The sequence below is a fragment of the Myroides sp. 1354 genome, assembly GCF_030324495.1.
Lineage (GTDB): Bacteria > Bacteroidota > Bacteroidia > Flavobacteriales > Flavobacteriaceae > Flavobacterium.
Genome location: NZ_JACAGN010000015.1, coordinates 1 through 55,791, shown reverse-complemented (window position 1 = coordinate 55,791; position 55,791 = coordinate 1). Strand labels below are relative to the sequence as shown.

The 55,791-nt window shown below is 33.6% G+C and carries 76 protein-coding genes and 1 tRNA gene (1 of these 77 only partly in view); 53 read left to right on the top strand and 24 right to left on the bottom strand.

Going from position 1 to position 55,791, the window contains the following annotated elements; all coding sequences use genetic code 11:
- Together HX004_RS14280 and HX004_RS14275 are read right to left on the bottom strand one after the other, a co-directional pair.
- Window positions 1–374: the 5' portion of a phosphatidylserine decarboxylase family protein gene (locus HX004_RS14280; protein ID WP_286443280.1), read on the bottom strand. The gene continues 286 nt to the left of window position 1, outside the view; the window shows 374 of its 660 coding nt (coding positions 1–374); the start codon lies at window positions 372–374; the stop codon falls past the left edge of the window.
- Window positions 375–711: 337 nt separating this feature from the next.
- Window positions 712–781 (bottom strand) — tRNA-Ala (locus tag HX004_RS14275).
- A gap of 584 nt (window positions 782–1,365) precedes the next feature.
- Here HX004_RS14275 and HX004_RS14270 point away from each other — a divergent pair.
- Entirely contained in the window at window positions 1,366–1,596 is a 231-nt protein-coding gene (locus tag HX004_RS14270) for a thioredoxin family protein (protein ID WP_286443279.1), read from the top strand.
- A gap of 122 nt (window positions 1,597–1,718) precedes the next feature.
- Here the strand turns inward: HX004_RS14270 and HX004_RS14265 are convergent, their stop codons facing one another.
- The 7 genes from HX004_RS14265 to HX004_RS14235 form a co-directional block, all read right to left on the bottom strand.
- On the bottom strand, window positions 1,719–2,240 hold the full coding sequence (locus tag HX004_RS14265) for an STM3941 family protein (protein ID WP_286443278.1): 522 nt from the start codon (window positions 2,238–2,240) through the stop codon (window positions 1,719–1,721).
- Window positions 2,241–2,324: 84 nt separating this feature from the next.
- Window positions 2,325–2,804 carry a hypothetical protein gene (locus HX004_RS14260; protein WP_286443277.1) on the bottom strand — a complete coding sequence of 160 codons (480 nt, stop codon included), beginning with the start codon at window positions 2,802–2,804 and terminating at the stop codon, window positions 2,325–2,327.
- 194 nt (window positions 2,805–2,998) lie between these two features.
- Window positions 2,999–3,367, bottom strand: coding sequence for a hypothetical protein (locus tag HX004_RS14255; protein WP_286443276.1), 369 nt, complete (start codon window positions 3,365–3,367; stop codon window positions 2,999–3,001).
- Between the two features lie 485 nt (window positions 3,368–3,852).
- On the bottom strand, window positions 3,853–4,392 hold the full coding sequence (locus HX004_RS14250; protein ID WP_286443275.1) for a hypothetical protein: 540 nt from the start codon (window positions 4,390–4,392) through the stop codon (window positions 3,853–3,855).
- A gap of 184 nt (window positions 4,393–4,576) precedes the next feature.
- On the bottom strand, window positions 4,577–5,092 hold the full coding sequence (locus HX004_RS14245) for a contact-dependent growth inhibition system immunity protein (protein ID WP_286443274.1): 516 nt from the start codon (window positions 5,090–5,092) through the stop codon (window positions 4,577–4,579).
- A gap of 451 nt (window positions 5,093–5,543) precedes the next feature.
- Window positions 5,544–5,843, bottom strand: coding sequence for a hypothetical protein (locus tag HX004_RS14240; RefSeq protein ID WP_286443273.1), 300 nt, complete (start codon window positions 5,841–5,843; stop codon window positions 5,544–5,546).
- Window positions 5,844–6,387: 544 nt separating this feature from the next.
- Entirely contained in the window at window positions 6,388–7,065 is a 678-nt protein-coding gene (locus tag HX004_RS14235; RefSeq protein WP_286443272.1) for an XRE family transcriptional regulator, read from the bottom strand.
- 155 nt (window positions 7,066–7,220) lie between these two features.
- Here HX004_RS14235 and HX004_RS14230 point away from each other — a divergent pair, with 155 nt between their 5' ends.
- The 23 genes from HX004_RS14230 (at window position 7,221) to HX004_RS14120 (ending at window position 19,639) form a co-directional block, all read left to right on the top strand.
- On the top strand, window positions 7,221–7,403 hold the full coding sequence (locus HX004_RS14230; protein WP_286443271.1) for a hypothetical protein: 183 nt from the start codon (window positions 7,221–7,223) through the stop codon (window positions 7,401–7,403).
- A gap of 629 nt (window positions 7,404–8,032) precedes the next feature.
- The gene (locus HX004_RS14225) at window positions 8,033–10,177 is read left to right on the top strand and encodes a hypothetical protein (RefSeq protein ID WP_286443270.1); all 2,145 of its coding nucleotides are present in this window, start codon (window positions 8,033–8,035) and stop codon (window positions 10,175–10,177) included.
- Window positions 10,174–11,109, top strand: a complete 936-nt coding sequence (locus tag HX004_RS14220; RefSeq protein ID WP_286443269.1) for an AAA family ATPase — start codon at window positions 10,174–10,176, stop codon at window positions 11,107–11,109. Before HX004_RS14225 ends, HX004_RS14220 begins: the two co-directional genes overlap by 4 nt.
- A 1-nt stretch (window position 11,110) precedes the next feature.
- Window positions 11,111–11,791, top strand: coding sequence for a GTPase domain-containing protein (locus HX004_RS14215; RefSeq protein WP_286443268.1), 681 nt, complete (start codon window positions 11,111–11,113; stop codon window positions 11,789–11,791).
- Window positions 11,778–12,107, top strand: coding sequence for a hypothetical protein (locus tag HX004_RS14210; RefSeq protein WP_286443267.1), 330 nt, complete (start codon window positions 11,778–11,780; stop codon window positions 12,105–12,107). Before HX004_RS14215 ends, HX004_RS14210 begins: the two co-directional genes overlap by 14 nt.
- Window positions 12,108–12,109: 2 nt before the next feature.
- The gene (locus tag HX004_RS14205; RefSeq protein ID WP_286443266.1) at window positions 12,110–12,259 is read left to right on the top strand and encodes a hypothetical protein; all 150 of its coding nucleotides are present in this window, start codon (window positions 12,110–12,112) and stop codon (window positions 12,257–12,259) included.
- On the top strand, window positions 12,234–12,431 hold the full coding sequence (locus HX004_RS14200) for a hypothetical protein (protein ID WP_286443265.1): 198 nt from the start codon (window positions 12,234–12,236) through the stop codon (window positions 12,429–12,431). The genes HX004_RS14205 and HX004_RS14200 overlap by 26 nt, the downstream gene beginning before the upstream one ends.
- Window positions 12,432–12,433: 2 nt before the next feature.
- The gene (locus HX004_RS14195; protein WP_286443264.1) at window positions 12,434–13,072 is read left to right on the top strand and encodes a DUF3164 family protein; all 639 of its coding nucleotides are present in this window, start codon (window positions 12,434–12,436) and stop codon (window positions 13,070–13,072) included.
- Window positions 13,073–13,074: 2 nt separating this feature from the next.
- Window positions 13,075–13,308 carry a hypothetical protein gene (locus HX004_RS14190; RefSeq protein ID WP_286443263.1) on the top strand — a complete coding sequence of 78 codons (234 nt, stop codon included), beginning with the start codon at window positions 13,075–13,077 and terminating at the stop codon, window positions 13,306–13,308.
- 7 nt (window positions 13,309–13,315) lie between these two features.
- Window positions 13,316–13,777, top strand: a complete 462-nt coding sequence (locus HX004_RS14185) for a hypothetical protein (RefSeq protein WP_286443262.1) — start codon at window positions 13,316–13,318, stop codon at window positions 13,775–13,777.
- A gap of 11 nt (window positions 13,778–13,788) precedes the next feature.
- The gene (locus HX004_RS14180) at window positions 13,789–14,166 is read left to right on the top strand and encodes a hypothetical protein (RefSeq protein WP_286443261.1); all 378 of its coding nucleotides are present in this window, start codon (window positions 13,789–13,791) and stop codon (window positions 14,164–14,166) included.
- 220 nt (window positions 14,167–14,386) lie between these two features.
- Entirely contained in the window at window positions 14,387–15,349 is a 963-nt protein-coding gene (locus HX004_RS14175; protein WP_286443260.1) for an RNA-directed DNA polymerase, read from the top strand.
- Window positions 15,336–15,641, top strand: a complete 306-nt coding sequence (locus HX004_RS14170) for a DUF8468 domain-containing protein (protein ID WP_286443259.1) — start codon at window positions 15,336–15,338, stop codon at window positions 15,639–15,641. The genes HX004_RS14175 and HX004_RS14170 overlap by 14 nt, the downstream gene beginning before the upstream one ends.
- Before the next feature lie 5 nt (window positions 15,642–15,646).
- Window positions 15,647–16,069: a hypothetical protein gene (locus HX004_RS14165; RefSeq protein WP_286443258.1), complete on the top strand. Its 423-nt coding sequence runs from the start codon at window positions 15,647–15,649 to the stop codon at window positions 16,067–16,069.
- A gap of 227 nt (window positions 16,070–16,296) precedes the next feature.
- Entirely contained in the window at window positions 16,297–16,689 is a 393-nt protein-coding gene (locus HX004_RS14160; protein WP_286443257.1) for a hypothetical protein, read from the top strand.
- A 33-nt stretch (window positions 16,690–16,722) separates the two neighbouring features.
- Window positions 16,723–16,923: a hypothetical protein gene (locus tag HX004_RS14155; protein ID WP_286443256.1), complete on the top strand. Its 201-nt coding sequence runs from the start codon at window positions 16,723–16,725 to the stop codon at window positions 16,921–16,923.
- A gap of 32 nt (window positions 16,924–16,955) precedes the next feature.
- Window positions 16,956–17,213 (top strand): hypothetical protein, encoded by a 258-nt coding sequence (locus HX004_RS14150; protein WP_286443255.1) that lies wholly within the window; start codon window positions 16,956–16,958, stop codon window positions 17,211–17,213.
- 41 nt (window positions 17,214–17,254) lie between these two features.
- Complete coding sequence (locus HX004_RS14145; protein WP_286443254.1) at window positions 17,255–17,518, top strand: hypothetical protein; 264 nt, start codon at window positions 17,255–17,257, stop codon at window positions 17,516–17,518.
- The gene (locus tag HX004_RS14140; protein WP_286443253.1) at window positions 17,496–17,834 is read left to right on the top strand and encodes a hypothetical protein; all 339 of its coding nucleotides are present in this window, start codon (window positions 17,496–17,498) and stop codon (window positions 17,832–17,834) included. Before HX004_RS14145 ends, HX004_RS14140 begins: the two co-directional genes overlap by 23 nt.
- A 5-nt stretch (window positions 17,835–17,839) precedes the next feature.
- Window positions 17,840–18,280, top strand: coding sequence for an LvrA C-terminal domain-related protein (locus tag HX004_RS14135; protein ID WP_286443252.1), 441 nt, complete (start codon window positions 17,840–17,842; stop codon window positions 18,278–18,280).
- Entirely contained in the window at window positions 18,270–18,638 is a 369-nt protein-coding gene (locus HX004_RS14130) for a hypothetical protein (protein ID WP_286443251.1), read from the top strand. Before HX004_RS14135 ends, HX004_RS14130 begins: the two co-directional genes overlap by 11 nt.
- A gap of 207 nt (window positions 18,639–18,845) precedes the next feature.
- Entirely contained in the window at window positions 18,846–19,313 is a 468-nt protein-coding gene (locus HX004_RS14125; RefSeq protein ID WP_286443250.1) for a hypothetical protein, read from the top strand.
- Window positions 19,314–19,402: 89 nt separating this feature from the next.
- Window positions 19,403–19,639, top strand: coding sequence for a hypothetical protein (locus HX004_RS14120; RefSeq protein ID WP_286443249.1), 237 nt, complete (start codon window positions 19,403–19,405; stop codon window positions 19,637–19,639).
- On the opposite strand, the gene HX004_RS14115 is transcribed toward HX004_RS14120, so the two are convergent.
- Genes HX004_RS14115 through HX004_RS14075 form a run of 9 tightly spaced genes read right to left on the bottom strand, consistent with a single transcriptional unit; the run spans window position 19,636 to window position 26,203 of the window.
- Window positions 19,636–20,064 carry a hypothetical protein gene (locus HX004_RS14115; RefSeq protein ID WP_286443248.1) on the bottom strand — a complete coding sequence of 143 codons (429 nt, stop codon included), beginning with the start codon at window positions 20,062–20,064 and terminating at the stop codon, window positions 19,636–19,638. The two genes, HX004_RS14120 and HX004_RS14115, sit on opposite strands and share 4 nt — an antisense overlap.
- 1 nt (window position 20,065) lies before the next feature.
- Window positions 20,066–20,605 (bottom strand): phage virion morphogenesis protein, encoded by a 540-nt coding sequence (locus HX004_RS14110; protein ID WP_286443247.1) that lies wholly within the window; start codon window positions 20,603–20,605, stop codon window positions 20,066–20,068.
- Window positions 20,605–20,814, bottom strand: coding sequence for a hypothetical protein (locus HX004_RS14105; RefSeq protein ID WP_286443246.1), 210 nt, complete (start codon window positions 20,812–20,814; stop codon window positions 20,605–20,607). Before HX004_RS14105 ends, HX004_RS14110 begins: the two co-directional genes overlap by 1 nt.
- A gap of 1 nt (window position 20,815) precedes the next feature.
- Entirely contained in the window at window positions 20,816–22,240 is a 1,425-nt protein-coding gene (locus tag HX004_RS14100; protein ID WP_286443245.1) for a phage head morphogenesis protein, read from the bottom strand.
- 44 nt (window positions 22,241–22,284) lie between these two features.
- Window positions 22,285–23,496 (bottom strand): phage portal protein family protein, encoded by a 1,212-nt coding sequence (locus HX004_RS14095; protein ID WP_286443244.1) that lies wholly within the window; start codon window positions 23,494–23,496, stop codon window positions 22,285–22,287.
- Window positions 23,497–23,498: 2 nt separating this feature from the next.
- On the bottom strand, window positions 23,499–23,960 hold the full coding sequence (locus HX004_RS14090; RefSeq protein WP_286443243.1) for a hypothetical protein: 462 nt from the start codon (window positions 23,958–23,960) through the stop codon (window positions 23,499–23,501).
- Window position 23,961: 1 nt separating this feature from the next.
- A complete protein-coding gene (locus HX004_RS14085) occupies window positions 23,962–24,120 on the bottom strand; it encodes a hypothetical protein (protein WP_286443242.1) in 159 nt (52 codons plus the stop codon).
- Between the two features lie 2 nt (window positions 24,121–24,122).
- Window positions 24,123–25,643: a hypothetical protein gene (locus HX004_RS14080; protein ID WP_286443241.1), complete on the bottom strand. Its 1,521-nt coding sequence runs from the start codon at window positions 25,641–25,643 to the stop codon at window positions 24,123–24,125.
- Window positions 25,644–25,645: 2 nt separating this feature from the next.
- Window positions 25,646–26,203 carry a terminase gpP N-terminus-related DNA-binding protein gene (locus HX004_RS14075; protein ID WP_286443240.1) on the bottom strand — a complete coding sequence of 186 codons (558 nt, stop codon included), beginning with the start codon at window positions 26,201–26,203 and terminating at the stop codon, window positions 25,646–25,648.
- A gap of 149 nt (window positions 26,204–26,352) precedes the next feature.
- Between HX004_RS14075 and HX004_RS14070 the strand changes: the two genes are divergently transcribed.
- The 21 genes from HX004_RS14070 (at window position 26,353) to HX004_RS13970 (ending at window position 41,576) form a co-directional block, all read left to right on the top strand.
- A complete protein-coding gene (locus HX004_RS14070) occupies window positions 26,353–27,297 on the top strand; it encodes an HK97 family phage prohead protease (RefSeq protein ID WP_286443239.1) in 945 nt (314 codons plus the stop codon).
- Between the two features lie 9 nt (window positions 27,298–27,306).
- Window positions 27,307–28,203, top strand: a complete 897-nt coding sequence (locus HX004_RS14065) for a phage major capsid protein (protein WP_286443238.1) — start codon at window positions 27,307–27,309, stop codon at window positions 28,201–28,203.
- 2 nt (window positions 28,204–28,205) lie between these two features.
- A complete protein-coding gene (locus HX004_RS14060) occupies window positions 28,206–28,517 on the top strand; it encodes a hypothetical protein (RefSeq protein WP_286443237.1) in 312 nt (103 codons plus the stop codon).
- A gap of 112 nt (window positions 28,518–28,629) precedes the next feature.
- On the top strand, window positions 28,630–28,989 hold the full coding sequence (locus tag HX004_RS14055) for a hypothetical protein (protein ID WP_286443236.1): 360 nt from the start codon (window positions 28,630–28,632) through the stop codon (window positions 28,987–28,989).
- Window position 28,990: 1 nt separating this feature from the next.
- Window positions 28,991–30,226 carry a DUF2586 family protein gene (locus HX004_RS14050; RefSeq protein ID WP_286443235.1) on the top strand — a complete coding sequence of 412 codons (1,236 nt, stop codon included), beginning with the start codon at window positions 28,991–28,993 and terminating at the stop codon, window positions 30,224–30,226.
- 2 nt (window positions 30,227–30,228) lie between these two features.
- Window positions 30,229–30,642 carry a hypothetical protein gene (locus tag HX004_RS14045; RefSeq protein ID WP_286443234.1) on the top strand — a complete coding sequence of 138 codons (414 nt, stop codon included), beginning with the start codon at window positions 30,229–30,231 and terminating at the stop codon, window positions 30,640–30,642.
- Between the two features lie 50 nt (window positions 30,643–30,692).
- Window positions 30,693–30,998 carry a hypothetical protein gene (locus HX004_RS14040; RefSeq protein ID WP_286443233.1) on the top strand — a complete coding sequence of 102 codons (306 nt, stop codon included), beginning with the start codon at window positions 30,693–30,695 and terminating at the stop codon, window positions 30,996–30,998.
- 11 nt (window positions 30,999–31,009) lie between these two features.
- Window positions 31,010–31,249, top strand: a complete 240-nt coding sequence (locus HX004_RS14035; protein ID WP_286443232.1) for a hypothetical protein — start codon at window positions 31,010–31,012, stop codon at window positions 31,247–31,249.
- Window positions 31,242–33,167: a tape measure protein gene (locus HX004_RS14030; protein ID WP_286443231.1), complete on the top strand. Its 1,926-nt coding sequence runs from the start codon at window positions 31,242–31,244 to the stop codon at window positions 33,165–33,167. The genes HX004_RS14035 and HX004_RS14030 overlap by 8 nt, the downstream gene beginning before the upstream one ends.
- Before the next feature lie 2 nt (window positions 33,168–33,169).
- The gene (locus tag HX004_RS14025) at window positions 33,170–33,841 is read left to right on the top strand and encodes a DUF6046 domain-containing protein (RefSeq protein ID WP_286443230.1); all 672 of its coding nucleotides are present in this window, start codon (window positions 33,170–33,172) and stop codon (window positions 33,839–33,841) included.
- 10 nt (window positions 33,842–33,851) lie between these two features.
- Window positions 33,852–34,811, top strand: coding sequence for a hypothetical protein (locus HX004_RS14020; RefSeq protein ID WP_286443229.1), 960 nt, complete (start codon window positions 33,852–33,854; stop codon window positions 34,809–34,811).
- Window positions 34,812–35,309, top strand: coding sequence for a hypothetical protein (locus HX004_RS14015; protein ID WP_286443228.1), 498 nt, complete (start codon window positions 34,812–34,814; stop codon window positions 35,307–35,309).
- A gap of 61 nt (window positions 35,310–35,370) precedes the next feature.
- Window positions 35,371–35,526 carry a hypothetical protein gene (locus tag HX004_RS14010; RefSeq protein ID WP_286443227.1) on the top strand — a complete coding sequence of 52 codons (156 nt, stop codon included), beginning with the start codon at window positions 35,371–35,373 and terminating at the stop codon, window positions 35,524–35,526.
- 1 nt (window position 35,527) lies between these two features.
- The gene (locus HX004_RS14005; protein ID WP_286443226.1) at window positions 35,528–35,866 is read left to right on the top strand and encodes a GPW/gp25 family protein; all 339 of its coding nucleotides are present in this window, start codon (window positions 35,528–35,530) and stop codon (window positions 35,864–35,866) included.
- Window positions 35,853–36,122 carry a hypothetical protein gene (locus HX004_RS14000; protein ID WP_286443225.1) on the top strand — a complete coding sequence of 90 codons (270 nt, stop codon included), beginning with the start codon at window positions 35,853–35,855 and terminating at the stop codon, window positions 36,120–36,122. Before HX004_RS14005 ends, HX004_RS14000 begins: the two co-directional genes overlap by 14 nt.
- 1 nt (window position 36,123) lies before the next feature.
- Window positions 36,124–37,011, top strand: a complete 888-nt coding sequence (locus HX004_RS13995) for a hypothetical protein (protein WP_286443224.1) — start codon at window positions 36,124–36,126, stop codon at window positions 37,009–37,011.
- Window positions 37,004–37,486: a hypothetical protein gene (locus HX004_RS13990; RefSeq protein ID WP_286443223.1), complete on the top strand. Its 483-nt coding sequence runs from the start codon at window positions 37,004–37,006 to the stop codon at window positions 37,484–37,486. Before HX004_RS13995 ends, HX004_RS13990 begins: the two co-directional genes overlap by 8 nt.
- 2 nt (window positions 37,487–37,488) lie before the next feature.
- Window positions 37,489–37,992 (top strand): glycoside hydrolase family 108 protein, encoded by a 504-nt coding sequence (locus HX004_RS13985; protein ID WP_286443222.1) that lies wholly within the window; start codon window positions 37,489–37,491, stop codon window positions 37,990–37,992.
- Window positions 37,992–38,480, top strand: a complete 489-nt coding sequence (locus tag HX004_RS13980) for a hypothetical protein (protein ID WP_286443221.1) — start codon at window positions 37,992–37,994, stop codon at window positions 38,478–38,480. The genes HX004_RS13985 and HX004_RS13980 overlap by 1 nt, the downstream gene beginning before the upstream one ends.
- The gene (locus HX004_RS13975; RefSeq protein WP_286443220.1) at window positions 38,477–39,157 is read left to right on the top strand and encodes a hypothetical protein; all 681 of its coding nucleotides are present in this window, start codon (window positions 38,477–38,479) and stop codon (window positions 39,155–39,157) included. Before HX004_RS13980 ends, HX004_RS13975 begins: the two co-directional genes overlap by 4 nt.
- Window position 39,158: 1 nt before the next feature.
- A complete protein-coding gene (locus HX004_RS13970) occupies window positions 39,159–41,576 on the top strand; it encodes a M14 family metallopeptidase (protein ID WP_286443219.1) in 2,418 nt (805 codons plus the stop codon).
- Window positions 41,577–41,917: 341 nt separating this feature from the next.
- On the opposite strand, the gene HX004_RS13965 is transcribed toward HX004_RS13970, so the two are convergent.
- A complete protein-coding gene (locus tag HX004_RS13965) occupies window positions 41,918–42,127 on the bottom strand; it encodes a hypothetical protein (RefSeq protein WP_286443218.1) in 210 nt (69 codons plus the stop codon).
- A gap of 886 nt (window positions 42,128–43,013) precedes the next feature.
- Between HX004_RS13965 and HX004_RS13960 the strand changes: the two genes are divergently transcribed.
- A complete protein-coding gene (locus HX004_RS13960; protein ID WP_286443217.1) occupies window positions 43,014–43,760 on the top strand; it encodes a hypothetical protein in 747 nt (248 codons plus the stop codon).
- Window positions 43,761–44,919: 1,159 nt separating this feature from the next.
- On the opposite strand, the gene HX004_RS13955 is transcribed toward HX004_RS13960, so the two are convergent.
- The 4 genes from HX004_RS13955 to HX004_RS13940 are packed head-to-tail and all read right to left on the bottom strand — an operon-like array spanning window position 44,920 to window position 48,739.
- Entirely contained in the window at window positions 44,920–45,312 is a 393-nt protein-coding gene (locus HX004_RS13955) for a cytochrome C (protein WP_286443216.1), read from the bottom strand.
- Window positions 45,296–45,586, bottom strand: coding sequence for a hypothetical protein (locus HX004_RS13950; RefSeq protein WP_286443215.1), 291 nt, complete (start codon window positions 45,584–45,586; stop codon window positions 45,296–45,298). Before HX004_RS13950 ends, HX004_RS13955 begins: the two co-directional genes overlap by 17 nt.
- Window positions 45,583–46,596 carry a cytochrome c gene (locus HX004_RS13945; RefSeq protein ID WP_353620015.1) on the bottom strand — a complete coding sequence of 338 codons (1,014 nt, stop codon included), beginning with the start codon at window positions 46,594–46,596 and terminating at the stop codon, window positions 45,583–45,585. The genes HX004_RS13950 and HX004_RS13945 overlap by 4 nt, the downstream gene beginning before the upstream one ends.
- 10 nt (window positions 46,597–46,606) lie before the next feature.
- Window positions 46,607–48,739 carry a cbb3-type cytochrome c oxidase subunit I gene (locus tag HX004_RS13940; RefSeq protein ID WP_286443213.1) on the bottom strand — a complete coding sequence of 711 codons (2,133 nt, stop codon included), beginning with the start codon at window positions 48,737–48,739 and terminating at the stop codon, window positions 46,607–46,609.
- A gap of 406 nt (window positions 48,740–49,145) precedes the next feature.
- Here HX004_RS13940 and HX004_RS13935 point away from each other — a divergent pair, with 406 nt between their 5' ends.
- The 7 genes from HX004_RS13935 to HX004_RS13905 all read left to right on the top strand — a co-directional run bounded on the left by HX004_RS13935 (window position 49,146) and on the right by HX004_RS13905 (window position 55,522).
- On the top strand, window positions 49,146–49,667 hold the full coding sequence (locus tag HX004_RS13935; RefSeq protein ID WP_286443212.1) for a c-type cytochrome: 522 nt from the start codon (window positions 49,146–49,148) through the stop codon (window positions 49,665–49,667).
- An 18-nt stretch (window positions 49,668–49,685) separates the two neighbouring features.
- Window positions 49,686–51,644: a Sec-dependent nitrous-oxide reductase gene (gene nosZ, locus HX004_RS13930; RefSeq protein WP_286443211.1), complete on the top strand. Its 1,959-nt coding sequence runs from the start codon at window positions 49,686–49,688 to the stop codon at window positions 51,642–51,644.
- Window positions 51,645–51,722: 78 nt separating this feature from the next.
- Window positions 51,723–52,337: a hypothetical protein gene (locus HX004_RS13925; RefSeq protein WP_286443210.1), complete on the top strand. Its 615-nt coding sequence runs from the start codon at window positions 51,723–51,725 to the stop codon at window positions 52,335–52,337.
- A complete protein-coding gene (locus HX004_RS13920) occupies window positions 52,334–52,771 on the top strand; it encodes a nitrous oxide reductase accessory protein NosL (RefSeq protein ID WP_286443209.1) in 438 nt (145 codons plus the stop codon). Before HX004_RS13925 ends, HX004_RS13920 begins: the two co-directional genes overlap by 4 nt.
- A gap of 31 nt (window positions 52,772–52,802) precedes the next feature.
- Entirely contained in the window at window positions 52,803–54,056 is a 1,254-nt protein-coding gene (gene nosD / locus HX004_RS13915) for a nitrous oxide reductase family maturation protein NosD (RefSeq protein WP_286443208.1), read from the top strand.
- Window positions 54,040–54,738, top strand: a complete 699-nt coding sequence (locus HX004_RS13910) for an ABC transporter ATP-binding protein (RefSeq protein ID WP_286443207.1) — start codon at window positions 54,040–54,042, stop codon at window positions 54,736–54,738. The genes nosD and HX004_RS13910 overlap by 17 nt, the downstream gene beginning before the upstream one ends.
- 1 nt (window position 54,739) lies before the next feature.
- On the top strand, window positions 54,740–55,522 hold the full coding sequence (locus HX004_RS13905; protein WP_286443206.1) for an ABC-2 transporter permease: 783 nt from the start codon (window positions 54,740–54,742) through the stop codon (window positions 55,520–55,522).
- On the opposite strand, the gene HX004_RS13900 is transcribed toward HX004_RS13905, so the two are convergent.
- Window positions 55,479–55,791: hypothetical protein (locus HX004_RS13900; protein WP_286443205.1), on the bottom strand; the 313-nt coding region annotated here is incomplete at its 5' end. The two genes, HX004_RS13905 and HX004_RS13900, sit on opposite strands and share 44 nt — an antisense overlap.

Below are 55,791 nucleotides of genomic sequence, written 5' to 3'. Positions count from 1 at the left end.
TTTCCTTTGTGATACTGACTGTATACTATTTCTCCATCAATGGGATTCAAATTCACATGCACATTCAATACACTCATAAACACGGATATCTGCAGGCGTTTTTCACTAAAATACTCATCGGGTTCCACCTCTTCTATCACAACGACAGTTCCATCACAAGGTGCTTGAATACAAGACTCCCCTTTTATAAGGATGCGCTTGGGAATACGAAAGAAAAACACCACAAGTCCCATTAAAACAGCAGTCAACAAAAGTATAAAGCCTTGTGTATACCACAGCCTATTGTTCATGAAAACAAAAACTAATCCATTGCATACTAAAAAAACGCAACTTGCAAAGGTGATAGGACCTTTTCCTTCTCGGTGTAACTTCATGTGATTATTATTTTTAAATGATTGTCCTCCTTTGTATCTGCTGCGATCAACTAAAAAAATGACAGCTTGTTGATGGAATACAGCAGATGACAAGAAGGTTTTTTATTTTTTTGCTTTTTTGTTAGTTGCTTTTTCGCTTTTTTGCTAGTTGCTTTTTCGCTCAATTTTCGATGAAAGAAAATATATCCTTAAATCAAAAAATTTACCGCTAACCGTTAGGTTTGCTTTTGCGTTTTTTTGCTAGTTGCTTTTTCGCTCAATTTTCGATGAAAGAAAATATATCCTTAAATCAGAAAATTTACCGTCAACTGATAACTGATAACCGTTAACTAATTAGAGGTTCCCGTTGGATTCGAACCAACCTACTGGTTATTGCGTAACCAGGCCTACCACTCAGCCAGGGAACCGTTTATTGGTTTACAGTGGACAGTTTACTGACAACCGTTAGATTTGATTTTTTATCTCACCTATTTTATATTTTGTTTTGGAGTTCGATGAATCTACGCTGCGCTCCGATTTGCTTTTTCGCTTTTTTGCTAGTTGTTTTTTTGCTCAATTTTCGATTAAAGAGAATATATCCTTCAATCAGAAAAATCAACTATCAACTATCAACCGTCAACTGTTAACCGTTCACTAATCTGGTACAAACATACAGCCTCTTTGGAGGACTAGCATGATACAGAATTGTGATTTTAGGGGTGGTCCAGGTTTTTGTTATTTGTGAGGTTTATTGTTTGTTGTTTGTGAGGCTTACAATCTGACAAATAACAAACCTCACTACTTCCCCACAGTATGTCACCCCGACGCTAGGAGGGGTCGCATCCCGCGCTCACATCATACTTTTGCTCTTTATGAAGTTGTGAATGCTCAACAAATAACAAATCTCACAAAAAAAACCTGGACCATCGAGATATTCTAATCCTGTACCATTCAAATCCCCAACAGTCCAACTACTTTTACTCTACAATATTTACTTATAAAATAATACATCATGAAACAACTCACTTTTTACCATGCTGGTTGTCCTGTTTGCGTAAGTGCAGAACAAGATCTTCTCAACTTAATTGCGGATCACCCTATCGAAATTATTCATTTAGGAGAAGAACCAACAAAAGTACAAGAAGCAGAAGGCGCTGGCGTCAAATCAGTCCCCGCTTTAGTTTTACCCAATGGCCATGTGTTACACATCAACTTTGGCGCTTCTATTGCTGATTTGAAATAAAACATTAAAAAAACCGCTAGGAGCAAATGACCTAGCGGTTGATTGTTTTATCTCCTTTTGACAATAAGATAACCCTAACTAAAGAGCCTTAGGGTTAATTGCATCACTAAAGCTAAATGAATCTACTCAACTTTAACATGTTGACGCAGTGTCAACTTCAATTCTTCAAGTATACAAAGTACATGCTTGGTTTCTATAACAATAGACGTTCCATATGAATTTTTATATCCTAAAGCATTTATTTTTTTCAATAAACCTTTATTCTTAAAATATTTACTTTCATCCTTAACGAAAATTAAAAGGAAAGTATTTTTTTTACTTTTTTTAGTCTTTATTAATGTGATATCTTTCCATGCTATTTGACCTATATTAATCAAATTAGTGTTATTTATCATTCCTTCATTTGATACAATTAATCCATTCTCCTCAAATAAAAGTAGCACATATCCAATAAAAAGAGGGATTGAAAAAAAACTAATCAGGATTCCCACTAGTCTAACAAAAACCTCACTTCTAACAAGAGAAGATATAAAAATAGAAGGATATAATACAAATAATCCTCCTACAACGATTAACGCAAACAAGAGTAAAATAAGACAACTAATATTTTTTTTACTCAATTTAAACACAACACTTTTACTCATTATCTTTTCATGTAAAAACAGAATTAACCCTGCTATCTGTATTAACTGATGCTTAAGCTTATAAATCACTTTTCTTGTTGCACCTTATTTATTGTAATAAATCGTTTCATCCAAAATGTACTTTGTAAAAACATCATTAATTGTCGTGTAATATCCGTTTTCAAGGGATATTATTTGAGGAAACTCAACGGTTAAAACATTGCATTGTTCACTCTTACATCTATCGTCTATGCGAATGACATCTCCTCTTTTGTATTTATAAACAACACCCTTTGACTCTTTATTTACCTCTAACTTCACATTAAAAAACACATCCACTTTATACCTTCTCAAGTCTATTTCGATTAATTTAGTATCAAACTCTACCCAAAAAGGGTTTTGATTGTTGAACATAAAGAGATTGCTTTCTATTGGTTCAACTTCCTTACTTTTCCTGTTCTTCTTAGAAAAGAATTTAACTTCTATTGACGGATCAACTTCAAAAAAAATGTAGCTTTTTTTATGCTGTGCATCTATACGCTGGCATAGTATAAAAATAATCAACAACAAAAATCTGGTATACATAAGTGAATTTTTATCTAAATATATTAATGGGGGCTTCTTCTATTTTTTTAATAACTCCAACTGAGTCATCTGGTCTCAATCCACCGATTTTCTTGTTATATTCCTAAACAACAAGCGAAGTATGAACGATTATAGCTTCATACCCTTTTAGATATCCATCCCTCTTCCATTTGCCTTTCCCCTAAATCACTGCCTTATTTTTCTATCCAATGATCTATAACTTCTACGGTATTTTTATTAAAACGAATAAAATAATTAGATAAAATACTATCGTTTTTTTCATATCCGAGAAAATAACGTACTTCCCAAACATTAATATCTTCATACAATTTTATTTGTTTTCTTTTTATATTAGCTTTTGTCAAATCGGAATGTTGGTTTAAAAAAATTTTTAGCGCTATCGTATCTACCAACCCTTCTTCTTGTAAAATATCAAATAAATATAGTTTAGTTACCAAATTTTTCTCTGGTAGTGGATGCCGTACTAATCTTAACTCTTCATTTTTATCTTGTCCAAACATGGATAACGAACACAAAAACACAATTAAAAATATATTTTTCATAATTTCTTTTTTTCCTCCCTTAGGACCTTATTTCAGGATTATTATTTAAATGCATGGTTCCTAGAGAAGATCCAGATACCATACTAGTTTGCTCCTATATTTCATTTGTATGCAAAAAGCAGATACTTGGAAAAGCGCTCTTGTAGTGAATCGGCTAATAGGTTGCAGTTTTACCTCGACTTTTCACAATTTAGTTTTAAATCAAATTTTAATACTAATTCATCTGGCCTTACTACATATATCCGTCAGCGGGTCCACACTCAACCTCTACTCCTTCTTTTCCTCTCGCGAACTCAACCTTGGTTTTACAAGACCAACTGTTCCGATAAAAATAGGATTTATTTCAATTGAAAAACGGATCATCACTCAAAAAATGCATCTGTCAATTAACCCTAGTAACCATCCGGTATCCCCTCCACTACCCACACTAGTCATGTCACCCTGAGGCAACGAAGGGTCGCATTAAATTTGCGCGATTGGAATTCTTAATTATCTATTTTGCGATAAGGAAAAATAATTTTGTAAAAAACTCGTTTGTAATCTGTTTCTTTATATTTAACATGATTATTATTAGAATTTCTATACTTAATATAATAATAATTTGCATTGATCATCCCCATTAAAAACACAATTGAATCTTCCGAGAAACTATAAATCTCTAAATCAGTTGAATTCCAATTTTCTCTCACTAAATGTTTACAATTTCCATAATCAGGATATCGATATACTTCATAATCTTTTGTTGGTAGTGCATAATACAAATCATCTGCATATATAAATACATCAGGGCGTTCAAAAAAATCACTGGTTAACTTATATTCATTTAAAATTGCTTTAGAAAAAACAAAGGGTCCACCAAATTTTTTAGAATATACTCTAATAGGTTCTAAAATTTTTATTGTATCGACAAGATAAAAGTTATTATAGTTATTTTCACCTATATAATCATAATCAATATTATTTTTTGATATTGAACATGAAATTACGAATAGACTTATTAGCAGATATTTAATTCCTATTTTCATTCCTATTTATTTTGCCTCTTTTTAATCTATTAGTACTAAATTCTATATTATTACTTATACTTCCTTTTCCGCCTTTACTCAAATTATCATTTAGTGATTTCTGTACAATATTCACTATTTCTTCTCCATAGCTATTATTAGATCTATAATGATATGTCTCATACCCATGTTATCAGACTAGAAACTAATTTAATATCTTAATAATTTCTTTAGCTATTTCTAAATATTTTTCTTCTAAAAACTCTATTTTAACAATGCTTTCTACATCTGTTTGTAATCCCTTTTTAGAATCTAAATAAATATTAGGTTTTATAGTTATTTCTTTATCTTCAATATATATATCACAACTTCTCGAGTTTTTATATAAGTCATCATATGATTTCGCTTCAATTTTTTTCAACAACTGTTTATTATTGTTCCATATTTTATCCACCTCCAATTCAAGAATAGAACGACTATGATTTAATCCCTCTAAAATTACTTTTAAAAATTCTTGTATACTAATATCTAAAGGAAGTAGATATAGAGGTTCTCCAGCTATATAAGACCAAGCCTCCGTTCTATACATAGTAATGATTTTATATTGGTTTTTGGTTTTATAGACTTGAATAGACTTCTTCATAAAATTTAATTCTTTACTAGTATCACCATCTTTATCAAACAAATGAGCATTTGTAGCAAATAATTTTATTTTTTTCATAAAAACTAATATTTATTTTATTATTCCAACATTCATTTGTACTTATTTTTCTGATACATATTGAACAGTTTTATTGATCTGTTGAGTTTAAGTCTTTGAAGCACTTCTTGGAATTCTTATATCCTACATTTAAAACCAAACAAACTGTGGAAGTAATGAGTTAATTCCAAATTCTCTATAAAAGACAAAAATCAATAATTGAAAAACTAACGGATTACGTCCGAGACTTTAGCCAAAAGGCTTGAGGTTAAATTTGCGCAATCCTCAATCGGAATGTTATTAATCATACATCTTTTAAACAATCTATCGCTATTTAATCAAAAAAATCCATACAGCATTACTATTCCTATAAGAAAAAATGTTAGACCATCAATATATCCTCGTATTTCCATTGACTTATCCCAAAAACACATGGAACGAAATTAAATCCGTGTAATTGCAAAATGTTGAATTACTCTGCTGCATTTATAATTATAGATGTTAAACTATTTTTTGTAAGATTTATTTCTGCCGACCAATAGCAATTACCTCCATCTGAAGGATCAAACATTTCTTTTTTCCAATTTAACTTTTTATAAACCCCTTCTTTAAAAAAAGAGGGGACTTCGCAAAAACTATTAACATAAACTATTTGATCCCCTTCTTTATTTTCATAACACAAGTACTGTCTAAAGTATTTTCTTTTCAACTGGTCTAAATCAGTTATATCTAATTTTCGTAAACCTGTATTCCTGATTGTTTCACCAAACAATAAATCTATTTTATTTATATTAAGGGGGTATAAATGAAATATACAAATACACTCAATATAAAAAAGGTCGAAAAACCCAATAAATACAAGGGATTAAGATAAAAAAGGTCAAGAAAATAAAAAAAATGAAATATCCATTGCACTACCATTTACTACCATACAGATACCATTTTATAGACGTATAAAGCCATGTCTTAAGCCACTTCTACTATAAATACAATATTAGATAGGTGAAACTACCATAAAAGCCGTTAAATCAAGTGTTTTAACGGCTTTTGTTATTGTTGTAAACTGCAAATAAATCCTTTTTAAATGGTTTTTAAATCCAAGTAACGTATTTCTCAAAAAACTACTCTATTTAGTATTGCTTCGCCTTATGCTTAGCCTCATGCTTCGCCTTAAGTATGTAAAATAAATAAGTGTACAATACCCTTTAATAACACTATTTTTCATGTAAATAATAAAAAACGACTTATATATACCCCCTTATTTTACTATTTCAAACAAAACAATACGTTTAAATATCTGATTATCATAATGTTGGTTAATTATGAATACGTATTGATGCACGAACTAACCCCATTGCGACTATTTGATTTAAATTGATGTCTTTGGGTGCATGATGCTGATTGTGGCTCACAATCTTAATAAACTCATTGCCTAACTCGCTTGGATGAACAAATTTAATAGTCTTCATTGTAGTTGTTTCATCGACTCTAATAGCTAACAGGTACATTTCGCCAAAGAAAATGCTGTTTCTTTCAACAGCAATGCTTTTATAAGCAACAAGATCACCTGCTTTTAATAATGGATACATGCTGTCCCCGGTGGCAGATATTGCTCCATCACAAGATGGCATCATAGGTATAGATATATAATCTAATATTTTTTCTTCATCTATACCATCTCCATTTAATATTGGTACCAATCCCATAGATGCTTCAAGATTAAAAATAGGTACCATTTGTTGTTCATAAAAAACATCCTTTGTTTTTCTAGAACTCACAACAGGTTCAATAATAGTATTAGAATAATATTCTTCACCTAATAATTCTGCTACACTAACATCTAATGCTGTTGCGATTTTTCGCAACCTTTCTAGAGAGATATCTTGAATTTCATTTTCATAATCAACATAAGAACGTTTTGGAATGCCTGTTTTCACGACCATTTCGTTCTGTGTTATTTTTTTTCTTAATCTTATTTCCTTGATTTTCAGCACGATAAAAAATATTTAATTAAAATTGCGGTATTTCGCAATTAATAGTTGCGATATTTCGCAATTCTTATATATATTTGTAACAGACAATTGAAATAAATAACAACAGATTTTAATCTCTGTAAGTAATTAAAAACAATATTTAAGGATATAAAGATATGAACAAAATTGAATTGCCTGCATCATTTAAAAAGAAAATAGCAACAGAATTGAATACAACTGTTCAAACTGTCCACACTTCATTATGCTATTTTAATAACAGTGACCTAGCTGTATTGATCCGTAAAAGAGCCAAAGAGCTTTTAGTAGAAGAAGCAAGTAAAATTAAAATAGAGAGCTAATTATGAAAACAATAAAGTCTTCAAGGGAATTCGGGCACAAAATAAGTAACAAAAACGAGAAGCCAAGAATAGGCTCTGCTATGTGTTCTTATGAGGAAATAGAGTATAGAAAAAATAACCACACTATGTGGTGTGGTTATCAGAAGAAAGTTTAATACTAAAATTGATTAAGGATGAAACACACTAATCTAACTAATCAACAAGTAATAGATATGTATAACAATGTGTCTTTAAAACTTGGGTGGAGTACTATTAATAGTACTAATGACATTATCCAAAGCAGACAGGAGGTTACTAGAGTTCACTTCTCCATTGTTTCTGATAAGGGTGCTGAGTGTTCGTAGAGATTCAATGTATGGTGCTCTAATATTAGAGTCTTGACATAAAACAGCCTCTAATGCTTGAACCCTTATTAATAATAATAAATAATCATTTTCATTCATATCACTATAATTTTTTTGTTAGCACAGTAAATATAGTGATTTCCCATCGCACTGGTTGTGCTATCTATTACTATTAAGACGGAAAACAGATAGATGAAAAATATAATGCCGCCCGCCACCGTACAAATAGAAGGCGACATTATAAGAGGTTCGAATCCTTAATGGGACCAAAATAAAATATTCATTATGGCACAACAATTAGAAATACCGTTTGAATATCACGATGATAAGCTAGGTGTAAAGATCAAGTTTTTAATTAAAGACGATAAAGTAGTATCTGCACACGAAGAAAGTTTAAAGCTAATATCATATAACGCGCTTAATAAGCGAATGAAAAGCAAAACACAGCCTGAACGTGAATTACGAAGAGCATCTCTTGGTTTTGATGCCTTAGTAGAATATGATTCATTAATTCAACAATGGCGCGATGCTTTAGTGATGAAGTGGAAAAAACCTGCTGAACAGATTAGAGAATCTTTTTTTGCCAAGCATTATCTAAGTGATAGAAAAGCATTTGATTTTTTTGCTGCACATCGTTATGGTGAAAATGACAATAAACTCGAACCCGAAGTAATTGAACTATACACGTATAACGCATCTGTTTTAAACACTGTTATAGAAGTGAAAAACAAGCGAAAGATGTATGCAAAAAGTTTAGGAATGACTGGACAGTTTGACATATGGCAAAGTTTGAGTAATGATGTAAATGCTTTTCAACAAGTTCGTCATGATTTACCAACAAAGCCAGATAGCTTACGTCATAAGGTGAACCGATACTTAAAGGAAGGTTATCTATCCATTATATCAGGTAAATATGGGAAGCGTAATGCTGCTAAAGTTGTAACCAATGAACAGAACATGATGATAGAAGAACTTCTTAATAAACATCAAAACCTTAACAATGAGCAAATCGTTGATATCTACAACATAGTTGCTAGTTCTTTAGGTTGGAAAACGATTGATGCAGGAGTTATAGCCAATATGCGTAAAAAACTAGATATGTATGTATTTAGTGGACAACATGGTACTACTGAGCTTATGCATAATAAGCATATGCAAATAAAAAGAAGTAAACCAAGTGCCGCTATGTTGTTCTGGAGTATGGATGGTTGGGATGCTGAGTTGCTTTACCAAAAGACAACAATAAACAGTGAAGGAAAAACAGTTACAACGTATCACAATAGATTAACTGTAGTAATGGTTTTAGATCCATTTAACAACTACATAGTAGGATATGCAATTGGAACTAGTGAAAGTCCGAGTTTGATTAGACAAGCTCTTAAAAATGCTCTTAAACATATTGAGGAATTGTTTGGACAAAAATATAAGCCATATCAACTTCAAACTGATAATTACCAACTCAAGAATTTGACTCCAACATATGAGGCAACAGCAAAGCATTTTACACCTGCAAAAGTAAAGAACTCGAAAGCCAAGCCAATTGAGAATTTCTTTGATAAGTTCAATGAAAAACACTTTCAAGCAAAGCTTGTTCCCAATTGGTCAGGACATAACGTGACTTCAAACAATGATAATCAAGTAAATGATGATTATTTAAACAAGATAAGACATCAATTCCCTGACGAAACTGGTTGTAGAATGCAGATTGTAAATGCTATAGAGAATGATAGGGCTGAAAAAGTTGAAAAATATGTTGAGAGTTTTGAAGCCTTCCCTGAAGATGATAAAATAACGATGACAATCAACCAATTTTTAAGATGTTATGGACAAACTACAGGATACACCAACAAATTTAAAGGTGAAGGATTAACACCTACTATCAATGGAATAGAAATGGCATATGACACTTTTGATTTGAATTTTAGAAAGCATATGCATGAAGATTGGATGGTATTTTATGACCAGGATGATTTAAGTAAGGTTTTGGTTAGTAATGCTAAAAGTAGAAATGGTAAGCTAGTTGAGGAAATAGGTAATCTTGAATTTATACTAGAAGAAAAATATATACAGCCAATGGCTTTATATGATCAACAAAAACAAGATGCTTTAGAACGTCAGAAAGTTTTCAATTTCAATAAACAATACAATGATGAAATACTAAATAGAAATGAAGTGAGGCACGAAGTTTTAGAGGATTTGTTTACCTCAAATCCACAACTTGATACTTTGAGAAAATTAATGCTTGCTGATAGTAATGGACAACATAAAGATCATAAGTCTTCAGAACGAAAACGTATGGAAAAAACTACTACTCAATTAGCAAACAAGCAAGTGAAGAAAGAACAAAATATTATTGATGCCGAATGGAAAAGTTCTCAAGAAGAATACTTAAAAGATAAAGTCAACCTAAATAAATATGCTGAATTATGATAACAATAAATCAAAAACAACAAATCACCATAGCGCTTAATGATTACATCACCAAACACAATATAAGTGCTAATGAAATAGTAAAGCGTTCTGGAATCAATGAAAGCTATTTATCTAGTATTCGAAATGGAGATACAATGGTGGGTAAATCTGAAATTAAAGACAAGTGGTATTTAATGCTTGCAGAATTTATTGATTTCAAACTTGTAAAAGAATACTGGACAATGCAAGAAACCCCACAGCTTTTTAGAATGTTATCTACGTTAGAGGATGCTAAAGAAGGAGGTTTAACTAATATCGTAATTGGTGAAACTGGGAGTGGTAAGTCCTATATATCTGATTTGTTTGTAAAAGCCAACCCTATTGATACATTTAAAATAGTAGTTGGTTCATTAGATACTATTGGTGATTTATTAGATAAAGTTATAGATGCTTTGAAAATTGCAACTCCTAAGACTAAATCTAAGAAGATTGGAGAAATAGCAAAGAAACTTAGACAGTTGCGTTTAGAGGGTCTTAAACCTCATTTAATTTTTGATGAGTGCGAGTATATGAAACAGCCCGCTCTATGTGCAATGAAAGAGCTTTATGATGCTTTAATTAAAATATGTGGAATTACTTTGATTGGCACTAGTCAGTTGATAGATAATCTAGATAAACTACGTAAAAAGAATAGATCAGGCATTCCCCAGTTCTACCGAAGAATAAAATTCGGAATTCGTGAACTTCCTACTATTGATCGCAGTTTTGAATTGTTCTTAAAAAATGTGGAAGATACTTCCCTTCGAAAATTCTTAAAACAGAATTGCGACAATTATGGCGAATTGCATGATGTATTAGTTCCAGCAATGAAGGAAGCAGATAGAACAGGTAAAGAACTCACAGAAGAGTTTGTAAGAACCATATTGGGAATGCCTAAAATGATAGCTTAAAATGAATCAATCAACAAAGAGCAGTTTAAGTAGAACTCTAACAGTATCAAATGTATTATCAACCAAAGTTCATCGTATAAAATTTACAGGACGGTTTTATGATGTATTTGATAACCCGCAGAAAAAAGCCAGATGGTTTGTTTTTGGACAGAGTTCAAGTGGTAAAAGTTCCTTTGTGATGCAATTGATTAAAGAGTTTGCTCAAACTGAAAAAACATTACTAGTATCCTTGGAAGAGGATTTAGATGATGGAGACTTACAAGACCGACTAAGAATGTTTCAAATGCAGGATGTGAGTAGCAACTTCAAGATGGTTTCAGACAATTTAGAAGAATTGACAGAGCGTTTGGGTCGACGAGGCAGTGCTCAAGTAGTGGTAGTAGATTCAGCTCCTTATCTATTCATGGGTAAGACCTTTGCAGATTATCTAAGCTTTACGAAGCAGTTTCGAGACAAGACACTTGTTTTTATTGGCCATGCCAAGGGACAGTTACCAAAAACAGAATTAGAGGAACGAATAATGTATGATGCTAATCAGAAGGTTTTTGTTAGTGGTTATGTAGCAACTAATAAAGGTAGAAAATTTGGTCCATATGCAACACAATATGTGGTTTGGCAAAAAGGATATGAAGATTTAAACGGAGTAACTAATCAAAATACACCAACGGATGAAGATATATGAAATATTACAGATCAGTAAACAACACTATGATGAAGTTGTTTTGGAAACATACATCGATTGGTGTTCAGGGTTCAATCATAGTTCTAAGGCGTTTCAATTATCATTGAGTAGTAAAGCATTACAAAACTACTTTAGAAAGCATTACAGTGATTTAGAAGAACTGTTTGTAAAGCAAATTCAGTCTTATAAGCATTTGCCTGCGAAAGATAAAAACGCTTTTTATGCAGATGTTACAAATGCAATCTTCAAAAACTATCCTAGTGCATTACTCCCTAGGTTAAAGAAAAGAGAACTAAGCCACTCTAACCTCAATTAACTATGGAAGGACTAAAAGTTAAAATAAGAGAATTGGAAGAATGGTTAAAACATAACGGTTCACATCCTAATTATTCCTTGGTATTACAGGATAAAAAAGAATTAGAAACGAAATTAAAGCAACAAGATGAAGCACCTACAGCGACAACATGAGTTACAAGAAGCTCTATCAAGTACAGCAGGCACTGGATATTTTACTGTTGGAGAGCGTATTATTATCAATCAAGAAAGAGGTTATCTCTTAAGTATTGGTACAGAAAATGAACTAAGACCATTTAAGGTCACTGAATCAATAGAAGTCAAATTATACTTATTAAGAAAATAGTTATGAAAGAAATTAAAGACATGACGACTCAGGAGCTTGAGCAAATGCTCCAAGAGCGAAAAAAGAAAGAAAAGGCTGAATTAGCGAAACAAAAAAAGATTTACGAAGACAAGCGAAATGTAACAGTAAACAATGCTGTATCTGCTGCAATAGAACTAAATCAAGCTCTTCAGAACTTTAAAAAAGTAGTTCACCAGGATATGGAAGAACAGGCAGGTTTCCTTTCTGAGTATGGCTTAATACGAGCTAACAGTAAAGGCGGTTTTACAATTACCAATTCAGACAACAATATGCGTGTAACAAGACGCAGAGATACTGAGCCTGTTTGGGATGAAAGAAGCTCAAAAGCTATAGAGCTAATTAAAGACTTCTTAGGGGATGCAATTAAGAAACGAGATACAAAGATGTATGAAATACTAATGAGTTTCTTACAACGTAACGAGAAAGGAGAACTGGAGTATTCTCGTGTAATGGATCTCTATACTCATGAAGACAAGTTTGATGATCCTCGTTGGAAGGAAGGTCTTCGACTTATGAAAGAAAGTTTTTCTAACCATCTAAAAGGTTATGGCTATGAGTTTAAAATTAAGGGTGAAGATGGAAAATGGCAAAGTGTATTGTTAAACTTCTCAAGTTTATAATTATGCGTAAAATCATTCACTTAGAAGATCAAGGACAAGATTTATTGCGCCTTATTCTTGAAAATGGAAAAGTTGTAGAAGAACAACCCGTTAATCAAGGTGTTTATATCGGAGGGTATGTTCCAAAATATGAATTAGAAGTTGGACAGCCATGTCCAATGCACTGTCCTCCTCATATCGAATTCGGTTACTTAAAATACAATGTAACTAAAATTGAATCAGAAACTGAAAAATAATAAAACTATGCAAACATTAACAATCAATATCCCAGAGGGTTTTAGAATAAAGTCCTTTGATGAGAAAACAGGAGAGGTAAGTTTTGAACCCGTTCCAAAAGATATCAAGGAACGTATTAATAGCTTACAAGACATCTTTGAGTTAAATAATACAACTCAAGAAGATTTTGACAATAAATGGAAAGGCTTTGAGCCACATGAAAAAGCAGCTGCTTTAGAGATTTTAATTGTAGCGGCTTATAATGAGGGTAAACTACCAGACTTCACAGATGGAACTTATAAATATTACCCAAGGTTTAAAATGGGTTCTCCTTCGGGTTTGGGCTTCTCGTACTTCGTCTGCGTTCGCTGGAATTCGCTTTCGACTGTCGGCTCTCGCCTTGTTTTTCATGGTAAAAACGGATATGAAAACATGTTAGATGCTGTAGAGAAATTTTTACCACAATACAAAGATTCAAGAACACTTTAAAAAATATCACAATGAAAGAATTTGCAAACAAACAAGAGGCTTTTGCTTCACAAAATTTTGATCCATCAAAAGTAGAAGTTACAGGAGTACCTGAACAACATGTTGAAGCGGTTAAAGCATTTATTAACCTATGTGTAGTCCATGATGCAGTTAACCCTGAATTCAATCCTGACTTTTCAGATTATAGTCAAGATAAGTACAACGCAGTTCATGAAATGGGTTCTCCTTCGGGTTCGGGCTTCTCGTACGGCGGCTACTATTACTGGCTTACGCTTTCGTATGTCGGCTCTCGCCTTTGCTCCGAAAGCCGAAAAGCGACAAGGCATATTGCAGAAATCTGTCATGAAGACTATAAAGCGATGAAAGTGTATGATCGTCAAATAAAATAAAAGAATGGGTTGTACAATGTTGTTGCTGTAGTTCTCCTTCGGGTTCAGGCTTCTCGTACAACGACTACGATAACTGGAATACGAATTCGAATGTCAGCTCTCACCTGAGCAATCAAAATAAAGACATTGTAAACCTTACCACTTGGTAAAAAAAAAAGAACATAATCTTTCAAGGGCGTTGGTAGTAGTAACGAAGGCGACCTTTTTTAAAGCAAAGGCAATGAAAAGAATTGGAAATCTATACACACAGATTATTAGTGTTCAAAATCTAACCGAAGCAGATGCAAAGGCTCAAATAGGCAAAAAGAAGCAATATGGAGTTATCTCGCATAATAAGAATAAAGAGGCAAATATTTTAAGATTACACAAGCTGTTGAAAGACAAAGAATATCAGACTTCAATGTATGATATTTTTAAAGTGTATGAGCCAAAAGAACGTGAGGTGTATCGACTTCCTTATTTTCCTGATAGAATTACACATCATGCGATAATGAATGTACTGGAGCCTATTTTTGTGGCAAATTATACATCAGATACCTATAGTTGTATTAAAAAGAGAGGAATCCACGCAGCTTCATTCGCTCTTAGAAAGGCATTGAAAAACAAAAGTGAAACAACCTATTGTTTAAAACTCGATGTCAGAAAGTTTTACCCAAGTGTAGATCATGATGTTTTAAAGACGTTACTGCGAAAGAAGTTCAAGGATAAAGAGTTATTGTGGCTTCTTGATGAGATCATTGACAGTGCTCCAGGATTGCCAATAGGAAACTATCTCAGTCAATACCTAGCCAATTTTTATCTGTCTTACTTTGATCACTGGGTAAAAGAAGAGTTGAGAGTAAAATACTACTTCAGATATGCAGATGATATTGTAATACTTCACACTGAAAAAGGCTATTTACACACTCTTTTAAAGATGTTTAAACAGTATTTAAAAGAACGTTTAAAACTCGAAGTCAAAGAAAATTATCAAGTTTTCCCAATAGAAAAAAGAGGAATCGATTTTGTGGGATATGTTCACTACCACAATCATACACTACTTCGGAAAAGCATTAAGAAGAGATTCGCAAAAATGCTCAAACAAAATCCAAATAAAGCTTCAATAGCTTCTTACCAAGGTTGGTTAAAACACTGCAATTCTAAAAACCTTTTAAAAACCTTACTACCAAATGAACAATTTTAAAAGCTTCAAAAGCTTCAATATAGAACCTGAACCGACCACATTTATAGGTGATAAAATCAAAATACAAAAAGTACTTGATGAGGAGATCATTATTCACAAGTATAAGATTGGAGATTCCAAAGTCAAGCAAGGTACAAAAATGATGACTTTACAAATTGAAAAGGACAATGAGAAGCATGTCATTTTTACGGGATCACGTATTCTTATGGAAATGATAGAACGTGTGCCTAAAGATGGATTTCCATTTAAAACCAAGATAGTAAAAGAGTTTGAACATTTAGAATTTACTTAAAAGTTATGACAGCAACAAAACAACAGAAGTTTGCGATTCGGAAGAACTGTAACTTCAAAGATGATATCAAAGAAGAGTTTGTCCAATGGGCTACTCAAGATACAAGTAAGGCAAGTTTAAATGACTTGTCTTTCGACCAGGCAAATCAAATATTGATTGCCCAGGGTGATACTCCAAAACAAAGCGTTGAAAATTGGGGATTATTCGACAAGAACAATTCACAACATAAATACATCCTTAGTCTGTGTTTTCAAATGGGGCTAACCAAAGAATTTAAAGGACGTGATGTGGCAGATATATTCAAACTTGGAGAATGGCTTAAAAGTGAAAAAAGTCCTGTAAGAAAGCCTTTAAAACAAATGACTTCATCTGAATTAAGTAGAATCATTTTTGCAATGGAAAAGATAACTGAGAAAAAATGGAAATGATTATGGATCTATTATTTGTTGCAGCGTGTATATGTGGAGCCTTAGTTATAGGTTTTGTAATAGGGATGTTTTTTGCAGCAATCTTATTTAATTCTGATGATGAAGAATGAGAAGTGCAAGCATGATGGACCAAAACACAGTAGAACAAAGGAAAATAATTGTACTGTGGTTAAAATTGAGATAATATGTGACCAATGTGGTCAAGTAATTAAAACTCAAATTGAAACATGAATGTTTATTATGGAATAGATCGATTAAACAAAATAATGAAGAAACCTTGTTTCACTGTTTTGTACTTAAATACCGATCAAGGTTTTTTGGAGTATCATGAAAAGAAGATAAAGCAAAGAATGAATGTTTTTTATCAAAGAAAACAGAGTAATGGAGAGTGGGATGATGCAAAAAAGAGTAATAGAATATTTACTGTTTATAGATGTTTTATTTACGAAAAACCTTTTGAAGGTAATTTAGATTTTATTCTAAGTAACAATTTTAATGCTGATGAGAACAATGTATCTGAAGAGGAGCGATTGATTATTAAAGATAAGTTGAGACAAGCATTGCTATTGGCTTATCCTGATTTAAGGATAGCTAAGGGACAAAGTAAATTAATTTTTTAAGCTTCCCACTTGGATTAGAAGTGGTACTGAATTATGAGTGAACAAACAGTTTACGTATTAGAATTAGATAATCAAAAAGCGATTCATTTAGATTTAAGAAGTTTATTGGATGCGCTTGAAACGGAATTTGATAATCTGCATGAAGATGATTTTAAAACTACTGTTTTTAAAGTTTATCCAAAGAAAATGACAGATGATGAAATTGATAATCTCCCCGAATTTGACGGGTTTTAAAACTTCCCACTTGTAGTAAGTGGTTTGTAGGTATGGCAAATGCAATGATAGATAATCATGACATCTTAAAAGATGAAAGTCATGAAAAGAAATTAAAATCATGCTTAAATAGAATAGCTAAAGCATGTAAAGAAATAGAAGGAATGGATTATGAGATGTATGTTAGTGCACATGGAGGATTTAATGTTATGAATACCGATGATGTACCATGTAAGCATGGGAGTGATTTTCATTCTGATCAAGTTGTTGCTAGTGTACAAATTAGTTGTATGGATTGTGGAGATTGGTGATTATTTAAAGCTTCCCACTTGGATTAGAAGTGGCATTAATTATGAGTTCAAAAAAAGACCAAGAAATGGTAAGGTTTGCTTATTCCATTCTAAACGAGTTTACTGAAATATACCCTGAAGAAGGAAAAGAGCAAAGAATGCCAGATAAAACAAAACTAACAGTGTTTTGCAAAGGAAGTAGTGAAGAAGGATTCTTTTTCAACGTTTACTCAGATGAATTAGGACTTGAAGCTCTAATAGCCTTTAAATGGATTGATCAACTTAAATTCAACAGATTGTATCATGGAAGTAAAACTAAAGATTAGTGCAGATGCAGTTTTTGCAATCGATAAATTGTTACAAGATGTATATAGTGTAGCAAGTTTTCCTCAAGCTCAAGATGCTAAATTGTTTTTATCAATTAGCTATGATTTGAGTGATAAGTTTAATTCTAAATCAAGGTCAATAGTTAAAAAGCAGACCTTATTTAATGAGAAAAAAAAATATAGTTTTTCTCTTAAGTTCCATGAATCCTTTGCCTTAGAGAAAATAATTTATGCGTCATTGGACAATGTAACAAATGATCATCAAAGAAGTATTTTAAAGCCAATTGCGGATTCATTAAACCAAAAACACGTCTAATAAGTATGATAACAATTTATAAAGTAAAAGGACTAAGCATAGGGTTAGAATTTGTGTTTAAATATGATTTAAACGGTGTTTTAGTTGCATTCGAAAAGAATAAACTTTTAAATCAAGCACAGGTCGAATGGTTATATAATGGGAAGATATTCCCTGAGACAGAAGAAAAACTTCATAAAGTATGGATACAAGACTTAGATATGCGAAAGAAGTTCAAAATAGAAAAGGCTCCTGCTGATTTAAGTTTTGAATCACTATGGAATCTGTATGGTTATAAAGTTTCTAGACAAGATGCGGAAAAAGCATTTAACAAACTTAACCAAATAGAGGTTCTTAAATGTTTTCAAGCCTTAAAAGCATATGAAGATTATTTAGCTAGGACTAAGATTGCTAAAGCTCATTTAAGTAGATACATAAACGGTAGATATTTTGAAAATGAGTATTGATTTAACAGGAAAACGAGTTCTAAGGCTAACATTGAGTAAAAAGCCTTTCGAAGTGATGGTAACTGGCGAAAAGGATTTTGAACATCGAAAAAAAGGAAAATGGATTGAAAGTCGGCTGTTTGATAAAAAAGGTAATAAAAGAGATTATGATTTAGTTCTTTTTTTTAATGGATATGGTAATGATAAACCTTACTTCATAGTAGAATATAAAGGCTTTGAAGTGTATGATAAATGTGTTAGTCTTATGTCATTTTACAATGGATTAACAGTAGATGCAAGAATAGGAGATTATATAATTCAATTAGGTAAAATTTTAGAAATTGGAAATTATGATAATAGAAAACACACAAGCCTTTAAAGCATTAGATAACATATCGTCTATAATCGTCAAGAAGCTAGATAGCCGTAAACGAATTATGCAAGGTGTTGTAATTGCTAAGACAATCGGATATGATAAATGGAATAAAATTACTAATCTTCCAAAGCACTGGAGAGCAATTGTAAAAGAGCTGGCTACTGTATAGTGGCCAGCTTTTTTTGTTATATTTGAAAAAATATATAAAACATGAAAAAAATATTACTATTATCTATTCTTACATTAATGTTTTCATGTGGTAAGAATGAAAATGAAAAAGCAATTAAGGGATTACAACCTGTAGATATTTATTTAAATCTTGAAAAACAAGGATTTACAACAAATAAAACATTAGGTGGTGATTTAAAAATGTGGGAAAGCAAAAAAAGTAATCTTGGAGAAGATTTTATTGTGGAGACAAATTCTTCTGATACTAAATCTGTAGAGTTTGTTAGAGCTACAGTTATCACAAATTCAAAAGGTGATTTAAACAAGAATATATTATTTTTTAAGTTTATTGCTTCATTACCTTATGAAGGTTCTGATCATGTAACGTCTACAAAATGGTTAGAAAAAAACCTTACATCTAAAGAAGCTGATACTATTATAAATGAGGTGAAATTTACTTTAAAAAATCCTTCTAAAATGGTTAGAACTTTACAGTTAGAAAAAGAATAGTTAAACCGCCTTAAAAAGGCGGTTTTTTTATAGGTTTGTCATCTTTTAAAAAAAGATGTATTTTTGTTACTATATAATTCTCAAGATGTATGAATCCAAGGATAATAGGTATAAAAATCAATAAATTGAGACGTTATCAATTAATACTTGACTTGTATAATAAATACAAGTCAGATGATGTGCCTACGACTGTCGTTTGGAGAAAACATATTTATCCTGTTTACCCAATTTCTCGAACTACTTTATACGAGATATTAGGGACTCCTGTAAAAAAAGAATTAGCAAAGATAGAAGAGCAAAAGGCTACTCAAATGAGTTTGTTTTAAACTTCATTCAGACTTATAGAATAAATTACTTCATATTGTTTAATAGCGTCCTGTCTTTTTATTTTTCTTAAACTTAAGCGAATTAATCGTCCATGTTGTGGATGTGGTCTGAATCTTTTTAATTTATTATGAATAGTTTCAATCAACTTTATTACTTCCCAACTATTTTCTTTTTGCTGAACGGATGCTCGTGCAGAATTGGGGGTTAGTCTTAGATTGGCAATGTTAAAAGCTATTTGAAGAGTTGCTTGTTGTGGTCCTGAAGTTTCGGAATAAGTAGCAGAATTCATATCAAATACACAACAGGGCCATTGTACAGGACAATCGGTTCCATAATAATTTAATTGTCCCCAATCTTCCCCACTGTATTTTAGCTCAGGTATTTCAGTTAGTTTCTCTAAAATACTGTTATAGATAGTTTCCATATTATTTATTTAAATTATTTAATACATAGTTATTTAATTCATTCTCCATGTCATTAAATACATCTTGTATGACTTCATGTACTCTAGGATGATTTCCAATGAACTGTCTTTTAGGAATGGTAATCTCATCTCCTATTTTCTTTAAAGCTAAAGCCTTCCAAAATATTGCTTCTTTCGGTGCGTCATTATAAACTGCGGATTTAGTTTTTATATCATATAGAGTATTTCCAATGTTCTTATAATACATCGCCCAAAAGAAATTTCTCATTTTCTGTGTAATCTTTATTTTACCTCCTGTATTGTGTATTTCAGAGTATGGTAATGAACTTTGCCAAGAAATAATATCATTTAGGATGTTATTAGAGATGGAAGCGCGTAAAGTTCCGGTTCTATTCATTAAACTACCATTCGAATTCTTTAGTTTTTCTGCTGGCCAAGTTTCATCAAAAAAAGCCTTTCTTTCAAAATTACGATCAAACTCATCATTAAGCTCTACAGCTACGTCTTGAATAAATAACTCAATTATTTGATTTGGTTTCATCAATCATTAATTTTAATATTAGAAATTCTTAGACTGTCCCAATTGAAATTTAAATTTTCTTCATCAACAAAAATCTTTTTATCATTTTTGATTGCTCTTTGCAATATGTCCATGAACATTTTGTGCTGATTTTCAGGCAAATTCAACCAAACAGTTATTAATAACTGTTTGTATTCTAAATCTATAATACTATCTATTATTTCTTGCATTTTAATGGAGTAGATTTTCTATTAGTTTTATCATATCTGAATATAGTTCAGGATCAATTTGTTGTAAAACTGGATTTTTGTCATACTTGTTCTCAAAACAATGAGCTAAAAATTCTTTTTCTGAATTTCTTTCTACTGAAAAATACTTCTTCGTATGCCCAAATCCATATTTAGAATTTAAAGACATTAGTGTATCTCCAGCCGATACTGCTTGATAAAATGAGTCAAAATCTTTATTAATTCTTGCTTGATTAAGAATTGTGTTTACTTTTAAATTGAAATTTTTAAAGCCTGTGTTTTTTTTATCTGAATATTTATCACGGTATTTGTTCATTAGATCTTTCACTTCCTGCCTATATGATAATTTATTTTGATGATCAACAGCATGACCTATTTCATGATGAAAAATAGATCTAATACGCCACTTTCCTTTGTTTTTTTCATCATCAACTATATTAACAGTGTTTCTCAGTCCACTAAAAGCAGTAGGTCTTCTGTTATCATTTGTCATTGTTATGTCCTGATTTAAATTTTTGAGAATATTTTTATCAATTTTAATCTCAAATTTCTGTTCTATTTCATCTAAGTATTTGGGAATAAATTTTTGACTAACAACTTCTTTTACTTTTTCAGCTCCATTAACTTTATTATATGGATGTTCAGGAGGCATTAGTTTAAGTGTAGCTCCAGGATTGAAACGAAATATTTCTAATCTATTTTTACCGTCTTTACCTATTTGTGATGTTGCTTGTTCACCTGCTTTATTTGCTTTTTCTGAATCACTTTCAGGGTATTTGCTCTTACGTACCTGAACTGCTACACAACGACAACGCCAACCGTTAGGAGGATAATATTTTTTCCAAAAATCATCTTCAACAGGTAGTGTAATATCATGCAGTACACGATGTTCATCTCTGACTTTGTCGTCATTTGCTGTTCGATATTGTAAATTATATCTATCTGAAACTTTTGACCAACGATTGGCACTCATTGAAGAACTCACTGCAAATTGGTATTCAGCCTGTAAATAATTGTTGTTATAAGTTACATTTAATTTATTTAATTCCTGCTCTAGCTGTGCATGTGATTTAATTTGACCATCTTTATTAGTTAATAAAGAATTAGCTTCAAAGAGCTGCGAATGTGCTTTCAAAGAACCAAACAAAAATGCATCATTTTCTAAAGATGAACGTAGGACTGGAGATATAATATTATCCTGTATTGTTTTTTGAAACACCTTGTTTGTTTCATTAATTAAATTTTGATAAGGTTTTTGTGTAATGTCTTCTACTTTATATCCTCCATTTTTTAAAAGGTGTTTAAATGCCTTTTCACCAGCTTTTAAAACTTCTTTAAAAACAGTCTCTTTATTTTCATTGACATCTAGTTGTAAGGTTTTACAATCATCGCAATGACAATTATACAAAAATCCTAAACGGCTATGTAAAGCCCCAAAATAAGCTTTGGGGCTTACACGAAAAAACTATCACTAGGTTGAATACCTTGTTGGAAAATATTTGACTGTTGACGTCGTTCAGTAACCTCTATGCCAAATTTTTGTTTGTACCATTGAGCATCTACCTCATAATATTGTAAGGCTTGTTGTGTACGAGAAAATAATTCGCCAATATCCTCTGATGGTGGATACATGTATTTAGTCCCTTCTGGAAAAATCCCCATTTGAATAAAGGCTGGCATAAGTTTATTATTCCATTCTTCCTCTATTTCAGATAAATCAGCGTTTATTAAATCATTAAACATGTTTAATGCAACTTCTTCTTTTGCTCGTGATCCATTTTTAGAGTCTTGTCCTAATTGAACCCCTGTAATGAGTAAACGAATTTCAGCATTACAGAAATCCATAAAGTTTTTATATACATCGCCATTAGTACTAACTCCTTGTGCAAATTCAAAATGTTCTGATGAATCTATTAGCATCCAAGCAGCTGCTCCCATATCTTGTAGCATTTTTTCTCCACGTGCACGCATTGTAGGATCCTGTGTATTGGTTTTCATAACTCGTGGAGGAATCCCATAAATCTCACACAATTCACTCCAACAACTTTGAGTAAATCGCTTCATTAATATATGAGGAATAGATTTGTTAAGAAGACCTAAGTCTTCAAAATCTTCTCCGAATTCAAATAGAGTCTTATTATACTCTTCTGAATTTCTATAGTTAATACTACTAGTTTGATCTGTATAATCAAAGTAAACTAGCCCCTCAAATGGATTAACATTTTCTCTAGGAATCAAATTAACCCTTACTTGGTTGTTTTCTTGTCTTACTTCAATTAGGGAATGAAAAAACAATTTTCGCTCAAAAATAGCATTGTTTATTTTATTAATCCATTTAGCATTTTGGAGATTACGAGTTAAATCTTCTAACTCATTTCCTTGCTCATCTTGTAAGACAAAGGAAGCCGAAAGGACATTCAGACGTCTATTTTCTATTTGAGAAGTTAATGTTGTATCCTTTAAAATGTTTTTAAACAGTAGTTGAATTGGCCATAACTGTCTACTTTCAACATTTAAAGCTAAGTTTTCAGCTCTACGCCAATCCTGAATATCTTTACGTGTATTAGTAATCGTTTTTTGAACAACTTGACTTGATATGGTCGTAAGTAAAGTTGGAGTTGCTGATTTTTCTTTTTTATTAGTTTTGGAACCTGCTTTTGCCATAATTATTCATGATTAAATTTCTTTCTACTGCCAAAAGAAAAAGGTTTAACATTATCTAAGTTAGGGTCATCTTCTATGTTTTTAATAGGAAGACTTCCAAGGGTGGAAGAACCATTAGATAGAGCTTTTAAATTGGTCATTACTCTATCATATCGATCCTTTGCTTGTTCCATTATAACATCAGCATTACACAATTCTACTATATACCATTTAGCAATGGTAATACAGTATTGTAAAATTAATGCATTACGTGATGGACCAGTTTTGTTGAATATATTTTCAACATCATATATAAAGCGTCCATCTTGATTTTGTTTGATATTTATATTAGCTTCTAGGTAACTTCTACACTCTTGTTCTGCTGCTTGTAAAGCTTGAATTATAATACTATCGTCTCCTTCAGTAATCTGACTAACTTGATAGTTGTAAATGCTGTTTTTTAAATCTTCTGGTTGTAAAAACATATCAATGTTGTTTAATTTGTTTTTCAATTACATTAATCCATTGTTTGGATTTATCATTTTTACTTTCTGTTGGTTTATCTGTATAAATATGATGTTCTATATAGATTGGAAAGCCTAAAATATCTACACCTATTTGATAAGTAACTACTGCTTTTTTCATTTTTAATATTTTTGACAGTTTCTAAAGCCTACTGAATATGTATTATTTGATGTAGCTATACTGTTTTGAATAATCCAAACACCTCCTTCTAATAAATCTGGTCCATCCATCATTTTTGCTGTTGGAGCAACACCTAGCATTTGTTGTTCCATACGTTCCATGTGAGGATTCTTTTTCTCCTTAATGTTAAAAATTAAATTACCATTTCGATGAATTGGTTCTAAGGTTCCTTCGATTCGATAAAACTTCTCAGGTTTTTTACGTGAATCTAGAGTAATAGGAAGTGAGCCTTTATCTTTTTCTTTTATACGAATTAAAGGTGCAATCACCTGCTCATAAAATGGGTCTTGTAGACTATTATTCTCTATATATACTCGTTTTATATCTACTGATTCAATGATTAAGTAATTATAAGCTTCAAAAAGAGCGTCAACAAATCTTGAATTTCGCATAGTATCTAACCATATCTTATATAAATAATATTTGCCTGCCTTATAACCTATTACACCTACTCCTTTTGTAGACGAATTTCCTTTATCTTTATTAGATGTTGCAGGATCTCCATAAATTAAAATACGTTCACATGATTTAAGAGGTGGACAACGATCAAAAACTATTTTTTTAAATACATCTCCTTCTTGTACTGGATTGTTGAAATATTCTTTTTGTGCTGAGTTGTAACTAATAGAACTCAAGACACGATCAATCATTTCTTCAGAATTTTTCTCAGGCCAGGTTGAATTTCCTTCTTTGTCTCTAATGTTTACAATTTCATGTTTATCTGCTTTTTTGGCCAGTTCAGTAATACAACAAAATTTTGCAATAATGTTACCACAGACGATAATCATTAGAGGATTTGATATTGAACGTGTTGGTATTAAAGCTTCTTGAATCCATTTCATTTTATTTCGGATTCGTTCTGGATTTCTGCATTCTTCATCAGTATCAATATCATCAATAAGTATCAAATCAGGTCTTGCAGCGTCATTACGAGTACCACGTGGTGATTGACCTGCACCCAACGCACGAAATGATGCACCTTGTTTAGTGGTAAATTCACCATTTTCCCATTTCCCTATAGTAGCTTGCTCTCCGTAATCGTTGATAATGCGTTGATTGCTTTCTAGAATATTTTTATAAGGCAATAATAAACGAACAGCATTGTCATAAGAGTTTGATACTAGTAAGATGTTTTTCTTTTTTTTGGTTAAAACCAATTTTAAAGTTTCCATCATCGTACGAGCAGATTTGGCTAATTCACGACTCCAGGAGCGTATTAGATATAATTCCATTGTTGACATTACAAGCTTTGTTGATTTTTTGTGAAAATCAGCAGGTTCTGATGAATAGAAATTAGGAAAATAGTATTTAAACCAAGCCTCATCATCAGCTTCTAATTTTTTGATTCTATTGGCTTTTTCTATTGCTGTTTCATTTAAATCAATTGGAGTAGCCCTTCTTGTATTTTCTCTAAACTCACTCCAGTCTTCCCATAGCTGTTTAGATGTCTTTTTTTTAGCCATGGTTAACTCATTTTTTGTTTAATAAACAAATCGAAATACTCTGTGAGATTCTTTGCAAATTCTAAGTCTACACCTTGAGTGAATTGAATAATTTGTTTTGCAACATCAACAATTTCACCAATAGAAGTTTCTGTCTCAAGCTTATTGATGGCACTAGTAAGTTTTGCTATAATATCAGCTTCTTTACTTGTCGGAGTATTAGATATTTTCACAGGAAAATCACTTGCATTATATTCTGGCCATGCAATAGACTCATTCCCATGTTCGTCTTTTAATTTAACAGGTTTAAGTAAAATAGCTGGGATATCATAGACAATAGGTCGTGTATCAATTTCCTTATTTAATCGATCTAATTGATTATATAAACTATTAAGTTGATTATCCTTTGTTATTAATAAAGATTTTCTGAGCTCATCCCATTTACCTTCATCTTTCCATTTACCAATAGTTTTTTCTGTTCTTCCCAATCTACGGGCAATTTCTTTTTGAGTATTACCCTCTATGAATAACCTTTTACCATAGTCTTTATCTAACTCTATTTTGTCTTTATCTCTACTCATTTTTTACCTATTTATAGACAAAATTCCCTTAACAAAGCGCTTTATTCAATTAAGTGTTTAGATGCCTTACAGGTGTTTTTTTTCGCCTTCAAAGCTTTAAATCTTTGTGGTGTAATTAAGTCGAACCAAAACAAAATAGCTATGAAGTAATGAGTAAAAAAATAAACAGATTCGTTGTTAATGACCAAGAACAAAAAAACTCATACGGGTTTTATGTCTTAACCTCTGGAATTTCATTAGTACGATTTGAAAAAAACCCTGTGATGCTTGATGGGCATTTTGTATCCAATCATGCAGTTATCGGTAAATGGCTCAACATTCAAAAAGAAAACAATCTTTTAACAATGTTACCTGAATTTGATACAGCAGATGAAGTATCAAATAAAATAGCTGGAAAAGTAGAACGAGGTTTTATAAAAGGATGTTCAATGGGAATTATTTGGCATCCAGATGATTTAGAATGGATTGGTGATAAACTAGTACTGACTAAATGCGAATTATATGAGGTGTCAATAGTAGCTGTTCCAAGCAATCAAAATACGATACACCTATATAACTCAGAATTACAATTATTAAAAGACGATGAAGTACAGGCTCAACTGTCTTTAATTCCAACAGAATTTGAAAACGAAACAGATAACATGAAAAAAATTGTATTGTCATTAGCCGTATTACAGGCATTAAGCATTGAGGAAGCACCAACTGAGGGTGTAGATGCAAATATTATAGAAGCTAAAGTTTTAGGACTTAGTAATCAATTGACAGCTGTAACAGCCCAATTAAAAGCCTTCAAAGACAAAGAAGCACAAGAGGCTCAGGCTGCTAAACTAGCATTAATTGATCAAGCTGAAAAGGCAGGAAAAATAAAAAAAGAACAAAGAGAAACTTTTTTAGGTCTTGATTATGATATAGCTAAAAATATTTTAGATGGTATTCCAGGATCAACCTCTTTAGCTGCTCAAATCCAAAATAAAGGAATTCCTGATGCTGTCGGTATGACAGATGAGAAATTCCAAACTCTATCATTGGATGAACAATTAGCATTTAAAGCTAATCATCCTGATGCTTATCAAAAAATGTTTAAAACAAAATAAATTTAAAAGATGCCAGCAAATTTTCCAGAAATTTGGGAGTCTAGAGTTATAACACTTTTAACTACTTCCGATGTTGCACCATGGTTAGATAATATTCCTGAATTGGATACAGACGTTTATACCTTAGGTGAAAACACAGCCACAGAAAAGAATATTATTCATATTCCTATCGAAACATTCAGTCCTGATGTGTTGATTAATAATACAACATATCCAATAGAAGTCCAAGAGTTCGAAGATGGGACTGTACAATTAACTTTGGATAAGTATCAGACTAAAGCTACCTCAATTTCTGATGATTCAGCAATGGGAGCTTCATATCCTAAAATTGATTCAGCAACAAGAGGACATCGTCGTCAGATCAATACAACAAAATATAAAAAAGCAGCGCATGCAATTGCACCTGCTGCAAATACAGCTTCTACTCCTATTATTGAACTCCCAGATAATTATACTGCTAATGATGTGTATCAAGCAATGGTTTCGGTAAAAGACGGATTTGATAAAAATGAGATTCCAGAAGATAATCGCCGTTTTGTAATGGCTACAGATCATTACAATAAGTTGTTGACAGATCGTGAGCGTTTTGGAAATTTACTTGTAGATCACAATACAGGTAAAGTAAACCAACAGATAGCAGGATTTCATGTATTTACATATGTTTCTAATCCTAAATACAGTGCCACAACTAAAGCAAAATTAGCTTGGGGAGCAATTGCTGATCCTGAGGATAAGGTAGGTTCATTTGCATTTTATGTAGATAATATTGGTAAGAAAACAGGAAATACTAAGCAGTATTTTTCTCCAGCAGCATCTAATCCAACTACACAAACAAATTTATTAAACTATCGTCATTATTTTATTGCTATGCCGGTACAAAATAAAGCAATCGGAGCAATCATTTAATTATGAATGAAGTGATACTTACAGCCCTAATTGGTGTTATAACCAATTTAGGTACTTGGTATGCAGCTCGAAGAAAGAATACGGCTGAAGTACAGGCAAATGAATTGGATAACGTCAATAAGGCTGTAAAGTATTACCGTGAAATGCTAGATGATTTTGCACAACGGTATAAAAAAGCCATTGAAGAACTTGAAGCAACAAAAGCAGAATTAGTTCAATTAGAAGAGCGTTTTACAAAACTTGCTAGTGAAAATCGAGCATTAATTGAAGAATTGAAAAAATACAAACAACTTAATGGTAAGACTGTAAGTTAATGCGACAGGTTCAAATAATCGTATCGCATAGTTTCTAATTAGATCATAACAAATTTTATATAAAGAACATATAACTGTCTGCCTTACATTTTACCTATTAAAAAATAAAATTATGGATAAAGTATTTAAAAACAATCCAACTCTAGAATCTTATTCTAAAACATCTGATGGAACTGCATTCTATAATCCTTATGATGCTAAAATGCATGCTAAAAGTTTAAAAGATAAAAGCATTTTAACTGTTTTTAAAAGTGATTTAAAAACTAATGAAAAACAGGAATTAAAAGATAAATCGATTAAACCATTAAAAGCAGAAGAACTTATTGCGTTAATTAAAGAATCAACGACAGCGGAACAATTAGAAGCTTTTCAGGGTGATGAACGCAAAAGTGTTAAAGAAGCATTAGCTGTAAAAAAAGCTGAACTAGAGTCTTTAAATCAAGAAGAAAACACTAACGAAAATAGGGAGTAATATGTCGTTTCCAGGAATAAATATTGAGTTCATTAATGGGCAATTAGGACAAACTGTTGCTACGCCTGATGGGATTTGTTTGTTTGCAGTTTCCGCTGTTGCAACCGAAAAATTTGAGCTTAACAAAGCTTATGAAATTAGATCGATGATTGATGTTGCCCAATTAGGTATTTTACCAGATGTTGATAACTATAGGCTTTATAAAACATTAAGAGAGTTCTATAACCAAGCTGGTGAAGGCGTTAAATGCTGGATTATGGGCTTTGATAAAAGTACAAAAGTTAGTGATTGGTTTACTGCTGATGTCTTAACAGGAATTATTCCTATACAATCAGCTTTAGATACGGCAAAGGGTGAAATATCTTTAATTGGATGTGCTTTAAGTCCTGATGCGGAATATGTTCCTGTCATCACTAAAGCTATAGATTCTGATATTGTATTAGCAATGCAAAAAGCAGAAACATTTTTAAATACCTATACAAAAGTAAAGTATGCACCTGCATCTGTTGTTTTTGAAGGTTATGCCTTTACGGGAAACAAAACGGAATTAGATGATTTAGGAACCATGAACTTTGAACGTTGTTCTGTGATGCTTGGTGATACAGAACCAAGAACTGGATCTCCTGCAAGTAATGGAGCTTGTATTGGTACTTATTTAGGCAGATTGTCAGTTTCAGATGTACAGGTTAATCCAGGTCGTGTAAGAGATGGTGCATTAAAAATTTCAAAGGCATTTATAGGTGATGTTCCAGTAGAACAATATGACACAGAAGCTTTACATGATAAAGGTTATGTGACACTAAGAACACACACAGGTAAAAGTGGTTATTTCTTTGCTGATTGTCCTACAGCTTCTAGTGCAACATCTGATTATCACTATTTAACGCATAGACGAGTAATTGACAAAGCCTATCGTTTAGCTTATCAAGGTTCTTTAGATTTTCTTTTAGATGATAATGAGGTAATGCCTAATGGGGCAATTAATCCTATTTATGCTAAGGCATTTGAAAATGCTATAGAAAGTTTAATATTTCAAGAAATGACAGCTAATGGAGAATTAAGTCAAGATACAAGTAATCCAAAAGATAGAGGGGTTATCTGTCGTGTTGATTTGCAACATAATGTTGTTTCAACAGGTGAGTTAAAAATAGCTAAACTACAAGTTCGAGCTAAAGGATATAATAGATATATAGACATCCCTTTGGGATTTGTTCCAGTAACCATTAATAACGAATAATTATGGCATTTAACAGTAGAGAATATGAATGGGCAGATATAACAGTCATTGCTGGTGCAACAGATATAACTGGTATTAGAGGAATCGAATACAAAGAAACTGTTGAAAAAGAAGTTCTATATACTAAAGGACGTAAAGGTAGAAGTATTCAAACAGGCAATATTTCAATTACAGGGACATTGACAGTTACACAGTCAGCGTATATAACACTAAGAAAATCGCACTCAAAAGGCATAAGAGCTTTACAATTGGATTTAGCAATTAATTACGGTAATCCTATAGAGGGAGATGCTTTGACAACAGATCGAATTTTATCACTTCAATTTACTGAAAGTGGTGTAGGAATGAATCAGAATGACAAATTTGCAGAAATAGCCTTGCCTTTTATTGCACTTGAATTACAAACAGACGTATAATGGGAAATTACAACAGAAATAAAAACCGATCAACTCAAAAACAACTTGAGTTGGAATATAATGGACAACAAAATAGTGTTGTTATTGATCGATGGAAAACTGAGCACGGGAGTGTTTATGCTATCAAAACAGAAAAGAAAGATATTTTTTATGTTCGTTCTCCAAAAATTCAAGAAATTGAAGCATATCAGCCCTTGCTGCAACAATCTAAGTTTATCACGTATAATATTGGATTGTTTAAAACCTGTTATTTGGGTGGGGCTCCTGTTCCAAATGATGAGGCTACTTTAAAATCAATTGCTACCCAAATGATGAAAACTGTTGAAGTGGTAGTTTCAGAAGTGGAAAAGCTTTAAGGGAGGCTTCTTTGGAGTTTTTTACATCAGAGTCTCCCTTAAACAAAAACCGTCAACAAAAAGTAGATGAATCCGAATGGTGTAAACGTCTTTTTGAGTGGGTTAGTAATATTCGAAAAAGTAATATAGGTATAAGCTATTTTACAAATATTAATCCATATTCATTAGAAGTAAATGAATGGGCTCGAAGAGTTAAAGAGTTGGAATGGCTAAGAAAAGAGCAATCAAAAACACAAAATCCAGATGAGTAATATTCTTGAATACACATTAACATTGCGTGATCAGATATCTGCACACTTAAAAACAATAGGTGCAAATTCTGATAGTACTCTAAAAAGATTTGAAGAGTTAGAACGACAAAGTAAAGAGGTTGCTCAGGAATTAACCGTTACTGGAAAATCAGCTGGAGCTCTAAAACAACAATTAAATTTATTAAAGCAAGCTAGAGACTGGATTCCTCAATCAGAGATTGGAAAGTTAAAAGAAGCTAATAAGGAAATTAGAAATCTTGAAAAGCAAATAAGCAAGATGGAATCCTCCTCTAGTAGCTGGTTCAGTAACGCTATTAATTCTATACCATTTGCCAACATATTAACTAATCCTTTTGTAATTGCTGGAGGGATTGCTGGAGCGGCTTTAAGAAATGGAATTCAGCAAGATTTGCAAAATACTTCTTTTGAAGTGTTATTGGGTTCAGAAGATGCAGCCAAAAAATTAGTTGCAGATATTACAAAATATGGGGCTGAGACAACATATGATAAGATTGGTTTGGGAGGAAACGCTCAACAAATGCTCTCTTTTGGTATTGATGAAACTAAAATTATGCCAACATTAAAGGCTATTGGAGATATTGCTATGGGGGATACCAATAGAATGAACTCTTTAACCCTAGCATTTTCTCAAATGTCTTCTACTGGAAAACTTACAGGTCAAGATTTGTTACAAATGATTAATGCTGGTTTCAATCCATTAAATGAGATATCTAAAAAGACAGGTAAGTCTATTGGGGATCTAAAAAAAGAAATGGAAAAAGGTGCTATATCTGCACAAATGGTTGAAGGAGCTTTTATGTCTGCAACATCTCAAGGCGGTCAGTTTTATGGTATGGCTGAAAAAATGGGTAACACATTAGGAGGAAAATGGGCACAATTCATGGATAATCTTACTGAAAAATCATTGATGGTTTATCAGTATTTAGGTCCTGTTGTAGAAAAACTCATTGAATTAGGTGGAGCAGCATTAGATGCCGCTTTTAATGGCATAGGTTGGCTTATTGAGAAATTCGAAGAAGGTGACCCTATTATCTGGGGTGTTGCATTAGCCCTAGGAGCATATACTACAGGGATGATTTTAGCAAATACATGGACAAAGATACAAGCTGGTTGGAATTTAATTACAACAGGGCAATTATGGGCACAAGTCACAGCTTGGTGGGGGCTAAATTCAGCAATGTGGGCAAATCCTATAGGATTAATAATTGCTGGTGTAATCGCATTAGCAGCTTTAATTGGTTTTTTGATTTATAAAATAGATGGATGGGGTGAAGCTTGGGATAATACTGTGAATTCAGTTAAATCACTTTGGAAAGGTTTTACCAATAATTTAAAATTAGGCTGGCTTGTTTTAGAGAACTATTTAATGTCAGGTATTGATAAAATTATGATTGCTTGGTATAAATTAAAGTCACTTTGGAATGAAGATGCGGCAAATAATGCTTTAGATCAAATTAACCAACGTAGTGAAGAACGTAAGCAAGCTATGGGAGAACTCGCTAAAGAGACAATACAGCATTATGGAGACGCATTAAATTATAGAGAAAAAGCAGTTAATAGTCTGTCTTGGAATGACAAAGGATTTGATGATGTTAAGAATGATATTAAATCAAAACTTGGAATCAGTGATCCATCCACTACTGCTCCAGGAGTAGAAGATAAAGAAGGAGTAGATACTAGTTTAAATTCGGGTGGGACTAGTGGCACATCAAAATCAAATACTGCAATTGCTACAGGAGGAACAAAGCATAATTACATAACAATCACAATGGATAATTTGGTTGAAACAATTAATGTCTATGCTCAAAATGTAAAAGAAGGTGCTCATCAAGCTGGAGAAATGACGCAGGATGCATTATTGAGAATATTAGCCTCAGCAGAAACCGCAGCAAGTTAATTATGAGTGTAAAATTAAACGACAGAGAAGTATTATTCGCTTCCTTATTAGGTAGTAGAATTATTAAAGAAATTCCACGTTTTGCTGGTCTTGAAAATACTTTAAATAAACATGTTCTTCCTGTAATACCAATTTTTCCTATTGGTATACAACCTAATAATGTATCTGTTGTTACAGCTGAAGAGTTAGAGGAACAAATATGGAGTGCCGCACCTAAACAAGATGAGTCTGAGCAATATTTTCCTTTAAAAATGTCTCTAGACGGTTCTAACTGGTTTTTATTGCCATATGAACCTATGATTAATGTTTCAGGTGGAAATGAAGTTGTTAAAAGAAATGTTGCTAAATGGAAAAAAGATATTAGCTACAAACGTGGTACAATCAAAGAACGATGGAGTCAAAAAGATTACAATATTAATATTACAGGAATTTTAATGGGCAATCAATTAGATGGAAAGTTTGAAGATAGTTTTCCTATTGAAGATTTTCAAAAATTGAGAGTGTTGTTAGAGTCTGCTAGTGAAATATATGTCAATTGTCCACTTTTAGAACAATTAGAAATCCACAAAATTGTTATTGAAGATTTTGATTTCCCTTTTAGTAAAGGAGAAAATATACAGGGCTATTCAATAAAAGCAATTAGTGATGATGCGTACAACCTATTAACTGACTGATATGTATGATATGAATTGGCAGATAAGCTTTAAGAACTCAAACGAGTTACCTAAATCATTATTGTTACTAGAATCTGTTGAAATTAATTGTGACGTTGACAATTTAACAGATACTGCACAAATTATTTTACCTGAATCTGTTATGAATCGTGTTTGGGAATTGGATCAAAAGATTGTTAGAGGTACGGAAGTTATTATCTATTTAGGGTACAATGATGATTTACAGCAAGAGTTTACAGGTTATGTTCAACGTATTACAAATGATGGTTCTTTGATAATTCACTGTGAAGATGCATTTTTTCTATTCAGAGTATCAGTACCAGATAAAGAGTTTAAAAATGTTTCTTTAGAACAAATCGTTGAATACTTAGTGAAAAATGTTGATGATTCATTTACCATTGCTTGTGATTATGGAATCACTTATGAGAAATTCACTATTCATCAAGCCACAGCCTTTGATGTTCTAAAGAAACTTCAAGATGAAACAAAAGGGAATATTTATTTTGACAACCAAAATAAAGTCTTACATCTTCATCCAGCTTATACAGAGGTAGGTAATCAGGTTAGATATTCTTATCATAAAAATATTGAGAAAGCTAATTTAGAGTACAAGAAAAAAGAAGATAAGAAAGTGGAAATAACTATTGAAAGTACTGATAGCAATGGAAAAGTAAAGAGTATAACTATAGGAACTACTGGAGGTGATAAGAAAACTTTAAAGGTTGGACCTATGAGTGAGGCAGATATGAGGAAAATAGCTGAAAATGCTTTAATAAAACAGATGTATGACGGCTTTGAAGGAACTTTTGATGGATGGTTGGTTCCAGTTGTAAAACCAACAGATTCAGCTCATATAGAAGATTTAGATTACCCATATAAAACAGGTAATTATTATGTAAAGGCAGTAACAACAAAATTTGATAGTTCAGGAGGTGTGAGAACTGTTAAACTTGGTATACGATTAAACTAAATGGGAAAAGAAACAGAAATAAGACAGGCATTTATAAAAATGTTAGATCTGCAATCAGATGCATTTATTCGAGGTGTTGTAAAGTCAGTTTCTAGTCAAACTTGTAGTGTTGAACTTCCTGGAGGGTTAATAATAACTGATGTAAAATTAAAAGCAATTATTAGTGAAGATGAAGATTACATTATTGAAACACCCTTAGTCGGTTCAGATGTTTTGTTAACAGGGACATTAAATGATGTAGTTGTATTGAAGTGCGATAAAATACAAAAATTCGAGTTTTCACAAGGAGGGTTAAAAGTTATTTACGACTCAAATGACAAGAAAGTTTCTATTAAAAATGAACAAGTAAGCCTTTTGGATGTGCTTTTAGAATTTACAAATCATTTAAAAACAGATTATCGGCAGTATACCAGTCAAGGTCCAACAAATGGAGCATTGCCAACAAGCGTGCAGGCAATTTCTGAGATTGAAAACAAATTTAAACAACTTTTAAAATAGATTTTAAATGTCATTAAATAAATCAGGCCTTAAAAATGAAATCCTTCAAATTATGAAAGATATGAGAACGCGTACTAAAAATGCAGATGAAGAATTTGCCGAACGTTTGACTGATGCCATTGATAATTACGTGAAATCTGCAACTATAATATATGAGGGTGGGTTAGCTGCACCAAATGGTCCAGTAACAGGAATGTTTAATGGAAAATTAGAATAACATGCCAAAGGATAGAGCAATGCAAGTTAATGATGATTTATCATCAGGTGAAATACTTGATTTGAAAGTAGAATTAAAAAAGGATTTGGAAGGAATAATTGTACAAGGTATAATAGTTGGTAATACGTTACAACAAAATCAAGCTTTAATACTAATTACTCATCCTGGTGAAAATAAATTCAATCCTGATTTAGGTGTAGGGATATCAGACATGCTATTAGATAATGATTACTTAGGTTTTAGACATAGAATTAGAGAGCATTATGCAAAAGACGGATTAAAAGTTACGCAATTAGATTTATATGAAAACAAACCATTGAAAATAAATGCAAACTACTAAAGTAAAACAAGGCCAGACTTTTTTTGATACAGTAATAGAAACTACAGGAGATATTACCAATGCATTTGATATGGCTATGGCTAACAATATCAGTATTACTGATACACTTATTAATCAGATGGACTTGGTTGTTTCAGGTGTGGAAAAAACAACAATTACTCAGTTGTTTAAAGTTGCCAAACCAGCAAGTATGGATAAAGAATCATATTCAATTTATGATTATATTTTTCCTCAAGTCTTACCAATTATTCTATAATATGGCACGTGAATTAGCAACAATAAAACTTGAAATGACAGATCGATTTATAACAGATCCAACTGTTGTAGAGATTTATGAAATAGATCAGTCTAAAACTTTTGAACAGCAGTTTAGTAAAGTTTCACTAGAAAATATTCTATTTAATATAGTGGCCTTTGCTATATGGGTTTTTGAAAAATTATTAACTCAGCATCAAAAGGAAATTGATGATACTATAGCTTCTTCTCGAATCCATACTCAAAAATGGTATCGTGAAAAAGCTTTAGCCTTTATGTTTGGAAAACAGCTCAATGATTCGGATGTATATGATACTTCTGATATGACCGAACAGGAAATAGTCGAGGCTAAAATAATTGCCAATGCTGCTCCAGTTAAAATGCAAGGATATCTGCGTATGAAAGTAGTTAAAAGTCTGGGTGATGAATTAGGACCACTATCTACAACGGAATTAACTGCTTTTGAAAGCTACATGAATTATGTAACCGATGCAGGAACTTATGTTATTCCCACATCTAACCAGGCAGATGATTTAAAACTTCATTTAGATGTTTATTACGATCCAATGATTTTAGCTCAAGATGGTTCTCGTCTTGATGGGACCTCTGAAACACCAACTCTTGATGTAATCAATAGTTATCTTAAAAGCTTGCGTTTTAATGGCGCTTTTGTAGAAACTAAACTAATGGATGAAATCCAAAGTGTTCATGGAGTTACTATGGTTAAAATAGTTGGAGCCTGGAGCAAATATGGTTCCTATGATTATGAATCGACTATTAATCCAAATGCAGGTAAAATAAACGAAGTGCGAATCGCTGATGCAGGGTACATGAAGTTAGACCAGGATAACACAACTATCAACTATATAGCATTTTCAGATTATGACTAACATATTCAAAGTAAATTGGAATAGACTGGTAAAGTTTCTCGTTCCAAGACCGCTACAAAAGCCGTTATTAATAGCCCTTTTATACTGTTTTATTTCACCTTTAAAGACGAATCATAAATCGTTTATGGGCTTTAAAAAAGATGCTGAGTATAGGGTAAAACACAACGGCCAAATCTGCTACCTTCAAAAAATGCTCAACGATAAATTCGATAAGTATTTAAGGCGAATAAAGGTTGTGAATCAAGCTCCAAAGGAAGCTTTGTGGGCATACTACATCGAAGATGAAAAACCTTTGTTTGATTATGAGTTAGAAGATGACAGACCTTTATTTGGATACAATGGAAATGACTACTATAACGATTTTGATTTTAGTGTAATCATTCCAGAGTCTTTACTCACTTTTACAAATCAAATGCAAGCACAAATCAACTACTACAAACTATTTTCAAAGAACTATCAAATTAAAATAATTTAATCATGGCATTAATTGAAATATTAACCCCAAAAATATTAAAATGGGAAGGGGGTTATGTCAATGACCCATTAGATAAAGGTGGCTGTACAAATATGGGGGTTACACTAGATACTTATAAACGCTTGGTAAATCCATCTGCAACTTGTAAAGATATAGCTACAATGAATGCCAAAGACTTTGAAAAGGTACTCAAAACCTTTTGGAATAGATGGAGTGCTGATGAGATAAAAAACCAATCAGTAGCAAATATTCTAGTAGATTGGGTTTGGGGTTCTGGAGTTTGGGGTATTAGGATTCCACAAAGGATACTTGGAGTTAAAGAAGATGGAATTGTAGGACCTAAAACAATAGCTGCTTTAAATGCAGCTAATCAAGAAGAATTATTCAAAAAGATTTTTGATGCTCGAGTGAAGTTTTTGAATGACATCGTGAAAAATAACCCTTCTCAGCAAAGATTTATTAAAGGGTGGCTAAACAGGTTAAATGACTATAAATTCCAAGTGTAATGAAGTATTTAATTATTCTATTGTCGTTTGTACTCCTAAGCTGCGGATCGCGTAAAGTTGAACGGTATAACAAATCATCTTTGGAAGAATCAAGCACAACTATCCAAGAACAAACAGAAATCAAAGAAATTCAATTTGACCGAAAGAAATTATTTGAATTAGTACGAGAGTTGAATATTCGAAATGGATCTATAACGATTCATCCAGATGGTTCCATCACAGCCCAGGGTGATGAAATAAATTCAAAAGCGAATGAAAAGCAATTAGAACAAGAGGGTGTAAAATCAAAAGAGCAAATCACTGATTTAGATATCAACCAAGATTCAAAGTCGCAAGATGATGAAAACGGTGTGAAGATAGACCAAAAGCAATTCAATTGGTTTGCAATGATTGTTCAATTTTGGCCGCTTTTTCTTTTACTCTTCTTATGTGTTATGTATAAATATCGACAATTAATCCTAAACCTATTTAAAAAACCAACGCTATGAAAAAACTTATTTTCTCAGGTACGGGTTATCCCATCACTATAAAAACGCTTCAATACCTACAAGATAATACACTGAGTGTAGTTTCTGCTATTGGTAAATCAAAAGAAAATTATGAAGTCATTTGGGGAATGACTGTAAATGAAGCAGGAACACAAATCACAGATGGTGCTTTTGTTTACAATGGAGAAATTATTCCGTTTGTTGGTGGTCCAATGGGAGAAAATCCTACAATAACAATCAACGAAATTATTGATAATGATGGTTTTAATACTAATCCTTCAAGTTCAACAGCAGTTGAAACTCTCCCAGCTTATAGTCGAAAGGTAGGAACTATCGGTACAGGAGGGATTCATACAGCGAGTATTACAGTTTTAAAAAGATATAAACAGCAAGTCGTTATAGATTCTGGTGTAAAAATTTTTGATGATGTTGCCCCTGATTTAGGAGTATACAAAGGTGGTTTGCGAATAGACCACAAAGAGTTAACTCCAGAAGAACTAGACAATAGTATGATTTTGTATGAAGTAACAAGGTCTAACATTAGAACTAGTATAATGGTGGGAGCAAAATATTGGACTATGTATAGATTTGCGTCTTGGTTTATGATGGCGGTTGAAATCCCTTTACTAGGTGATGAACGTCCTAAAGTATTTTGGCAAATTGTAAAATTCAGATAACATGAAAAAACTTAATATAGAACCAAAAATAAATAATGGTGCTCGCCAAAAGCTAATTGATGAAGGGTTAATTAGCTCTGAGGAGACAGTATCAAATGATGAGTTTAATATGCTTGTGGATAAAACAAATGAACTGGTGGAAGCCGTTAATACAGGCGCACCAATTACAGCGTTTAACTTCTTGGAGAATGTTCCAACATATGAGGATTTACCCATTTCAGGTAACCAAGTAAATGATGGTTATGGCGTACTGGAAGATGGTTTAATTTATGTTTGGAATGGTAATGCTTTTCAAAGTGAAGGTAATGGAATTAATTTAGGATTGAAGCCAAAAGGTGTTGTTGTTCAAAATGAAGAACTGGCAGTAAGTGGAGGAGAAATCTATGATTTCTCAGAGGCTATTTTTGTTTCCAAAAAAAATGAAGAATTATTAATATCTCCCGTTAATTACTATACAGGCAACTCTAGCGCATCTTTGGAAATAGGAACATATCAAGAAGTTTTGAATAAGAAAATAATTTTTTCACCAAATCACACTGGAAGTCAGTATGTTGCGTATGTTATAAACTGCGAGATACTTAGTAGAAATATATCTATTATAATTAATAATAGATACGGATCGGAGGGATTCAGTGTTGGATTGTCTTGGGTTGAAGAAGGTAATGTTGTAGGGTTTGAATATGCAAATAATGGTGTCTTTAATTCAACAAAATATACGGATGAGGGAAGATTATCAGTTCTTAAAACTAGTGGTAAATTAAAGTTTAATGTAGGGGATATTATAGATTTTACTATAAAAGACAATATAATTTCTGTATACGTCAATAGTAATTTTTCTTATTCATTTATTCACTCGACAATCCTGCCAAATAATGTAAATATATCCAGTTATAATAAACAATCTATAACTGTATCAGCTTACACTAATAACACAACAGTTAAAGATTTTATTGAAGCTCAAGCTCCACCTAAATTTAGTAGATTTGTTGCCAATAGTGATGCCTATTCTGATATTATCCTTACAGAAGCTATTGTTGATTTAGTTTGGTTTGATCCCAATTATTTAGGCACTAATGTCTCCTTATATGGTATTGGTAAGAATTATCTAATACAAGGCGAAAGACGTACTTATATTGGATTTAAAGATTACATGAACGTATCAATATATCCAATTAATTGGGATGATATATACGTGATTGACTCGAATGAACGAAAAGGCTTAGAAAAATTTCTTCTTAAAAGGCATAGAAGTTCAGATACTGATGTTATTGGATCAATTATTATTGACTGGGACAAGGTGCCATTTGGCTATCGAAATTTCGAAACAAACAATTTTTTAAATAACTCAAAATTAAATACTACAAGTGATGGTTTGGTTAGGATTAAACCCCAATTAAGAAAACCATACATCGATGGTAATTACGACAGTTTTATTAATTACAACAAAATCACAAACAATAAATATGTTAGCGGTAACTCAGTACCTTTAATAGTCCCTTCATTAAATGATTTATATTCTAAATGGGACGAGTTGTTGGATTTTGAATTCATTACTAAAGAACTAATGACTGATGAAGTACCATCGGCGAGTGGAAATGTAAGTATGTGGTATTATAAAATTTCAATGCCAAACAACAGAAATGTAGGTACTAATACTCCAATTTATAGACCTAAAATAGTATTCTCTGTTAGTATACATGCGTTTGAAAAAATAGCTTCAATTTGCATGTTAGAATTTCTAAAAGATTTGTGCTACACTTATTTAGACAATTCTTTTTATCTTGATTTGTTAATCAATTTTGATATAGTGGTCATACCTTGTTCTAATCCTGGTGCTTGGAATTCTTTAAATTTTGCAGGTACACGCACTAATTATAATGGTGTTGATTTGAACCGCAATTTCCCCTTTAATTGGATTAGACAAGGAGAAGGTACAGGTACATGGGGAGGCAATAACCCGTTGTCTGAAATTGAAAGTCAAAAAATAAGTGAGTTATTGTTGTCCTTTAAAGAATCCGAACGTTTTCTATTCGTTGATTTTCACAATTTCGCAGGAAGCGAAAGTGATCCATTTGATAAACACATGAGTTTATTCTTTACACCTCAAGATGAATCGGGGTATTATTTCTGTAGAAACTTAGTAACCACATTCACTAAAAAGTTGCAATTAGAAAACCCAGAGGTTCCTCAAGAATGGGATTTTCAAGCGGGGTATAGTGCCTGGAACTATCAAAGAAGTCAAGGTGGGTATTTAGATGTTTACGCCTATTCACTAGGTTATCATTCTACTACACTTGAAGTTTCTCGTTTTTTTAGATGGGATAATACAGATAGTTATTCGGATAAAGCAGTTAATTATGGGGTACAAGTAGTAGCAAATTATCTTAGATTAGCTATTAAAAATTATAGTGCCATATAACTCTCCTTTTTAAATTAGGAACTGTCAATACAATAGTGTTTATTGAATTTGATACTCGTTGTAATTTGCATTGATGTTTACACAATTCAAAATCTATTGAATTTATTGATCTAAGCTGTCGTATTGCTCTAATTAGCTTGTCGAACTCTGAATATAGAATTGTGAATGTAAATTGATTAGAGTGTGGCTAATGCAACATCTAAACCAGGGAAGAAAAAGATTGAGGTATTGACAGCTAGTTATAATCTGAGTAACCCACATGATACATTGACTTTGTTTTAAAATTAAACCCCGTTTAAATGGCATTTAAACGGGGTTTAATTTATACTGCAAGTTCTTATTTAGTTTGATATATGCTTCTCTTTGAATTCTTCCACTTTTATTTTTCTTACATAATACAGGATAGTATTCTGTTGAACTTCAATATCTTCAAATTTTGTTTTCATTACTTCATATAATTCAGAGTTAGATAACTGATTATTATCTGTTACTATTTTTTTAAGTGTAGCTAATTGATTGTCTGTTATCTTCTTTGCATTTTTACTGATCATATTTGATTCTTTTTTAGAAACCAAAAAGGTTAGCCCTTGGCAGTATGCCAAAGATACTAATTGTAAAATTCTTGTACATTTGAATATCCAGTTTTGTACATTTCAATTTTGCGATTATAATATCTTCCTTATTTAATTTTTTTAAAATATATTTCTTTCCTGTAAACATCTCTATAAAACTTTCATCCAAAATAATGGCTACTTTGTTATCACTTTTTATACTTTGACATCCAATACAAAGCATGAATAGAAAAGATAATATATACATGTATATTTTCATAGAATAATCTATTTTTTCATCTCGCGAACTCCTTTCATTTAAAAGACCAACTATTCCTATAAAAATAGGATTTTATTTGATCGAAAAACGAATCATCACTGAAAAATTGAATCCGTCAATTACCCTAGTTTCCACTTGGAATCCTATCCACAAATCACACCATCATGTCCTTGACGAAGAAAGGGCCGCATCCTACGAATCCTTGATTGACGAGCGTTGAATAACAGATGCGATTTATCCCGTGCTCACACTTTACTATAGAATAATTTATTTAACCTGACTAGAAAGATTAGAGAGGTTAGGATGATTAACCCTTCTAAACAATTAACCATCAAAGAACAAATGCCTACTCAGAAAATCTCAACCGATAACAGATAAGTGACCGCTGTTAACCAATTCACTATTCAAACACAAACTATAAATCTCGTTCACAAAACAAACAACACACTAAAAATCAATATATTACATTTTTATTTTAGCAAAAAAACACTTTATTTTACAGTTAGTATTACATCTAATTTACTCGTTTAGACTTCTGTTCATTACAAGGTTAAGTGAGTTCTTCTACTGTAGAAATTACATCCTATTCATCTAAAAATATAAACCATGAAAAAAGTATTAAAACTATTGACATTTAGTCTATTATTCTTAAGTTTTGGCTGTCAAAAAGACGATGTTGATGAAGTAAGAAGTTATGCTGAAGATTCAAGAATATTACAAAATTTTGTAGCGATTGACAAACAAAATCTAACCTACTACTTGAATCTCAATGCTAAAAGTGACTTTTTAAAGCTGATTCCAAGTAGTATGATTAATCAACTAGACAATGTTTCAGAGGAGCATTTAAATAGATTTAAAAGCGAAATAAGTCATTTAAATGCATTTTTAGAAAACGAGATTAGAAATGGGGCAGCCTATATTGAGATGAATACGAATAGCGATCGTTACTTCAAAGAAATGAACACGAACGGAATCCGTCTTTTGAAAAAGGATGTTGCTCACACTTCTGCCAATTTACAAACACTAGCTGAACTTGGCAATGTCTTTTTTTACAGAACAGGTGAAGCTTCTTCTCCCGAACATTTTAGGGGTAAAGACTACATCAATACTCAAATCAATATAAATGGCCCCACAAATAGTATTTCAGCTACCCTTTTATGCAGTACAGGAACGAGCCCTCAAGGTTCAGTAAATAATCCTTCTCTCCTTGTACTATCTTCTATGTCTGGTTTTTACTCCGGAAATTTTAATTGGATCAATAACGTATCGGGAGATAATGTCGATTGGACGTTTGAAGGAAAACTAAACACTTCAGATTTTTCTGTTTTGGGATATGCTTCTCTTACAGACTAACTCTCTTTAGTGTTAGGTTATTTTGATGGATTAGGAGGTTAAAAGGGTTCGGATGATTAACCCATCTAACCGATTAATGATAAACCACACACAGTAATTTAAAGCGTCAACTGTCAACCAATTTCCCATTTTTTCCATAATTGTAACATTTACTTGATGAATACTAATTTTTGAGATTATGCGTCGTAGCTACCTTCACTCATGTTCTCCCTGCAATACTAAAAAAACAAAAATAAACGCACAATACCCTCTTCCATATTCTTCCATTTCAAGGAAAACAAAGGTGTAAATTTCCTTTTTTACTCTGAACAAAGAAACATAACAAACTACAAATCAACACAATAACAACCATTGATTTGTAGTTCCCTTTGGGTTTGTTCGATGTTTGTTTGATGTTTGTTTGGTTTTAGGGCCTTTTACCAAACAAACACTAAAGGAAGATATAACAAACCCATAACGAAGGGCTAATAAATCCTCTCCTAAACCCTCATTTTTATGGACTCTTTTTTGCTCTTTACTCTTTGTGAAGTTGTAAATTCTCTACAAAAAGCAAACCTTACTGTTTCCCCACAGTATGTCACCCCGACGTTAGGAGGGGTCGCATCCCGCGCTCACGTCATACTTTTACTCTTTGTGAAGTTGTGAATTGGAAAGAAGAGAAACATAGCGTAAATTGGTCAGATAAATCGCATCCGTCACTCAACGCCTGCTGCTTACGATGATCACTCACGCTTGTCATGTCACCTCGACGCAGGAGAGGCCGCATCCGTTACTCAACACCTGCTGCTCACGATGATCACTCACGCTTGTCATGTCACCTCGACGCAGGAGAGGCCGCATCCGTTACTCAACGCCTGCTGCTCACAATGGTCACTCACGCTTATCATGTCACCTCGACGCAGGAGAGGCCGCATCTGTTACTCAACGCCTGCTGCTCACGATGGTCACTCAACATCCGTCACTCAAGGACTCGTAGGATGCGACCTCTCCTTTCGTCGAGGTGACATACTGTGTGTGAGTACTGTGAGTGCGAGTAACAGATAAGCTTATCTTTTATCGGTTAGATGGGTTAAACATCCTCACCAACTCACCACCACACCAACTCACCACCACACCAACTCACCACCACACCAACTCACCACCTCACCACCTCACCACCTCACCACCTCACCCCATAATACATACCCCAAGCAATCACCACAATAATCGTGATCCATACCCAATACGGAATACTCTGTGGCGTTTCACTTCCTGTGATGAGGAATGCTTTAGGGTTTGCTTTTCCGTAGGCATTAATCATAATATCAACCACCCCATCCACAACCGCTTGTTCTTTGATTCCTTCCACCTCGATGGAGGGTCCATTTTTCACGGTAAAAGGAATAAAACGTATGCCTTCTTTTCCGTCAAAATCTTGACTGACAATTTTTAATACATGCGCTCCATCACTTAGTCTTTGGGTATCTAATTCAAATCGAACCGGTGTTTCCAATACCGCTAAGGGCTTTTCCTCCTCATCGATAAAGAGGAAAACTTTATTCTTTTGTTCCATATTGCGCTTGATTTAAAACGGTTCTCTTAATGTGATTCGCTTGATTTTCACCTGGTTTAACCAACCATTTTACAGAAAAATACAGCGTTAGTATTACAATTAATGCAATCAGTCCAATAATGAGATAATCCCATTGACTATCAGGTCCTGCACCATGTACGACTCCCTTGAGGAGTTTAGGTTGATTGCGTTCACAAACTGGACAAGCATAGGCTGTGGTCGTGGCAATACCCACTACAACCAAAGCTATTATTCGTTGATGTATCTTCCTCATTTTGTTTTCATTTGATTAATATAATCTAAAATCTGTTGTACTTCTTCTACACTTACTTTGGGTGCTTGATTCCCCCAATTATTGCGTTCATAGTTAACAATTGCGGTTACCTCTTTGGCTGTCCAATTCGCATTTGTCCCAACCGCAGGCATCACCCCATATTCCCCTCGCGCATCATAACCATTCATAATAATATCGACAAAGAGTTGCAGATTTTCACCCATAACGACTGGGCTGTTTTTCAGCGGTGGAAAAGCTCCTGCTAACCCCTCTCCATTTGCCTGATGACAAGCCGCACAATTATTGGCATACAAGTTTTTTCCATCCGCTTCTGTTCCGTCTACTTGTTCAGCACTAACGGCTGTACCCTCTTGTTTGAGTGGGTATAAAAATGCAGGAGCTACTGTTGCTTCAGGTAATTTTGCTTGTTTTAATTCTTGCAGATAAGCTACTAAATCCAAAGCTTCTTGTGTAGCCACTACTTTCCCTTTTCCTTGTTTTGCAAACCCTCCTGGAACTGCAACGACAACATCGCTATCTTTTGGGTTTTGCTTATAGTCAAACAAAAAAGGATACGCAGGCATTATAGATTCCTTCACTACAATACGCGGGTTAAACAAGTGTACCAAATGCCAATCTACACTTGGCTGACGGGTGCCAATATCCGTTAAATCAGGACCCGTGCGCTCTGTGCCCATTAACGTAGCTGTATTGGTCCATACATCTATTCGCTTATTGGTGGCATAATCCGCAGACATAGAAGGTCTAGTTCCCCATTGGCGATCCATCTCCACATTGCGTACTTGCTGACTGTGACAAGCTACACATCCATTGGCAATAAAAACTTGTTTCCCCCGTACTGCGGCTTCGCTTAAAGGGATTGCATCCGGCAAAGGCTGTATTTTAGATTGATTGTCCAATGCAGGTAGTATAGCGACGAATAACGTCAAAATGATAAACAACGCACTGGCAACTAGGTATAGTTTTTTGTGATTATTGAAGATCTCCATCATTGAAAAATTAAGAATTTGTATTCGACTTGATTTGCTGTTGTAATTGCTCAAATGCCGCAGCCACAAGTGCTACATCTTTTAGTTGTTCCGTCTTTGTCATGCGATAGAAATTAAAAGCAAAGAACAAATGAGACACCCACATCAGGGTTCCTCCTATAGCGCGCCATAACCAATAGGGCATCATGAGTTTTACACTCTCAATAAAAGGAGCCTCTCCCATCCAGAGCATACCGCGCAAGGTTCCTCCATACATCAACGGAATGGAATAAAACAACAAGCCGATCAAAGCCAACCAAAAATGAGCACCTATTGTAATTTGAGGCGCTTCTTTTCCTGTTAATTGAGGTACAAGTGCATAAATTCCCCCCCAAAGTAAAAAGGCAATAATTCCATACATTGTTAAATGTGAATGTGCTACCGTAAAGTCAGTAAAATGCCAAAGGAGATTCGTAAAGCGAAAAGACTCTGCTGTTCCTTGTAGAGATCCCGTAAAGTAAAAGATGATTCCCACAACAAAGAAAGGAAGGGTATAGCTATCCTTTACCTTATGCCAAGCCCCTTTAAAAGTCATCATAAAATTAGTCGTTCCTGCTACTACGGGAATCACCATACCCACACTGGCCACAATAGCCACCGTTTGCAACCACCATGGGATGGCGCTAAAAACAAAGTGATGCGTCCCGATTAGGGTATAAAACAAAATCTGCGTCCAAAAGGCAAGAATACCCAAGCTATACGAGTAAATGGGTTTATTGAGTTGTTGAGGTACAAAATAATAGACAATTCCCAAAGTAAATAACATAAACCACATCCCTACTGCTTGATGCATATAATAGCCTTGAACAATGGTTTCTCCTAAACCATCTTGCCAAAAAGGCAAATAACCAACCACAGCAACTACAGTAATAAAAATAACAGCTGCCACAATATACCAATTGGAAATGTAAATCTCTTGCGTTTTGCGCTGTGCAATTGTCTTAAGATAGTTCATTAACGTAAAGCCCAACCCCAAGGCAAAAAGCAACATAATAGGCCAAATATACTCTCTATACTCCCCTCCTCCATTATTTATACCAGCCATCAAACTAATGGACCCTATCAGCACAGAGGCATTAATCAAAATAAGCGAATACCAAGCCCAGGTATAATTAGCTAGCGTCGTATTGCTAACTCGTGGAACAATAAAATACCCCAAACCAATCATCCCCAACGAAGACCATCCCCAAAACACAGCATTGGTATGTACGGGACGCAAACGACCAAAACTCAACCAACTACTGTGATCAATATCCGGAGCAACAAATTTAATTCCCAAATATTCTCCTATAGTCGTTCCGATGAGTAACCAAAAAGCAGCCGTTCCCAAAAACCAAAGCACGATACGCGTCAATTGAGGATCAATAGTTGTATGCATAGGATTTTTCTTCTTTGTTGCTACCACGGGTAACCCCTCTTCTTCTCGAATATAAAGTAATCCTCTTTTGTCTTCTGGTTGTTCATTCCCTGAGAGTTCCCCTTTAGAGAAAGTATAATCCAACGCCTCTTTGCGCTGCATAAAAACTTCTAAATCTTCTTCGGATAAATGCTCAAAATAATGCACTAAATCATCTATATCCTGCTTTGCTATTTTTTTGCGTTGGCTCTTGATAAGGTGACGTACTTGTACCACCATCATCCCTATTCCTAAGAAAATGGGAATCATCAGCAGACCAATCGTAATTAAAATACCCGGTTCCTGCAACAAAGGGCGATCTTCAAGTTTCATAGAGGTTTGTGCCCCAACAGGTGATTGAAAACAACAAAACAAAACCAACAATAACGTTCGTTTTTTCGATTGCCATAGACGTAAAAATTGCTTTATTTGCTGTGGTTTTAAATGACTGAGGCGCTGATTTTCTTCCCCATATAATTGAGGTTTCCTTTGCTGGTAGGTGTGAAATAAGGTTTTCGCTTCTACATATAAAAACCCACAGGCTACCACCATCAATAGTCCTAGTATCAAAAGCAATAAAACTCCCGCATTACTCCAATTAAACGCAAAAGTGAAAGGTTCCATCGTTTGTGTTTCAACCGCTATCATTGGCAAAAAAGACAACCAACGAAATGGAAAAAAACAAGACAGTAAAAAGACAGTTTTCATTCTAAGTATGTATTACAGTTTATTTCAAAGACAAGAAAGACAAGAAGTGAACCTCTAAATCATGTACACAGAATTATACCGCATTATTAGGTTACTCTTCTTCTTATTTACAGTCAAAGGTAAAGCTCCCCTGTACTATCGGTATGGTGCAGATTGTATAAAAAGGAATAGACCAGATTGGTGATTGGAGAGAAGAGAGAGGTGAGATCCCTTTCCTCTTTATCTCATTAGGTTTACATTTTATTTTGGTATTCGATGAATCTCCGCGATGCTACGATTTCCTCTCTCTTCTCTCTTTAAAAAAGACAAATTCATCCTTTATTTTCTCCTTTGTGATTTGAATCATAAAAAGCAGGCCTTGGAAGGCGGTAACTTTGAGTAAAAATAATATCTAAACTATATCAATATGAAATCAAAAGCGCTATCATTAATGCTATTATCAGGCTGTTTAACACTCGTATCTTGTGGTGATAAATCAGCAAAACCCGTGTCTGAAGAAAGTGTAATCACGAATGAAAGAAAAGTAGAAACTACCTCTTCCACTCCTTCCAGTACAGCCACCCCAGCTGCGGATGTACCTGCTTCTGAACGCATTGATTTAGTAAACAAAGGAAAAGGTCCGATCAAAACTTTACTATTAGGGGATATTGACCAAGCGATGGCTGCCAAGGGACAAGAGGTATTTAAAAACATGTGTACCGCTTGTCACAAAACAGACAAGAAGTTTATTGGGCCAGCACCCAAAGGCATCTTAGAGAGACGCACACCAGAATGGGTGATGAATATGATTTTAAACCCTGAGAACATGATTGAAAATGATCCATTAGCTCAAGATTTAATCAAAGAATTCAACGGTGCACCGATGGCTAATCAGAACTTAACAGAAGAAGAGGCTCGTGCAGTACTCGAATACTTTAGAACACTATAACCCTAATTACAACACAGTATGAAAAAATATATCAATCTAACCGCACTCAGTTGCTTCGTTGCTCTCTCTTTTGTCAGTTGCAACAAATCTAAGCAAAGTAACAAAGGTGCACTCTCTTCTAATGCTGCAGAGAAAGTTTATGTAGCACCAGGAGAATACGACGAATACTACGGCTTCTTTTCGGGGGGATTTAGTGGCCAGTTATCGGTTTATGGATTACCTTCGGGTCGTTTATTCAAGGTAATCCCCGTATTCTCTCAAGATCCTGAAAAAGGCTATGGTTATAGTGAAGAAACGAAGCCTATGTTAATGACCTCTCATGGATTTATTCCTTGGGATGACTCCCACCACCCTGATATTTCCCAAACCAATGGAGAATTAGATGGACGTTGGATTTTCATCAACGGAAATAATACACCGCGTATTGCGCGTATTGACTTAGAAGATTTCAGTACAGCCGAAATTATTGAAATTCCGAATAGTGCAGGAAATCACAGTTCTTCTTTCGTAACAGAAAACACCGAATATGTAGTAGCTGGAACTCGTTTTTCAGTGCCTATTCCTCAACGTGATATATCGATAAAAGAATACAAAGGGAATTTTAAAGGAACCCTATCCTTCATTAAAGTAGATCAAAAATCAGGGGAGATGGATTTGTCTTTCCAAATTCAAATGCCTGGATTTAATTACGATTTATCTCACCCAGGTCGTGGAAAATCACATGGATGGTTCTTCTTTACTACCTATAATACAGAAGAAGCACATAGCTTACTAGAGGTGAATGCCTCTCAAAATGACAAAGATTTCATTGCAGCTGTCAACTGGAAAAAAGCAGAGGAATACATCAAAGCGGGAAAAGGGAAAAAAATGCCTGTAAAATATGCGCATAATAAATTTGACAATGCTACCCATACGGCAACGCACACGATGAAAGAAGAAGTATTAATTCTCGATGCGAGTGAATTTCCTGATTTGGTGTATTTATTGCCAACTCCAAAATCACCTCATGGATGTGATGTGGATCCTTCAGGAGAATACATCATTGGAAATGGAAAACTTTCTGCCAACTTAACGGTGCATTCTTTCACTAAAATGTTAGAGGCCATTGAAAAGAAAAAATTTGATGGAGAAGCTTATGGCTTACCGATTTTAAAATTTGAGGATGTATTAGCTGGTGTAGTAGAACAACCAGGATTAGGTCCTTTACACACAGAGTTTGATGGTCAGGGAAATGCCTATACGACCTTCTTTATTTCTTCGGAAGTAGTAAAATGGAAATTGGGTACTTGGGAGATTATTGACCGCAAACCGACGTATTATTCCGTGGGTCACTTAATGATTCCTGGAGGTAACTCGAGAAAACCAGACGGAAAATACTTGGTAGCGATGAATAAGATTACCAAAGACCGCTATTTACCTGTGGGTCCAGATTTAAACCATTCGGCTCAACTTTACGATATTTCGGGAGATAAAATGGAATTATTACTCGATTTTCCAACCATTGGAGAACCCCATTATGCTGCGGCAATCAAAGCGGACAAAATCAAAGATAAAGCGAGACAAATTTACAAACTAGATGAAAACAAACACCCGTATGCTGCTAAGTCACCAGGTGAAACTAAAGTAACGCGAAACGGAAAAGAAGTTCACATCTATATGACGATGATTCGCAGTCACTTTACTCCGGATAATATTGAAGGTATCAAAGTAGGTGATAAAGTGTATTTCCACGTGACCAACCTCGAACAAGATTTCGACGTACCTCATGGAATCAGCATGCTTGGAGCCAATACAACAGAGTTATTAGTAACTCCAGGTAAAACTGAAACCTTCGTTTGGGAACCGAAACAAGTGGGCGTTTGGCCATTCTATTGTACCGATTTCTGTTCGGCTCTACACCAAGAAATGCAGGGATATGTTCGCGTATCTCCGGCTGATTCAACACTTCCACTCTCTTGGTCTTTAGATGATGAATAGCAAGTTATACAAAGTCACTTTTTAATCTTAATTCACAAAAGGACAGGGTGTTTCCCTGTCCTTTTAAACAGCAACAACATGAAAAAATCCTCTATTTTAATGATAGTGGGGGCTGGTTTACTTCTATCTTTATTCTATTTTCCGCTATGGAATATTGAACTTGGAGCTCCTCAATATCCAATTCCCTTGGGAATGAATATTTATATTGATGGGATTAAGGGCGTAGGTGAATTCGATCTACAAAATATCGATGGTCTGAACCATTATATTGGAATGAAAACGATTCCCAAACCAGAACAAATGTGGGAATTTACCGTTTTCCCCATTGTAGTGGCTTCTATGGCTATTCTGGGTATCGCCTTAGGTATCGGAGGTTATTTCAATAAAGTAAAACCTGCTTTCTTTTTAGTTTGGCTCATTGTCATGGCACTTTTAGGAATTGCTGGTATGTATGATTTTAATCTATGGCTCATCGATTATGGCAGTGACCTCGATCCTCATGCCATCATGAAAATGGTCGATGCCAATGGCAATCCGCTAACCTATGAACCACCTCTATTTGGTCATCGCAAAATACTAAACTTCGATGCTTACTCTTATCCTCATCTTGGTGCTTACCTGATGGCCTTAGGACTAACACTAACCTTTATTGCTTTTATTTTAGGAACTAAATCTCAAAAAAAACAACGATGAAACCACTTACTTTTCTTCTTCTATTTGTTCTATTTACCTCTTGTACAGTCAAAATTCAACCCATTGAATATGGTACGGATGATTGCGACTTTTGCAAAATGGGAATTGTAGATAATAAACACGCCGCTCAATTGGTTACCACCAAAGGCAAAAATTACAAATTTGATGCAATAGAATGTATGTTGCATTATATTGACCAACAAAATCAACCACTTACTGTCTATCAGCATCTTTTGGTAGCCGATTTACTCAACCCCGGTGTTTTAATTCCCGCAGAAGAAGCCCATTTTATTATTTCCAAGCATATTCCCAGTCCCATGGGAGCCTTTCTATCTGCTACAAAAACCGAAGTACAAGCACAAAAATTACTAGACGAATACACAGGTGATCACTATACCTTCACTACCCTTCGTCAACAAATGTCTCAACATTAACTCATACAAGCCTGCTAACTCCTTTACCGCTATGAAAAAAGCACTTAAAATTTTATGTATTATCGTTTTACTTGTACAAGGATGGGAAACAACGGCTAAAACCATTACTGTTCATCCAAAAGGAACGGTAAACACCATAAAAAAGGCGATTGCAATCGCGGAAGATTATGATCTTATTCTCGTAGAAGCAGGAACGTATAAAGAAACGGATATCCTCATTGCTAAACCATTGACCTTATTAAGTAAAAATGCCATCGTTGATGGAGAGAACAAAGGAGAAATTTTTGTCATTCAATCGGACTATGTCACAATTAAAGATTTTACTATCATCAATGTGGGAACCAGTTACATCAAAGACTACGCAGCCATTCGCGTGAGAGAAAGCAAAAATTTTATCCTTGAGAATAATACCATTAAAAATTTATTCTTCGGCATTTATCTCGAAAAGTCAAAGGATGGAAAAGTGTTATCGAATAAGATTTATGGCAAAGCCAAAAGTGAATTCAACTCAGGTAATGGCATTCAATTGTGGTACTGCAACAATATCGAAATAAAAGACAACTATGTGGAACGAGTAAGAGACGGTATTTACTTGGAGTTTTCAAATTATTGCACTATTGATCGCAATACCAGCCAAAACAATGTGAGATACGGTTTACACTTTATGTTTTCCAATCATGATATTGTCACCAATTGTTCTTATACCAACAATGGTGCGGGCGTGGCCATCATGTTCTCTAAATTCATGAAAATGAGTCACAATTTATTTAGCGATAATTGGGGCTCTGCCGCTTATGGTGTTTTATTAAAAGAAGTCAATGACACAGAAATAAGTCTCAATATCTTTAAAAACAACACGACGGCTATCAATATTGAAGGATCCAATCGCGTGACCTATACCCACAATGATTTTATCAGCAACGGGTGGGCGTTAAACTCGAGAGGAGCCAATTATCAGAACAAGGTGAATCACAACAATTTTCTTCATAATTCTTTTGATTTACTCTACCAAGGGCAACTCAATCAAAACAATTTTGATTCGAACTATTGGAGTAATTATACGGGGTATGACTTAGATAAAGATGGTATTGGCGATGTGCCCTATCGACCGATTAAACTGTTTTCCTATATCGTCAATAAAACGCCAGAGTCGATTATTTTTCTACGCAGTTTATTTGTCGATATCATCGATTTTTCTGAAAAAGTATCCCCCGTTTTCACACCTGATAATTTAGTAGATGCCAAACCTTTCACCAAACCTATTCAACATGATCACGATAACTAATTTACATAAGAAATTCGCGGATAATCCAGTTCTTCAAGGGGTTGACTTAACGATTAACCAAGGGGTATTGGCTATTTTAGGTCCCAATGGAAGTGGAAAAACCACACTGAATAAGTGTATTCTATCCATGGTGTATCCCGATCAAGGCTCCATAACAATTGATGGACAAGATATAAAAAACCAATGGGCGTATCGGAAAAACATTGACTATTTACCTCAAATCGCCAATTTCCCAAATAATATCACAGTTATTGAACTTATTCAAATGATAAAGGATTTAAGACATGACAAAGAGAAAGACCATCAACCTTTAGTCAATCTCTTTAAACTAACTCCTTTTCTACACAAAAAACTCAATAAATTATCAGGAGGAACCAAACAAAAAGTAAATCTCTTGTTGACCTTTATGTTTGACAATCCTATTTTGATTCTCGATGAGCCCACGACAGGATTAGACCCTGCAGCCATGATTACATTGAAAGAGCTGATTATCAAAGAAAAACAAAAGGGAAAAACTATTTTAGTTACCTCTCATATTATGAGTTTCGTAGAAGAGATATCCGATCAAATCATCTTTATTCTAGAAGGAAAAATTTATTTTAAAGGAACAATTGAAGAGCTCAAATTGACCACCAAACAAGATAATTTCGAACATGCTATTGCTAATCTTTTAATCGATTAATATGCTTAAAATTCTCAAATACAGTTGCTATGATTTGATGCGTAGTAGATGGAGTTATTTCTATTTCTTCTTCTACCTTCTCTTGGGATTTGTCTTGCTATTCCTAAATCACGACGTAGGTAAGGCCATTATTACTTTAATGAATGTCATTATTGTATTGGTTCCTCTTATCAGTACGATTTTCGGCATTATGTATTACTATGATTCCAAGGAATTTACGGAATTACTCCTCGCCTTACCCATCAAGCGATCTTCTATTTTTATTGGCCAATATTTAGGTGTTGCTTTATCTCTATCCATGAGTTTACTTCTTGGCCTAGGGATTCCCTTTATCTGTTATGGATTATTTGAATCCGATATTATCTTTGAGTTTATTCTACTCTTGGGGATTGGTGCTTTTCTGACGTTTATCTTTAGTGCATTGGCCTATAATATCGGCTTGAGAAATGAAAATAAAATCAAGGGATTTGGTTTAGCCATTTTACTATGGCTCTTCTTAGCCGTCATTTACGATGGTATTTTTTTGAGCATTCTCCTCATTTTTGGCGATTACCCCTTGGAAAACATCGCTCTACTAGGAACTATTCTTAATCCCATTGACCTCTCTCGAATTTTAATTTTATTGAAACTCGATATCTCCGCTTTACTCGGGTATACAGGAGCTGTATTCAAAAAGTTTTTTGGCAGTGGCACTGGTAGTTTGATTTCTTTTGTGATCTTACTGCTATGGACCCTCCTCCCTATTCTATTGATTTATGTAACTGGGAAGAAGAAGAATTTTTAGAAGGGTTGATTGTTGTTGGGTGATTGTTGTTGGGTGATTGTTGTTGGGTGATTGTTGTTGGGTGATTGTTGTTGGGTGATTGTTGTTGGGTGTGGTGGTGAAATCGTAACGCAGTGAAAATCGTAACGCAGTGGAGATTCATCGAACTCCAAAACAAAATATAAAATAGGTGAGATATATTCATCGAACTCCAAAACCAAATCGTAACGCAGTGAAAATCGTAACGCAGTGGAGATTCATCGAACTCCAAAACAAAATATAAAATAGGT

Coding starts and splice junctions, on each gene's coding strand:
- HX004_RS14045 (WP_286443234.1), top strand. CDS start 30,229: ATGGCATTTAACAGTAGAGAATATGAATGGGCAGATATAACAGTCATT.
- HX004_RS14200 (WP_286443265.1), top strand. CDS start 12,234: ATGAAGCACCTACAGCGACAACATGAGTTACAAGAAGCTCTATCAAGT.
- HX004_RS13960 (WP_286443217.1), top strand. CDS start 43,014: ATGAAAAAAGTATTAAAACTATTGACATTTAGTCTATTATTCTTAAGT.
- HX004_RS14060 (WP_286443237.1), top strand. CDS start 28,206: ATGAATGAAGTGATACTTACAGCCCTAATTGGTGTTATAACCAATTTA.
- HX004_RS13970 (WP_286443219.1), top strand. CDS start 39,159: ATGAAAAAACTTAATATAGAACCAAAAATAAATAATGGTGCTCGCCAA.
- HX004_RS14145 (WP_286443254.1), top strand. CDS start 17,255: ATGAGTTCAAAAAAAGACCAAGAAATGGTAAGGTTTGCTTATTCCATT.
- HX004_RS14215 (WP_286443268.1), top strand. CDS start 11,111: ATGAATCAATCAACAAAGAGCAGTTTAAGTAGAACTCTAACAGTATCA.
- HX004_RS14115 (WP_286443248.1), bottom strand. CDS start 20,064: ATGGAAACTATCTATAACAGTATTTTAGAGAAACTAACTGAAATACCT.
- HX004_RS14015 (WP_286443228.1), top strand. CDS start 34,812: ATGGGAAAAGAAACAGAAATAAGACAGGCATTTATAAAAATGTTAGAT.
- HX004_RS13940 (WP_286443213.1), bottom strand. CDS start 48,739: ATGAAAACTGTCTTTTTACTGTCTTGTTTTTTTCCATTTCGTTGGTTG.
- HX004_RS14165 (WP_286443258.1), top strand. CDS start 15,647: ATGACAGCAACAAAACAACAGAAGTTTGCGATTCGGAAGAACTGTAAC.
- HX004_RS14000 (WP_286443225.1), top strand. CDS start 35,853: ATGCAAACTACTAAAGTAAAACAAGGCCAGACTTTTTTTGATACAGTA.
- HX004_RS14160 (WP_286443257.1), top strand. CDS start 16,297: ATGAATGTTTATTATGGAATAGATCGATTAAACAAAATAATGAAGAAA.
- HX004_RS14230 (WP_286443271.1), top strand. CDS start 7,221: ATGAACAAAATTGAATTGCCTGCATCATTTAAAAAGAAAATAGCAACA.
- HX004_RS13935 (WP_286443212.1), top strand. CDS start 49,146: ATGAAATCAAAAGCGCTATCATTAATGCTATTATCAGGCTGTTTAACA.
- HX004_RS14140 (WP_286443253.1), top strand. CDS start 17,496: ATGGAAGTAAAACTAAAGATTAGTGCAGATGCAGTTTTTGCAATCGAT.
- HX004_RS14270 (WP_286443279.1), top strand. CDS start 1,366: ATGAAACAACTCACTTTTTACCATGCTGGTTGTCCTGTTTGCGTAAGT.
- HX004_RS14080 (WP_286443241.1), bottom strand. CDS start 25,643: ATGGCTAAAAAAAAGACATCTAAACAGCTATGGGAAGACTGGAGTGAG.
- nosZ (WP_286443211.1), top strand. CDS start 49,686: ATGAAAAAATATATCAATCTAACCGCACTCAGTTGCTTCGTTGCTCTC.
- HX004_RS13965 (WP_286443218.1), bottom strand. CDS start 42,127: ATGATCAGTAAAAATGCAAAGAAGATAACAGACAATCAATTAGCTACA.
- HX004_RS14130 (WP_286443251.1), top strand. CDS start 18,270: ATGAGTATTGATTTAACAGGAAAACGAGTTCTAAGGCTAACATTGAGT.
- HX004_RS14255 (WP_286443276.1), bottom strand. CDS start 3,367: ATGAAAAATATATTTTTAATTGTGTTTTTGTGTTCGTTATCCATGTTT.
- HX004_RS14170 (WP_286443259.1), top strand. CDS start 15,336: ATGAACAATTTTAAAAGCTTCAAAAGCTTCAATATAGAACCTGAACCG.
- HX004_RS14020 (WP_286443229.1), top strand. CDS start 33,852: ATGAATTGGCAGATAAGCTTTAAGAACTCAAACGAGTTACCTAAATCA.
- HX004_RS14090 (WP_286443243.1), bottom strand. CDS start 23,960: ATGTTTTTACAACCAGAAGATTTAAAAAACAGCATTTACAACTATCAA.
- HX004_RS13980 (WP_286443221.1), top strand. CDS start 37,992: ATGAAGTATTTAATTATTCTATTGTCGTTTGTACTCCTAAGCTGCGGA.
- HX004_RS13955 (WP_286443216.1), bottom strand. CDS start 45,312: ATGGAACAAAAGAATAAAGTTTTCCTCTTTATCGATGAGGAGGAAAAG.
- HX004_RS14050 (WP_286443235.1), top strand. CDS start 28,991: ATGTCGTTTCCAGGAATAAATATTGAGTTCATTAATGGGCAATTAGGA.
- HX004_RS13950 (WP_286443215.1), bottom strand. CDS start 45,586: ATGAGGAAGATACATCAACGAATAATAGCTTTGGTTGTAGTGGGTATT.
- HX004_RS13905 (WP_286443206.1), top strand. CDS start 54,740: ATGCTTAAAATTCTCAAATACAGTTGCTATGATTTGATGCGTAGTAGA.
- HX004_RS14155 (WP_286443256.1), top strand. CDS start 16,723: ATGAGTGAACAAACAGTTTACGTATTAGAATTAGATAATCAAAAAGCG.
- HX004_RS13925 (WP_286443210.1), top strand. CDS start 51,723: ATGAAAAAATCCTCTATTTTAATGATAGTGGGGGCTGGTTTACTTCTA.
- HX004_RS13985 (WP_286443222.1), top strand. CDS start 37,489: ATGGCATTAATTGAAATATTAACCCCAAAAATATTAAAATGGGAAGGG.
- HX004_RS14070 (WP_286443239.1), top strand. CDS start 26,353: ATGAGTAAAAAAATAAACAGATTCGTTGTTAATGACCAAGAACAAAAA.
- HX004_RS13910 (WP_286443207.1), top strand. CDS start 54,040: ATGATCACGATAACTAATTTACATAAGAAATTCGCGGATAATCCAGTT.
- HX004_RS14095 (WP_286443244.1), bottom strand. CDS start 23,496: ATGGCAAAAGCAGGTTCCAAAACTAATAAAAAAGAAAAATCAGCAACT.
- HX004_RS14210 (WP_286443267.1), top strand. CDS start 11,778: ATGAAGATATATGAAATATTACAGATCAGTAAACAACACTATGATGAA.
- HX004_RS14245 (WP_286443274.1), bottom strand. CDS start 5,092: ATGAAAAAAATAAAATTATTTGCTACAAATGCTCATTTGTTTGATAAA.
- HX004_RS14125 (WP_286443250.1), top strand. CDS start 18,846: ATGAAAAAAATATTACTATTATCTATTCTTACATTAATGTTTTCATGT.
- HX004_RS13990 (WP_286443223.1), top strand. CDS start 37,004: ATGACTAACATATTCAAAGTAAATTGGAATAGACTGGTAAAGTTTCTC.
- HX004_RS14250 (WP_286443275.1), bottom strand. CDS start 4,392: ATGAAAATAGGAATTAAATATCTGCTAATAAGTCTATTCGTAATTTCA.
- HX004_RS14110 (WP_286443247.1), bottom strand. CDS start 20,605: ATGAAACCAAATCAAATAATTGAGTTATTTATTCAAGACGTAGCTGTA.
- HX004_RS14135 (WP_286443252.1), top strand. CDS start 17,840: ATGATAACAATTTATAAAGTAAAAGGACTAAGCATAGGGTTAGAATTT.
- HX004_RS14205 (WP_286443266.1), top strand. CDS start 12,110: ATGGAAGGACTAAAAGTTAAAATAAGAGAATTGGAAGAATGGTTAAAA.
- HX004_RS14150 (WP_286443255.1), top strand. CDS start 16,956: ATGGCAAATGCAATGATAGATAATCATGACATCTTAAAAGATGAAAGT.
- HX004_RS14105 (WP_286443246.1), bottom strand. CDS start 20,814: ATGCAAGAAATAATAGATAGTATTATAGATTTAGAATACAAACAGTTA.
- HX004_RS14185 (WP_286443262.1), top strand. CDS start 13,316: ATGCAAACATTAACAATCAATATCCCAGAGGGTTTTAGAATAAAGTCC.
- HX004_RS14225 (WP_286443270.1), top strand. CDS start 8,033: ATGGCACAACAATTAGAAATACCGTTTGAATATCACGATGATAAGCTA.
- HX004_RS14085 (WP_286443242.1), bottom strand. CDS start 24,120: ATGAAAAAAGCAGTAGTTACTTATCAAATAGGTGTAGATATTTTAGGC.
- HX004_RS14175 (WP_286443260.1), top strand. CDS start 14,387: ATGAAAAGAATTGGAAATCTATACACACAGATTATTAGTGTTCAAAAT.
- HX004_RS13920 (WP_286443209.1), top strand. CDS start 52,334: ATGAAACCACTTACTTTTCTTCTTCTATTTGTTCTATTTACCTCTTGT.
- HX004_RS14030 (WP_286443231.1), top strand. CDS start 31,242: ATGAGTAATATTCTTGAATACACATTAACATTGCGTGATCAGATATCT.
- HX004_RS14025 (WP_286443230.1), top strand. CDS start 33,170: ATGAGTGTAAAATTAAACGACAGAGAAGTATTATTCGCTTCCTTATTA.
- HX004_RS14180 (WP_286443261.1), top strand. CDS start 13,789: ATGAAAGAATTTGCAAACAAACAAGAGGCTTTTGCTTCACAAAATTTT.
- HX004_RS14065 (WP_286443238.1), top strand. CDS start 27,307: ATGCCAGCAAATTTTCCAGAAATTTGGGAGTCTAGAGTTATAACACTT.
- HX004_RS14010 (WP_286443227.1), top strand. CDS start 35,371: ATGAGAACGCGTACTAAAAATGCAGATGAAGAATTTGCCGAACGTTTG.
- HX004_RS14260 (WP_286443277.1), bottom strand. CDS start 2,804: ATGTATACCAGATTTTTGTTGTTGATTATTTTTATACTATGCCAGCGT.
- nosD (WP_286443208.1), top strand. CDS start 52,803: ATGAAAAAAGCACTTAAAATTTTATGTATTATCGTTTTACTTGTACAA.
- HX004_RS14195 (WP_286443264.1), top strand. CDS start 12,434: ATGAAAGAAATTAAAGACATGACGACTCAGGAGCTTGAGCAAATGCTC.
- HX004_RS13975 (WP_286443220.1), top strand. CDS start 38,477: ATGAAAAAACTTATTTTCTCAGGTACGGGTTATCCCATCACTATAAAA.
- HX004_RS14005 (WP_286443226.1), top strand. CDS start 35,528: ATGCCAAAGGATAGAGCAATGCAAGTTAATGATGATTTATCATCAGGT.
- HX004_RS13995 (WP_286443224.1), top strand. CDS start 36,124: ATGGCACGTGAATTAGCAACAATAAAACTTGAAATGACAGATCGATTT.
- HX004_RS14120 (WP_286443249.1), top strand. CDS start 19,403: ATGAATCCAAGGATAATAGGTATAAAAATCAATAAATTGAGACGTTAT.
- HX004_RS14190 (WP_286443263.1), top strand. CDS start 13,075: ATGCGTAAAATCATTCACTTAGAAGATCAAGGACAAGATTTATTGCGC.
- HX004_RS14055 (WP_286443236.1), top strand. CDS start 28,630: ATGGATAAAGTATTTAAAAACAATCCAACTCTAGAATCTTATTCTAAA.
- HX004_RS14265 (WP_286443278.1), bottom strand. CDS start 2,240: ATGAGTAAAAGTGTTGTGTTTAAATTGAGTAAAAAAAATATTAGTTGT.
- HX004_RS13945 (WP_353620015.1), bottom strand. CDS start 46,596: ATGGAGATCTTCAATAATCACAAAAAACTATACCTAGTTGCCAGTGCG.
- HX004_RS14220 (WP_286443269.1), top strand. CDS start 10,174: ATGATAACAATAAATCAAAAACAACAAATCACCATAGCGCTTAATGAT.
- HX004_RS14075 (WP_286443240.1), bottom strand. CDS start 26,203: ATGAGTAGAGATAAAGACAAAATAGAGTTAGATAAAGACTATGGTAAA.